Here is a 57,671-nt window from a genome sequence, read left to right as displayed (position 1 = left end):
AGCAGGAGCAGCAGCATTAACCATCCATACCAAGCCATGCTACATCTCCCCCAGCTTGTAACCAATACCCCACAACGTGCGAATATATATGGGGTTAGAAGGGTCGTCCTCGATTTTTTCACGCAGTCTGCGCATATGTACATTAATAACATTTTCATCACCATAGTACTCTTCATTCCATAATAAGCTATAAATTTGTGCCTTCGTATACACCCGAGTTGGATGCTGAACAAACAGCTTTAAAATATGGAACTCCTTAGCTGTCAGCTTCAGCAGCTCGCCGCGCTTCGTCACGGTAAAATTGCTTGGGTCTATACATAATTCACCAACGTTAAGCAACTCTGCTTGTAACTGCTCAGGAATGACCGCATATTGCGTCGCACGGCGAATCGCAGCCTGCACACGAGCTGACAGCTCCATGAGTGAAAAAGGTTTCGCTATATAATCATCTGCGCCGAATCGCAGGCCCAGCGCCTTATCTACCTCGCCGTCCTTAGCCGAAAGGATTAAGATCGGAACACGGCTCCGTTTACGGAAGTGCTGAAGCAAATCCAATCCGTTCCCCTTGGGCAGCATTAAATCAAGCAGCACGAGCTCATAGGTCATCTCATCGAACCGAATCGCTGCCTCCACCGCATCTTTCGCGGTAATGACCTTATATCCTTCATTGCTCAAATAATCCCTTACCATCTCACTAATTGAAACATCGTCCTCTATTAATAACAAGCTGCCTGACATGTAAGATCTCTCCCTTGAGTTGCCTAAGCTTTATCTTATAAATTATTCATTCAATTATAAAATTTAAGAATTCGAAATGTAAAGAAATCCCCAATTTATCACTGCTTCCTCGTATATTTATGTATTGATGTTGACGCTGTTCACGGACAGATGTAAACTGAAATATTACATTTGATATGCAAATTCTACTTTTTTTGAAATATTAGCATTCATAAATTGTTATCTTATAAGAGGCTGCTATTTCATCGACGAAGCTTCTTCAGCGTCCTGAGGACGTCGAAGCGTTTCTCTTTGCAGTACAGTTTCTTTTAAGACAGTATTTATTTTACAGAAAAATAAGTTAATATAGTAAAGTGTGTACACATCCTTTATGCGTTCAAACGTACGATCATTCCGCAATAATGGGAGTCGCTTATGTCATGACTATGAATTCCCCTATGTCACAGTACATTATTATTGTCATTATTTCAGGCGTTCTTAGCGTGCTGCTTGCCATATATGCTTATTACAACAAGAATAAATTTTCAGGCATGAGCGTGTTTATGTGGATGACCGTTCTATCAGCCGTATACACCTTTGCTTTCGCATTTGAGCTTGCCAGCGATTCGCTTCAAGAAATCCGCTTTTGGTTAAACATTGAATATATAGGCATGCCCTTTATCGCTCCTTGCAGCCTCCTGCTCATCATGCATTATGTTGGGCTAAATAAATTCAATACGTTCAAAAAATCATGGGTCTTATTCGTTATTCCTGCCATAACGCTGCTCATGGTCACTACCAACGAATATCATAATCTCTTTTATAAAAACTTATATTTGCGGCCTCATGTTGCTACAACAGTGGTGGATGTAGTGCCTGGCATCTGGTATTACGTACATGGCGGATACACTTTTGGATCTATGCTCGCCAGCTTGTTTATATTGGCGCGTCATTGGCAGAAGACAAAATCCATTTATCGCAAGCAAATGCTCACACTGGCAGTAGGCATTTCGCTCCCTATGTTAGGGGCGCTTATGTATGTCCTTGGTCAAACTCCGCTTGGGATGGACCCTGTTCCGATTCTTATGTGTGTGACATCCATATTGTATGTCACATCCATATTCTCGACTGCGCTGCTGACCGTTGCGCCTATCGCGCGGGAGCATATCTTTGAGAGTATGCGCGACGGCGTTCTCGTTCTTAATTTAGAAAATCAAATCATGGACTTTAATGGCGCAGCCACAACGATTATTCCTGCGCTTACTCCTTTAGCGATTGGCCAGAAGCTGGATCACATTTGGAAGCGCGGAGCCGAATCAGGCGCCTTTTCCTTCGGAATGGACGAAACCGGAGAGTACGAGCAGGAGTTCAAATGGATTCGAGGCGGGGAAACGTTCTACTACCGGATAAGAGCCTCCAACCTATTAAAGCCAAATGGCCAGCTTGCTGGCAGAACCATCGTGATGATCGATGTGACGGAATACACGCTGCTTCAGAATAAGCTGCGCCATCTCGCGGAAATTGATGGGCTTACTTCTATTTATAATCGAACCTTCTTTATGGAAAAAAGCAGACAGCTTCTTTCCTCTGCCCATCAAACGAAGCAGCCGCTTTCGTTTATTTTGTTTGATATCGATTATTTCAAACAAATCAACGACCGTTATGGGCATAGCTTAGGCGATTTTGCATTACAGCATGTCGTAATGATTTGCCAGCAAACGCTCCCTGCTGATGCCTTATTCGGACGTTATGGCGGAGAAGAGTTCGCTATAAGCTTGCCGAATACATCACTTATACAAGCTGGTCAAATCGCTGAGCAGCTCCGTGCAGCCATTGCCGGAAATCCGCTCTACAGCGCGGCTAGAGCGATATCCATAACCGCTAGCTTCGGGGTCGCTGAGGCAATATCCGCCGATGTTCCGCTTGAAGCGCTATTAAGTGAAGCAGACGTGGCACTCTACCAATCCAAGCATAGCGGAAGAAACGCTGTGCATTTATCCAATCAGGACCGTGTACATGCAAATCAACAAAAATAACCATACTAGCATGAAAGAGATAGGTGGGATGACTTCATGTTTAAATTTGCCGCCTTGCGCGACATATTGCGTTTTCGGCCAAGTCCTCCGCAAGTGATGACCTTCGGCTTTATATTTCTTATATTGATTGGCGCCGAGCTCTTATCGCAGCCTATATCTTATTCGAATGACGTTTCGCTTTCTTATCTGGATGCTTTGTTTATGTCCACCAGCGCAATTTGCGTAACAGGACTTACTGTATTAAATCCCGGCACTCATTTTTCCACATTCGGTCAGGTTGTCATCATCGCATTAGCCCAAATCGGCGGATTAGGTTTTATGACGATGGCAACCTTATTTGCTTTGCTGTTTCGCAAGCGCATTTCGTTTCGGGAGCGGCTCGTGCTGCAAGAATCCATGAACTATGGTTCGACAGAAGGCATCGTACGCATGATTCGTAAAGTTCTACTCTACGCTCTAGTCATCGAGTTAACCGGAGCGGTACTGCTTAGCAGCTATTTCATGCTGGAAATGCCGGTCGGGAAGTCGATTTATTTTGGCATTTTCCATAGTATTTCTTTTTTCAACAATGCTGGCTTTGATTTGTTTTCCCAATTTCCCGAACGGGCAAGCAGTCTCATCCATTACGTGGAGGACCCGTTTGTAAATATCGTATCGATGCTGCTGATCTTTTTTGGCGGAATCGGGTTTATCGTCATATCAGAGCTCGTGAACTATCCAAAAAACAGAAAGCTCAGCTTACATAGCAAGGTTGTCTTATCAGTTACCGGCCTTCTCACCGTAGTTGGCGCGATTGTTATTTTTGCCTTGGAGTTTTCCAATTCCAGTACGCTTCACCCGCTATCCGCAATTGGAAAAGTTTTTGGCGCCTTGTTCCAATCGGTTACAGCTCGTTCAGCTGGTTTAAGTACGGTTGATCCCAGCATGCTGCGAGAGGTTACACAGTTTTTCATCATCCTGCTTATGTTTATCGGCGCGGGCCCCGGCTCAACGGGCGGCGGTATTCGTGTAACGACCTTCGCTATTCTCATTGGAGCAATCGTAGCGATGATGAGGGGAAAAGAAGATGTCGTCTTGTTCCGTTATCGCATTTCCAAAACCCAAATTCATCAAGCGATTATGTTCACCATGATTGCGTTCTCGATTATTTGCGGGGCGACCATGCTCCTCTCCATCACGGAGACAGGGTCTTTTCTTGCCATATTGTTTGAAGCGACCTCAGCCTACTGTACGGTGGGCATGTCAGCAGGACTAACGAGCCACTTGAGCGAAATCGGAAAAATTATTATTATTTTGCTTATGTTTGTCGGACGGCTAGGGCCTGTCACGTTGGCCTTTGCGCTTAATACACGTACCAAAAAAGAGCTCTACCGCTACCCTGAAGGCAAGATCACGATTGGGTAAGCTCGCATTTGCATCAATAATCTAGTGAATGATACGATAGCTAAAGGCTAGTCGTTCCGGAAGGCTACTAAAGGAGTTAACGTCATCATGATTAAAAATTCACATAACGATTCGATACTGGAATCTCGTGAGAAATGGCGCCATAGCAGTAAACGAGTGCTGATCGTGACTGCGGTTGATGCCGAGCGCGATGCGGTTCTTCGTGGGCTAGATGGGTTAAACCGTGTCGACGTCATAACAGCTGGAGTAGGCGCAGCGTCGGCGGCAGCACGTACAGCGGCGTACTTAACTGCTGCAGTTGAATCCTACGATTTGGTCATAAGCGCTGGTATTGGCGGCGGTTTTGTCGGAAAAGCAGAGATCGGCTCATTAGTCGTTGCCGATCTCATTGTAGCTGCTGACCTAGGGGCCGAGACGCAGGATGGTTTCCTTAGCTTGGACGAGCTGGGGTTCGGATCAGCACGTATTGCTGTAAGCACGACTTGGAATGATCGTTTGTATGCTGCTATTCAATCAGCGGGCTTAACGGTTTGCAGCGGCGCTATTCTTACCGTTACAACAGCAACAGGTACGGCTGAGACCACTGCTGCGCTAAGCAAACGAATCAGCGGCGCGTCTGCGGAAGGAATGGAAGGCCATGGCGTTGCAGTAGCTGCGTCCGCACTTGGTATTCCAGTTACTGAAATTCGCGCGATATCCAATGCGGTTGGACCGCGGGATCGCTCCGCGTGGCGCATTGGAGAAGCATTAGCCTCATTAGAAGCAGCTAGTAAAGCCATACGGGAGGTTTTTTAAAATGAATATCGCTTATTCACCCTGTCCAAATGATACTTTCGTTTTCCATGCTTGGGCGCACGGGCTTATTCCAGGTGCACCTGAGCTGGACGTTACCTATGCCGATATCGATATTACGAACAATTGGGCTGCAAAAGGCAAAGGACCCGAAGTCATGAAAATATCTTACGCTGCACTCCCTTGGGTGTTGGAAGATTACAAGCTTCTACCTTGTGGAGGCGCACTGGGCAGAGGCTGCGGACCGCTCGTATTAACTGCCGGGGAAATAAAAAGTGCTGCTGATCTAGCAGGCAAACGAGTAGCTGTACCAAGTGAGCGCTCAACCGCTTATCTTTTATTCCGATTATGGGCGGCTCAGCATATTCCGAACGGGGATCTCGAAATTGTCGTCATGCCCTTCCACGAAATCATGCCTGCTGTTCGCGATGGCCAAATCGATGCGGGTCTCGTTATTCATGAAGCCCGCTTTACTTATCCCACATATGGACTCAGCATGCTGACTGATCTGGGCAGCTGGTGGGAATCAGACACAGGCTTGCCTATTCCGCTTGGGGCCATCATCGCTAAGCGCTCATTGGACACAGATGCGATTACCAATTGGGTTCGCGAATCCGTTGAATATGCATGGGCTAATCCCGAGGAATCTCGCCCCTATATTATGATGCATGCGCAGGAGCTCTCACCAGACGTTGCGCAGGCGCACATCGATTTATACGTCAATGAGTTTACTGGAAATCTTGGTGAAGACGGGTATGCCGCGATAACTGCACTGCTTGGCCGTGCTGCTGAAGAGGGGCTCGTCCCAAGCTTCGACTTGTCACTGCTGCGCTAGTGTAACGCTATTTAGAAACTAGCTCATATATTTTCGTAGCAGACCTGCTTTTATCTACACTGCACTTATCTGCAATGTAGTGACTTATCAGACCTCTGCTTGTGAGCTGCGCTTTTTGCGGCAAGATTAACAACAATACCCCCAATTCCGACGAATTGGGGGTTTTCTATTATAATGGCTTCAACAGAGCAAAAGCGCTGCCTTACTTTTCACTACCTTGTTTTCACACGCAAACCGATCTGTTTAGTCCACACATCAAAAAAGAGGCTGCACCTAAAGTAGAAAAATCTACGATAGGAGCATCCTCTTCTTTTACAGCCACACTCTGACCTTACTTGCTGGAATCCTTTTCTATAACCGTAAGCGGGCCAAACGGCTCCGCAGAAGAATCTTCATCTGCTTCGACAAAGCGCTTAAGCGCAAACAGTTTATTTTCCCAATAACGCTCATAATAGGCCAGCCATCGCTTCAGCTCAAGGAGAGGCTCAGGGTCAAGCCGGTAACGTGTTTCCCGTCCAACCTTCCTATCCTTCACAAGTCCAGCATCCGCCAAAACACGCAAATGCTTCGAAACCGCCGTACGGCTCATCGTGAAATGACCGCTTATAACGGTAACCGGCAGTTCCTCATCCCCAAGCAAATGCAGCAGCTTGCGACGCGTTGGGTCAGCAATAGCCTGAAACACATCATGCTTTGGTGCGGGCTCAGCCATATTAGGCCTCTACATAAGTGCTAAGTTTCTGAACAAGACCAACCCAGCCGCCTGACATGCGATCACGAACCTCTGCATGCGACTGTCCGAACTCAGTAACTTTGTTCACATCCCAGCCAGAGTGAACAAGGGTGAATTCCGTTTTACCTTGCAAATCAGACAGTTCGAAGCTGAGCGACCAATCCTTGCCCCATTCAAAGGTAAGGCGCGTCGGCGGTTCAAGCACGGTTACTTTGCAAGGGGAATTTCCGAAAGGCCCCGCTTCCAAATGAAATTCATAACCGAGCTCCGCTTGAAAATTGTTCGGCATAAACCATGCGGCAATACCTTCAGATGTCGCAACTGCATCCCATACTTTTTGAATCGGCGCATTAAGTATCAGCGTTTGTCTAATATCAGACAGCGTACTTTGTGTATTATTGTTTTCCAACTCATGACCTCCATTTAATGTATCTTGGCAGTTTATAGACAATAATATGAAACCATTTGGTTTCGTAACGAGATTATATAACACCTTTTGGTTGCACGTCAAATAGGTAAACCAAGCCAATCGCTAGTTTACCCATTTAACTCTTCCCTTATTTCATATCGTAGTATAGAACCTGACTCAATTCATGGAGCGAGCCAAACGACTGCTTACTTTAAACTAAACACGCATGTCGAACGTCCGATCCGAATTTGCTACTTGCCCTATCGAAGCTTTTGGCGCCACTGCACTGTCATACAGAAAAATAATGAACACCATTTGAACGAGCGGCAGTACTGAGTTGTTTCACTTTTTGTGCTTATGCCATCGTCATCGCTTCCGCCCATTTGCCGCCTACCAGCTTCCCGTTAGAGAAAGCCGCGGTGCGAGCCGGAGCATATGCCAGCGCATGCTTCGCATTCAGCGCAGCCACCAGCATAAAGCTGGCAGGATCGCCTGCCTTGGGCGCAAGTGTCCCCGCTGCAATAAGCGGATAGGTTTGCAGCAGCTCGTCATCAAGTATCCAGCCGAATTTTTCTGCCAGCTTCGCACCTCTTGCAAGCAAATCCCCGTTGCCGAAAGGGCTCCATGCATCGAGAATATTATCCGAGCCGACGTGTACGCGAACCCCTTCTGCTACAAGCTGATCTACGCGAGGCATTGGTCTATCGAGTGGAACGCTCGTAATGATCGCTACGTCATTTGCCTTAAGCTGCTGAGCGAGTTCTTTGGACTCTCCTTCGCTCACTTGCCCTAAACAATACGCATGGCTGACTGCTGTTCTTCCTCCTTTATCCGCTTGTGCCGTCAGTTCAGCAAAGCGGCTTATCGTATATAGGCCTAAGTGGCCGGGATCATGCAAGTGAAGGTCAACGCCAGCATTAAACTCCGCACTAAGCTCAAACATGGCTTCAAGACTACGATCGACTTTGCGATCAAGCCCCGCCGGATCAACACCGCCGACATATTCGGCTCCAGCACGCATAGCTTCCTTCATTACCTGCAAGGAATCGGATCGAAGCAGTCCCTGCTGCGGGAAAGCTACGATCTCCATTTCCATAACTCCACGGTACTCTTCCCGCACCGTTAGCACATCCTCCAAATGCGAGATGCCGAGCTCTGGATCAACATCTACATGCGTCCGAATTTTGGTGGTGCCATGGCTGAGGAGCAAATCGATAAGACGACGTGCACGCTCGGCTGCCGTAGTCGGCAGTGAAGCCAGCATGGACTTCTCAAACGCCAATTGTCCGGGCAATGTGATAAAAGGCTGCAGCGGCTTCCACGGCTCACCCAAAAAATGTTTGTCCAAATGGATATGCATATCGGTCGTCGCCGGCAAATACTGCAATCCCTCAGCATCCCTTACGCTACCCGTGTTCACGCCAGCAGAATCATTATTGCTTGGCGTTATTTTTGAAATCGTACCCTTCTGCAAGTCTAGTGTCATATCAAATAAACGATCATTAATAAGAACTCGATTTAGTTGTGTGATTTTCATCTTTTCCATCCTCTGCCATTTTATTGGATTAATATACGCCTAATTAGGCTGCTATCATACGAGCATCTTGTATTTATACGGGCATTCTATATCAACGCTTAGGCTTGTAAAAAAACTTGCAAGCTGCTCGTGACATGGGTCTCTGCCACCTTAACACCACGTTTCCATACCGTTCTGTGCTCCGGCTTACCGAGCAGAATGTCCCGTTCGGACGGTTCTGCAAATAACACCATATCAGCTTCTGAGCCCAGCTGCAGTCCATAGCTCTTGATCCCGAGCGCTCTTGCGGCTCCCTCTGTCAGCATCTTAATCAATTGGCGAGCATCGCCTTCACCGCCCATATATGCGGTTATTGCAAGCAGCCATGCGATCTCCAGCGGATCAGCTTTGCCAAACGGAGTAAACGGGTTGCGTATATTGTTAACGCCGACAACAACGTTCACCCCCTTCTCAAGCAGCATACCTACTGGTGTTAGCCCGCGTCGCTGCTTCTCCTGATCACCTCTGCCGCCAATAAACAAGTCAGTGGCCGGCAGTGTCATGATATGAAGATCGGCTTCCTTAATCAGATCAGTAACAACTTCCGCTTGCCTGCGTTCCAGCGAACCGAGCGAGGTTACATGCCCTGCGGATACAAGGCCTTGCATCCCTGCTGCAATTGTTCTGTCAGCAATTTTAACAATTGCAAGCTGTTCGGGGTTATCCGAGAAATCGGCGTGAAAATCGATCGGCTTGCCGTATTTCTCCGCAAGTTCAAATACATACTGCAGATGCGCTTCAAGGTCATCATCCTGATACGTAATGCCGCCTACCACATCGCCTCCGGAACGCATGGCCTCATCCATGAGTTCAGCCGTACCTGGACTTTTGAATATGCCCTCTTGAGGAAACACTACAATTTGTATATCAAGGGCGTGTTTCACCTTCTCCTTCAGCTCAAGCACAGCCTCAAAGGCTGTCAAACCAAGGATAGGATCAACCTCCACATGGCAGCGCATATGCGTGACTCCGCTGCGAATCGCTTCACGGATAACAGCAAGCGAACGTAACTCCATATCTGCCGGGGTGAAGTCATGCTTCATATCCGCGGTCATGCGAATCGCCTCAGATAAAGAGGCTGCTTCCTGAGCCATTCGCGAGAGCAGATAAGACTTTTCCAAATGAATATGCGGCTCTACAAAACCCGGCAGCAGCATCCCGCCAGCAGCGAGCTCTATGAGCTGTGCTTCGGGTACAAATTCGCTCCCGCTTGGCGCTAGATACTCGATCTTTCCCTGCCGCACTCCAATATCCATGAGCCTTGTTTCATTCTGTAAACGAACTTGTGTAAGGAGTAAATCCAGCAATGTCCTCACCTCCGATTATCATGTGGACGATGAGACAAGCCTTACGGAGAGGCTCACCCGTCAGTTGTTATTTGGCATGTAAACCCTTGAAAAGAGCATACCTGCTTGCCCACGAACTGTCATTGTACGTTCAATACAAATCTTATTTATATTTTTAGATGAAACGTCTAACATATTCTTTACAGCATTCTTGAATACTGCTAGCTTTTATATCAGGAACTAAACCGGAGAGGGATGAATAAGAATGCTGCTCGAACAATTGCTGTTACACCCAATATTTTCTGGATCAACGGTCATTGCAGGCCACAGCGGCTTATCCCGTGTCGTTGAAACCGTTAATATTATGGATGCCCCCGACATCATTCATTTCTTAAAGCCTGGCGAGCTGCTGCTTACAAACGGCTACTTTATGAAGGAAAATCCTGAAGCTCTACTCGATCTTATATTGAAGATGAATCAATTGAAATGCTCTGGCCTAGCGGTAAAGACGAGACGTTTTGCCCTCGACATTCCCCAAGAGATCAAGGATGCGGCCGATCGTATCCCGTTTCCGATTATCGAAGTCTCTTCGGTTGAGCATTCGCTCGGAGAAATCTTGCAGCGCTCGACCAGCGTTATTTTAGATAATAAAAATGATGAGCTGCAGCATTCGCTAACCGTCCACAAACAATTTGCTTCAATGATCATGAAAGGAAACGGTATTCCCGAAATTGTAACTGCCCTTACGCAGCTGCTTCACTCGCCTGTTGTGCTGCTTAGCAGCAAGCTGCAGGTTACGTCTCACTCGCATCACTTCAAGCTGCCTAAGTTTCTGCCTCTCGTATCAGCAGTCGAAACCGTTCTAAGCAGCCAGCCCTCTCTTCAAACTGCAGCACACCACTGCTTGCTTGATCCCGCTTTACACGAATACCGCCATGTAGCGATCTATCCGATATTCACCTATAGGCATGAGGGTTATTTGATTACCTTTCAGCCCAAACAAGCCTCATCAAACCAACATGACTTAACGCTAGAGCAGGCCTCTAACGTCATAGGCATGGAGATGTCGAAGCTGCAGGCGGTAAAGGAGCGTTCACGTCGGTACAAAAATGAATTTTTCTCCGATTTAATTGATGGTTTTATCGGTTCTGAGCAAGAAGCTTTGCATCGCGGCAAAAAATACGGTCTCAAGCAAAAAGGGAAATATCTGCTTTTAGCTGCAAAAAAAGATGAACAGACAAACCCTAGAGTGAGCCAAACAACTAATGCTGCGGCTCTGTTCGACGAGCGCCTGATCTCTGAGAGGGATGTGCAATATGAGCTGATTAAGCGCCATTTTTCCTTGCTGGGTGAAGTGTTCGTCATGTTTACCAAAAATGATTTGTTCGGGATGCTCTTGTTCATTCAAGAGTCCAAGTGGGAGGAGGGTACGTTCCTCAAGCATTTATCCGCTATGACATCTCAGCTGTTTGAGCAATCCCAGCTTAGCATCTCGCTTGGCGTCGGCAATCCGGTTACTAACGTACTTGATATCGGGCTGTCGTATAATGAGGCAGTCAAAGCGCTGCAAATCGGTTACCAGATGAAAAAAACGAGGTTTGTTCAGTCCTATCAATCCAAGGATATCAGCTATCTCTTCCGTATGATTCCCGATGATGAGCTGAAGCAGTTTTACGAGGAAACCTTTCAATGCTTCTCTACTATTGAAGAAACCGAGCAAAAGGAACTGATGCGGACGCTGAATATGTATTACGATACACAATGCCAGCTCGTCGAAACGTCTAAACGGCTTTTTGTGCACCGCAATACGGTTATTTATCGATTGGACAAATGCGAGAAGCTGATGGGCATTAAGCTCAAAGATCCCACTGAAAGCCTTCGCTTCCGTATCGCCTTCGCTATCGAGCCGCTATTACGAATAGATCCTAGTCGTTAGAAAGTTAGAAATAAAAAAAGGGACGATCCCTGGCCGCATTGCGCCCTAGAGAAAGTCCCTTCTAAACTACAGCTATTCTAAATTCGCATGATTGCCATACATCGCTTGTCCGCTTAACGCCTGCTTCTCCATCAATCGCAAAATAATAGCGTCGCATACAATCAGCAGCATTTGCTCAAATAATGAGCCCATCGGCTGAATCGTAGCCGCTTCATTCGCTGCCTGATCCTTCGGGGCTCCTGGCAGCTTGACGACGATGTCAGCCAAATTGCCGATCGTCGATGCCGGCGAGAGGGTTAACGCGCCTACCGCGGCTTCCAAGCTTCGCGCTTTCTCCGCCATCGGCACCAGCGATTTTGTCTCGCCAGAGCCGGAGCCAATTAGAAGCAAATCACCTTTACTCAAGCTGCGCGTAACCGTCTCACCAACGACATACACATCCAAGCCGAGATGCATCAGTCTCATCGCGAACGCCCGCATCATCAGTCCCGAGCGGCCAGCTCCTGCCACGAATACGCGTCTTGCCGAGCCAACAGCCTCAGAGAGCAGCCCCAATTGATCCTCTGACAGCTGACCCGAGGCTTGATTCAGCTCCTGCATGATAGCAGCTAGATTATTCTCTTTAAGCATCCTTCGAATTAACCTTGCTTAATCAATTGCTGCATTTCGGCAGCTGCTGCTTTAATATCGGCTTGTCCCGTAATGCCGCCGCCTACGATGACAAGATCAGGACCAGCAGCGATAACTTCCGGCAAGGTGTTCAGCTTAATGCCGCCTGCCACAGCTACCTTTGCATTTTTGACCACTGCTTTAATAGTGCGCAAGTCCTCGAAGGAGTTTTGACCAGCCGCTTGCAGATCGTAGCCCGTATGAACACAAATATAATCAACGCCGAGTGCATCGACTTCAGCCGCACGCTCCGCCAAGTTTTTAACGGCAATCATATCAACCAATATTTGTTTTCCTTGTTTCTTCGCTTCATCGACGGCACCCTTGATGCTCGCATCCTCTGCAACACCAAGAATCGTTACGATATCCGCACCAGCTTCAGAAGCTTTCATCACTTCGTAGCCGCCTGCGTCCATGATTTTCAAATCCGCAAGTACGGTCAGGTTAGGAAAAGCTTCCTTAAGCGCTTTGACCGCATGCAAGCCTTCATTGATTACGATCGGCGTTCCAATTTCCACGACATCAACAAAAGATTCAACCTGCTTCACAACTTCAATAGCCCCTTGAATATCAACAAGATCCAGTGCTAATTGCAATTTCATCTATATTCACTCCTCATAGGTTCTGTTTGTTTCACTCACAAGGCCTATTCTAGAGAGTTACGGATAAAAAAAAAAGTACGCACTTTTATGTAACGTAGTACCCATTTGGGAACTATGAGCAGCCATTTCTATCATTTTTCGTGCAGCTCAGCTGTTCTTTCTTGGTGCTGCTCGCCCCATTTCGACATGACGTTCAGCAGCTCCTTTACCGTTAAACCGTACTCTGTTAAAGAGTACTCTACCTTAGGCGGCACCTGCACATACACCTTGCGATCAATGATCGCATCTTCCTCTAATTCACGCAGCTGCTGCGTAAGCATTTTTTGGGTAATGGCCGGCATCTCCCGCTTCAGCTCGCCGAATCGATGCGTTCTTGAAGTCAAATGACAAAGAATAACTGGCTTCCATTTCCCGCCTATGACTTTCAAGGTCAACTCTACAGTTTCTTTAAAATGCTGATCTCCCAATGTGAGCGGCTCCTTTCGTCAAAACACTATACAAATCTACATATGCAATCACTACGCTGCCTGTCTAATTCACCAGAAAATCGCATGATAACTGGCATTATGAGAAAGCGCCATCATCATTCTGTCCTATTTTCAAATATAAAGTTGGTACTTGCAATCCTTAGAATATAGCTCAATAATAAGACACAACGTAGTAAATTCCTTGTTATGAGGATATCATATCTATGCCGCTTCATACGAATCAAGCAATCTACAATGAATAGAGGAGAGATAACCATGGAATTAAAAAATAGATCAGCTATCATTACCGGCGCAGGAAAAGGCATCGGCAAAGCGATTGCTGTTGCTTTAGCTGCAGAGGGTGTCAACCTTGGCATCATTGCTCGTACAAGCGCCGACTTGGAAGCATTGAAAGACTCCCTTTCAAGCACTTACGGGGTTAAGGTTTTCATTGCAACTGCTGATATCGCTGTTAAATCGGATGTCGATCAAGCGATTGCATCACTCAAAGAGAGCTTAGGCTCCATCGATATTCTAATTAACAATGCAGGAATCGGTACGTTCGGCACACTGCTTGAAATGGATCACGAGCAGTGGGAGCGCATCATCCAAACGAATGTGCTCGGAACCTACTATGTAACTCGCGCTGCACTTCCAACTATGCTGGAGCAAAGCGGCGGAAGCATCATCAATATCGCTTCTACGGCTGGCGAACGCGGTTTTGCAACCGGCTCCGCTTACTGTGCTTCCAAGTTTGCTGTCATGGGCATGACTGAGGCGCTTATGCAAGAGGTCCGCAAATCCAACATTCGTGTAACAGCCCTAACACCAAGTACAGTCAATACAGAGCTTGCTTCAAATGCTGGCCTGAAAATTGGTGACGAGGATCGCATGATGCAAGCTGAGGATATGGCTGCGCTGGTTCTTGCAACGTTGAAGCTGCCTGATCGCGTATTTATTAAAGCCGCAGGAATCTGGACAACAAACCCACAGTAATAGACTTAAGCATAATGCCCCACGCCCTTGCTGGCGCTGGGGTTTTAAACTATCCGTACAGCAGCATCCCGCTGTGCGCTACATGGGAGGTAAATTCAACGATGTCTATACACAATATTCCCTTTTCGATATTAGATCTTGCACCAATCGTAACCGGCAGCTCGCCCGCTCATTCATTCCGCAACACACTTGAACTAGCCCAGCACGCTGATAAATGGGGCTACAATCGGTTCTGGCTCGCCGAGCATCATAATATGCCTGGCATCGCAAGCTCTGCCACTTCAGTTGTTATCGGCTACGTAGCTGCTGGAACAGAAAAAATCCGCGTGGGCTCTGGCGGCATTATGCTTCCGAATCACGCACCGCTCGTCATTGCCGAACAGTTCGGTACGCTCGAATCCATGTATCCAGGCCGTATCGACCTTGGGCTTGGAAGAGCGCCAGGCTCTGATCAAGTGGCTGCCCGCGCGCTGCGCCGCGGACTTGGCAGCAACGGCGAGGATTTCCCAGAGCAGCTGAACGAGCTGCGCCATTACTTCCATCCGAGCGCTGAATCACGCGGCGTATTGCCAAGGGCTGTTCCCGGCGAGGGTCTAGATGTTCCGATCTGGCTGCTTGGCTCCAGCGGCTTTAGCGCACAGCTTGCTGGTCACCATGGCCTCCCGTTTGCTTTTGCTAGCCATTTTGCGCCGGATTTCCTGCTGCCCGCATTGAAGCTGTATCGCGACAACTTCCGTCCATCGGAGGTGCTGGATAAACCATATGCGATGGTTGGTTTGAACGTCATTGTCGCTGATTCCGATGAAGCCGCTAAATTCCTAGCTACCTCTCAGGAGCAAGCCTTCCTGAACCTAATAAGAGGACGCATGGGGCAGCTGAACCCGCCAGTTGACACCATGGATGGCCTATGGAACGAGCAGGAGAAAATGATCGTTCAAAAGCAGCTCAGCTTCACCATTGCCGGCACCAAAGCAACGGTTAAAGACAAGCTGAGCGCCATGATTGAACAGACTGGCGCTGATGAGTTAATTGTCGTTAGCCAAGTTTATGATCATGCAGCGCGCCTTCGCTCCTATGAGCTGCTCGCTGAAATTTTTAACGAAAGCTGAGCAATATAATAATCAAACCAAGAGCAGTATCCGAGGCGTAAAACGCTTTGGATGCTGCTTTTTCTATGCTCACCTGTACTCCCATGGATACCAGCGACAATTCTGTGGTGTAGTTTTTGGACTATTCAGCAATACTAAGTAAATCATTGTTGAAGGTGGGAGAACATGGGGCCTATATTCGCTATTTACGCCAAAGATCTTCGCAGTATTTTCCGGAACAGCGCAGCTGCCATCGTCATCGTCGGACTCGCTTTTTTGCCGTCTTTATATGCTTGGTTCAACATTGAAGCGTCTTGGGACCCATACGGCCAGACCAGTTCGCTTGCCATAGCCGTCGTGAACAACGATGAAGGCGCTGTGCTGCATGGGACGCCCATCAAAGTTGGAGACGAAATTATAGCCTCCTTGAAGGAAAATAAAAAAATTGGCTGGGTGTTCGTAGAGGGCAACAAGGCCATTGAAGGCGTTAAGCATGGCGACTATTATGCCAGCATCACCATTCCGCCCGATTTTTCTGCCAAAATGGCCACGGTGCTATCGAACAATCTTCAACAAGCAGAGCTCGATTACGCGGTAAATGAGAAGATCAATGCCGTATCGCCAAAAATCGCCCAGAAGGGTGCGAGCGGCATCATTGAGCAGGTCCGCGCAAGCTTCGTCAAAACCGCTAACGAAACGATTTTTCGTATATTCAATCAAATAGGCATTGAGCTCGAGGAGAACAAACCAGCGATTGAGCAGGTTCGCAGTACTGTATTCAAGCTGGAATCATTGTTCCCTCAGATTAATGACGCCGTCGCACTAGCGGTTACCGATATTGAAAAATCGAAAAAAATCGTTGCAACCGTTCAAACGGAGCTGCCAAAAGCTGCCCAGCTCGCCAAGGACGGCGAAGCTTTCTCCAAGCAGCTTGGTACTTTTTTTGACCAAAGCAAATCGGCACTCGATACGGCTGGCCCGCTTATTAAGCAGGATTTGCAGCTGCTGCTGGAAACGGCCAACTCAGTAGAGGAGCTTGTCGGCATATTACAGGATACGAACATAGATCCTGAAGTGGTAAAAAAGAGCTTGGAGCTGGCAGAGCAGCGCCTCACAAGCTCCATCATCGTCATTGATGGGATGCTGAATTTGCTCGATCGCTTGAATGATTTGGCACCAAGCAAAGTAATCGTGTCGACCATTGATCGACTAAAACAGGTGAACACAAGGTTTCAGCAGCAGCTTACGATTGTTAAGCAAATCCGGTCGGCAATCGAAAAGGGCGAGAAGCCAGCGCAAACGCTAATTGATCGTCTCGGCATCTTATCCAAGGAAACCTCTTCGTTCTTAACGGACGTGCTGGGCCGTTATGACAGTGAAATTTTGCCGCATATCAAACAAGCTGCGGACAAAGCGAAAAAATCTGCTGCAACCGCAGAGTCCATATTAGCGGAAGCAAACAAGGTCATTCCGAGTGCTGCATCCATCGTAAGCGACGCCGCTAAGGGACTAGAGCTTGGCGGCAAGGAAATGGCCAACATTCAAAAAAACTTACCCGCAGCAGAGCAAAAAATCAAAGGGCTCGCACAGCGGATTCGTGACTTGGAGAAGGAAGGCAATTTAAATGAGCTTGTTGATTTGCTCAAAAATGACGCTGAACGCGAGGGTGCTTTTTTCGCTGAGCCGGTTATACTGAAGGAAAATCGCCTATTTCCGATACCGAATTACGGTTCAGCCATGTCGCCATTTTTCACAACGCTATCGCTATGGGTTGGTGCGCTGCTGCTCGTTTCACTGCTTAGTGTGGACGTATATTCCACAGCAGAAACCGCATACCGCAGCTATCACGTCTATTTTGGGCGTTACCTGACCTTCCTTACGATTGCGATTGTACAGTCGCTGCTTGTTACGATCGGCGATATATGGCTGCTTAAGGCTTATGTCGCCGACAAAATATGGTTTGTGCTGTTTGGCGTTATTTTGAGCGCGGTGTTCATGTTGATTGTGTACACGCTTGTATCCGTATTTGGCAATGTCGGCAAGGCAATGGCTATTGTTTTGCTCGTGCTTCAGCTTGCTGGATCTGGAGGCACGTTCCCAATTCAAGTTACACCGCCGTTTTTTCAAGCGATTCACCCCTTCCTGCCCTTCACCTACGCGATCAGCATGATGCGCGAAGCGGTGGGCGGTATCTTATGGGATATCGTTGCCAGAGATTTAATTGCTCTTGCCCTTTTTGCTGGTGCTGCACTGCTGATTGGCCTAGCACTGAAGAAATGGATTAACCGCTATTCTACCAAAATGCTGGAAAAAGCAAAGCAGAGCGGATTAATTCATTAGCAAAACATTTGACTAGCCCCCTTTTTCTATGAATAATAAAATAAACAATAGAAAAACGATCTTGGGTTAGGAGGCAATTATATGTCCATGGTTCCACAAATATTGGAGTTTAATAAAAAATTTGTTGAGGAAAAACAATATGAAGCCTATTTGACTGACAAATTTCCCGATAAGAAGATTGCAGTTCTTACTTGTATGGACACTAGACTTGTAGAGCTTCTGCCAAAAGCATTAAATTTAAAAAATGGCGATGCCAAATTTATTAAAAATGCCGGCGCCATTCTGACTCAGCCGTTCGGAAGCGCGATGCGCAGCATCCTCATCGCCGTGTACGAGCTTGGGGCTCGCGAGGTTCTCGTCATTGGCCATCATGGCTGCGGTATGACCAACCTCAATACAGAAGGCATGGTCAGCAAATTCCAAGATCACGGCATCGATCCGCTTGCCATTGAAACGCTCGAAAATTCAGGCATACGCATGGATAAATTTTTGCGGGGCTTCGCAAGTTCCGAAGAAGGCGTCATGCACAGCGTCAAATTGATCCGTAAGCATCCTCTCTTCCCAAAAGACATTCCGGTTCACGGCTTTATACTCGACCCCGAAACGGGCGCTCTGGAGCTTCTCGTTCAGGATTATCAAGCAGAGTAATTGACCATAAGCAAAGAATAGAAAAAACGGTTGTCCTCTGAGCTGAGTCAGCCAATAGGACAACCGTTTTTTATTTTATCGCAATATAGATGTCGACTTCCGCATTCGCAGGGTCAAATGTCCGGCCGTCATACAGCTCGTAATCGCCGCCATAAGTGCGCTCAATAGACGAATGCTTGAAAAACGCCCAAATCTCGCCCCATGCTTGCGCTACAACCTCATAAACGGGACCCTTCTTCGTTTTAAAAACCATAAATTTAGCCTCTGGAACCGTCGCTTGCTCTAGTCCATCCGGCAGCTCGGCTTGTGCATCTGCCCGCTCATGGCCGATAAGCACCGTATAGGCTCCACTAGCATCACTTTCATAATCCGTATACAGCGCATAGATAAGATGGCCGTTATTCACCTGTGCTCGTTCTGAAATACCGCTGCTGAAATACGAATCCCATAGACCCGATAAAAGTCCGTTTGCTCCCGTTTCCTGAGCATTCGTCGTGCGCGCTGTTACCCCTATAAGCGTAACTGCTGGTTTTACTGCAATGGTATCATTCATCTGCTGTTTCCCCATTTCCTTGGTATGATCTTATTTTACCGTAGGAAACTGGACAGCTGTCTGTCTTAGTTCTTATAACGGTTAACAATATTTTGAGCTCGCAATATGATTTGCTCCACGAGAGCCTGAGGCTGCTCAACCTTAACCTGATCGCCGTAGCTTAGCAGCATCCCATAAAACCAGTCATCTATCGTATGCTTGCCTTCCACACGCAAGCTTCCATCCGCTAATACAGTCACTTGATCCGGATGGAAAGCATCTCCTACACGGTGGCGCACCTGCGGCTGGAAAATAAGCGTTACGATGGTATCGGCATTTTTCGACCATTCTACATCCCATGAGTAACTGTCCAGCGAAGGTGTCTCGCGGCGTTCAAATCGCTCCAGCAATAGATTCAGCTTCTGTATGCGCGATAAACGGAATACGCGGAACTGCTCACGAAGCGTGCAATAAGCCTGCAAATACCATATGTTTCCCTTCAAAATAAGCGCATACGGCTCAATCACTCGCTCCGTTTCCGTGCCATTCATGTTAATGTAGCTGAGCTCCGCCTTCCGTGTCTCTTCAATCGCCTTCTTGAACAAGTTTACCTTGTCGCGCGCTGCTGGCCCCTGCCCCCAAGGGTTCAAATCAAAAACCAAGCTATCTCCAAGGTGATCGTTCTGAAGCTTATCCGATTTGTGCAGCAATGCTCTTACCTTCTCATGCAAACCAGCATAGGTCGCATCATCCAATGCGGTGCCTATGCCTTTGACGGCTGCTATAAGCGACGAAATTTCTGCTAATGTTAAATAGTGACGAGACAGCGTATATTGCTCCATAATCTCGAACCCGCCCGTTGTCCCTTGATGAGCCAACACCGGAATGCCGGACTGGCTTAACGTATCCATGTCGCGGTAAATTGTTTTTGTTGATACTTCAAAACGATCCGCCAGCTCCTTGGCGCTTATTCGTCCCCGGTTAAGCAGCAGTACCGTCATCGCGAGTAAACGATCAATCTTCAAATCAGTTCCTACTTTCTAAGCTTTTGCATCTACATAAATCTAATTTCAGCAATCGGCCCACTCTGGACAAAACCTATATTTTGATAGACTTTGTTAGCAGCAGGGTTTTTATTATCCGCATACAGCATCGGCTCCCTGTTCTCTTCCTCCAAAATTTCGCAAATTCCCGCTACAACCGCACTGGCATAGCCGTTTCTCCGAAGGACAGACGGCGTATAAACCGCATTGATCCGTCCGTGCCGCGGAGATCGATGAGCGATGTTGGCCATAGCCACTGGAAGTTCATCAACAGACCAGAAATATAAATTGCCTCTCATGACCATTCCCTCTGCAGCTGGCATCTGACTGGCAGGTATAACCGAAGCCCCATACGCGTCCTCAGAGAAGCCAGCCAAAAACTCAGCGACAAGCTCTACATGCTGGCGTGTTGCTTGAATCATTTTCCCTTTGACCTTCATGGGCTTAATCACCTTTGGGCATGAATAAGCAGTCATCAACATATAAGCGCGATATTGCAGCTGGTTCGCCTCCGCATACATTTTCGCGAACGGTTCTGCCGTAGACGGAGCTCCGCATATACCCGGCAAATCCGTACCTTCGTAATAAGCGATAAGCTCCTGCATAAGTATGTCTCTGCGCTCTTCTGTCAAATCCTCCGATAGCCATAACCAAGCGTTATGACCAGGCGAACCTGCAAAGAGCAGCCGTCCGTCAGACGTCTTCAAGCTCGTTGCGCCTTCCAATGCCGTAATTAAATGAATCAGATTGTATTGCAGCTCTTCTCGCATAAATGGAAATTGATTTAAAACATGATCGTCCGCATGCAGTTTTTCTAACATAGGATCCCTCCTTTTCTCGCTGATAATTAACACTCTCTATACTTTTAGAGCCGTCTAATTAATTCAGTCCAACACCAATACCCATAATGAGTAGGGATGTAACAACGATGTCTATTAACTAATCCTTATTTTAGCAAAAAATCCTTAATCGGTATAACGATATTGCTGCGATTATACACGCTCGCTTCAGCTGCTAAAATCCAAAATCCTGATGCGACAAATCGGTATTGACCCCAATGGCAGCTTTGCTGCCTTCTCCGGCTGCGACAACAAGCTGTGCAGGTACAATAATAGAAGAATCGCCTGCTGCATATATGCCCCTTATGCTCGTTCTGCCGTAATCGTCCGTAACGAAGCCGCCTGCCTGTGTCATCGCACAGCCGAGCGCTTCTCCGAAGTGCGCTGCTTGACCCCATGATGGTGTAACAAAGCCGCCTGTGCGCTCAATCTCGGTGTTATTCGCAAATACGATACGATGAAGGCGGCCATTCTCGCCATGGAGAGCTTTAATTTTTTGCTGCGTCACTTGAATCCCTCTTTGCCCTAGTTGACCGATCTGCTGCGAGCTAAGGCTGTTCATTCCATTCGTACAAACGACTACATTACGACTCCAGTTAAACACCGTTTTCGCCAAATTGAAAATATTCGAGCCCTCCGAAATGACGACGAGCGGTTGATCACGCAGCTCCCAGCCATCGCAGTATGGGCAGCTGAACAAGCTTCTTCCATAAAAATCTCGTATGCCGGGGATAGCAGGCAAAGATTCCCTCAGACCTGCTGCCAAAATAAGCGTGCGAGCGTGATAAATAACGCCGTTGCTTGTCATCAGATGGAAGCCCATCTCGCTTCGCTGCACCTCCGTCACTTTGTCAGGCTTAATGGTAACCGACGGATACCTAGCAATATCTGCATGGGCTAATCGACGAAGCTCGCGCGGCTCAATGCCATCTCGCGTGATGAAGCCATGCGACTCATGGGTTACCGCGTTTCTAGGCTTATTGTGATCAAATACAATAACAACTCTTCGCGATCTGCCCAGCACGAGCGCTGCATTTAAACCAGCAGGCCCGCCGCCGATGATGGCACAATCCAGCTTCATATCTATCGCTCCCTTATCAGTCGAACTATTAACAAGCCGATACGTTTAAACAAATTATCGCTTATCTTTATTCAATCTGGGCAGGAAGGATGCATCTTGATTGTGTAATGAAGGGTGTGCTGCAGGCAGCTTCTAAAGATTAATATCTTCTCACTTATGTAATCTCCAATCGACAATTTTCTTCACGAATTGTATAATTCTGTTGTTCCTTCATTAACTAACGGTGGTGACTATTATTTTATATGCAATCTCTTTGTTAGTTTCCTTTGCTATCGTTTATTTCTTAATTCCTCCGTTTGCAAAGCTGGCTTTCCGTCTTGATTTTGTGGACAAGCCCCGCAAGGATGTTGAGCGAAAACTTCATAGGGAACCGATCCCTCTTACTGCTAGTTATGTTATTTTCATCGGATTTTTCTTTACTTATTTGCTCGTCACAAGAGATTTCTCCCTACAAACTGGCGCCATATTTTTGGGCGGCGTACTGCTTCTCTTCATCGGCACGGTTGATGATTGGTACAAGACGAAAGGCAAAGACTTTCCGTCGCTTCCTAAATTTATCGTCCAAATATCAGCAGCGGTGCTCGTTTATGCTTCAGGCATCGCATTTACCGGCTTTTACAATCCGCTGTCAGGCGAATATGTGCTACTTCCCGTTATTTTGCAGTTTACGCTTACGATTTTGTGGATCTTTGGCGTAACGACGGTCATTAACTTCTCCGATGGCATGGACGGGCTCGCTGGCGGGCTTTCGGCGATTTCTGCCGTAACGCTGTTCGTTGTAGCACTGGCCAAAGGACAATCCAATTCCGCCATCATGGCTATTATTTTAGTAGGCGTCACGATTGCGTACCTGCGATATAACAAACCTCCTGCAAAAGTCTTTATGGGCGATGCTGGAGCTACCTTCCTTGGGTTTATTTTGGCGGTCATTGCACTAGACGGCGCGTTTAAGCAAGCTACCGTGATGTCGTTGTTTATCCCAATTCTGGCGCTCGGCGTACCGATCTTCGATAATATATTCGTTGTCGTGAAGCGCATGCTGCAAGGCAAAGCGATCTATCAGGCAGATGCCAGCCAAGCGCATTATCGCTTGCTGCGGGCCGGCCTCAATCATAAGCAGGTCGTCATGTTCCTATGCTTGGTCAGCACATGCTTATGTTTATCATCTATCATTTTGCTGCTTGTTCAGATATAAGAAAAAGGGATGCTCTCAAGCGAATTTATTCGCTTAAGAGCATCCCTTTTATTTGTTTGACTATATTCAATCTTATTATTGCCGAACAAGTATGGGCATAAAGCCATTTATCTACTAGAAAGCACTCTTTTTTTGACAATGAAACATTACATTTACTCGGCCCGTTTATAGTTATATCGAGTGAACTATTGGAGGCCTTTCTATGATAAGTAGGATAAGCAAAACCACTGGAATATGCCTTTTACTATCGATGCTCCTCCTCTCTGCTTGTGCGAAAGCCGAGGAACCTGCAACACCTCAAATAGAAACGGGTAAAGGCAATGCATGTCGATTCACCCTCGACAATGAGCTTCTGGAAACAGCCGAAAAAGGGCAGCTTAAGGGCTTGAAAGTAAATTTAAATCACTCTCGGAGCGAACTAGAGCAAGCCTATGGACAGCCTGACGAGGTTGGATTTGAAAATGCTGATTATTTAAAATATGATAACTGCTACTTCTATATTTGGGACGAAAATAAGATAGGTGTAATCGATATAAAAATAAACGAATCCGTAGAACAGGTTAAAAGGGTTTTGGGAGAACCAGATTCCGAAGGCAATTCTGATGGCGGGTATGATGAATATGGCATTAGTTATACAACAGGAGATTATTCTTTATATTTTATGTACGAAGACGCGGCATCAACTGAAGGGATTGTCCGAATAAAGAGTATGAATTAACTTGTCATTGCAAAAACAGCGGCAGTCTCGAAAGACTGCCGCTGTTTTATAGAGCATTCGTTTCCAAATACAATGAAATTGGAGGAGAATATTACTTTTTCTCCATTACAGCAAAGTAGTTTGCTTCATCATCTGCAAAGTTGAATACTCTTCCAGAAGGCATCGTTACAATGTCACCGACAGTGACACTTTTATTTGACAGGTCGCCATGCAACTGTTCGAAGTTTTCCGTAAAAAACATTAAAGATGGTGTACCAAGATTTAATCCTTGTGACATTTTTGCAACGAATTCCTTATTATGTAAAATAATCGTTGTTTCTGAATCCTTTGTAGGAGCAATTTCAATATATCGAAAACCTTGGCCGTTATTTTCTTCAGAAATGACTTGAAAGCCTACTTTTTCTGTCCAAAACTCCACTGCCTTATCTTGGTTATCTACATACAGCATGATTTGACCGACTTTACTAATCATTGATTGTTCCACTCCCTTGATTAAGTAATTATCATAATTGAACTGGGCGTTCCTCAGCCAGCTTGTCTCCATTACCTCCTTATATTATAGCATGTAGAATAGGTTATCAATTGAGCATATTATGATCTTTGCGGCATACGTTATGATGCACTCAATAGAATGCAATCACCTCAGACCAGTCCCATTGTCCATAATAAGAATCTGCTTGGTCGATACCTTTTATCCATTCCACTGCATGGTGTCCATCTATGTCCGCCATGATTACATCTGCTGTAGTATGATCATCCCTCACCCAAAAGAGCTTCGAATGAAGAACTACCGGGTTATAAGCGCCATGCTTTCGGGAGGGCTTAGTCAAATGTTTTTGCACGCCATTATTCAGATCCACCCTCACTAAGTAAGGAAATGCTGCAAGGCGTTGATCGCCATCCGGCTTAGATTCCGCTGCTCTCGACACAATAATATGCTGCAAATCCTGCCAAACAAATGCTTGATCAACGAAATGCTTAGGCGTGTACGCAGCCCCCTTCTCTGAGGTTACTTCCAGCACCTTTAGCTGTTTATTGCTGGTGGCCTCGCGCCCGATCCCTGCAATGTAAGCGAGCCGGCTGCCGCTCTTTGCCCATGAGAACCACTGGGGATTATTCACCATCTCATCAAGTGTACGAAATACAACGCCGTCAGTTGAAATCACACAAAGGATGTTGCTATCGGCCGATAACGACGCGGTTGGCTTAGCAAGAAATGCGATCCATCGACCATCAGCGGACCATTTGAACTCGCTCGTGCCGACCGCAAAAAAATCGTCAGATGGTGCTGGCAGCACATGAACGGTTGTATAGGTGCGAGGATCATCCATTGTACGAAGTGGTATTTGATAAAGATGGATCGGCGTCCATCCATCCGGGAGCAGCTCTGACTGTGAAGAAGCAAAAAAACCTTTACCATACGGCAGCCATGAGAAATTATCTATGGCAGCAGCGGAACCAAGCGGTTTGTCCGGCGAGCTCGCATCAACGTATTGCAGTTGATCCTTTATCTGATATGCCAGCAGCTTATTCTTCGGTGCCCATTGAAAATTTTTGCCGACATTTGCAGCGACGAGCTTGCTCCTGCCTGTTGGCAAATGCAGCACCCATAGCTCTTGCTCTGCATCTCCCTGCGTATATGCAAGCCATTCTCCATCGAATGACCACTTGGGATTGCGCACAAGAGGTCCACTTGCAAGCTTCTTCTCCACTTGACCTGTCTTTAGCCAAAGCTCGCCATTTCGCACAAAAGCAGCCCTTAGAAGTTGTTCTTGTTCCCCATTCGGTGCCGCTGCAATATCTGCTCCACTCGTCATAAATAACAACGCAAAAAACGAAGCGATCCAAAATTTTACGATTCTCATCTAGGGAACCTCCCAAAAAAATACTTGTGGTTACGGTTCCCTTTACTGGTGGAAACATGCATTTATTCGTTATGTAACTTTTCGTTTTTTTTGTTTCCAGTTTGATACCGATTTGTAACTGTTCTGTTACGAATTATTTTAGCTGCCGCCATATAATTGATTTACAACGATTCATCATCCAGAGGGGCTGAACACCATTTTTACCATCGGTATTATTCGTAATCATCGCTTTTTCCACCGTCTTATTCTCATCGACCTTGCTGCAATTCTCCCCATTCAAATTCATGTAGGAGGATTCCGCCATGCCTAAACCAATCGGCAACAGTAGTCGCTATATGCCGGGACTGGATGGCTTGCGCGCCATTGCCGTTCTTGCCGTCATCGCTTATCACTTGAACTTGCAATGGGTACCGGGCGGACTGCTCGGGGTTACTATGTTTTTTGTCCTCTCTGGATATCTAATCACGGACATTTTGCTGAAACAGCTTCATCCTTCCAAGAAATTAGATCTCAAAACGTTTTTTATTCGCCGAGCTAGGCGATTGCTGCCTGCGATGTTTCTCATGATAGCTGTCGTTTCATTATGGCTGTTGATTAGTGATACAGGCCGGTTATTGTCTCTAAAAGGCGATATCGGGTCAGCGCTTCTTTATATAAGCAACTGGTACCTTATTTTCCATGAGGTTTCCTACTTCGAGAGCTTCGGCCCCGCTTCACCGTTCGGCCATTTATGGTCGCTTGCAGTGGAAGAACAATTTTATTTATTGTGGCCCCTCGTGCTGTTAGCCGTTATCCGCTTCTCTCCAAAACGGGGCAAACTTGCGCTGTGGACACTGGCGGCAGCTGCGGTATCAGCCGGTGCGATGATACTGCTTTACCAGCCGGGTGTTGATCCAAGCCGTGTTTACTATGGGACGGACACCAGAGCCTTTGCCCTTCTCATTGGTGCAGCGCTTGCTATCGTTTGGCCGAGTTGGAAGCTGTCATCGACCTTGTCTGCACGCAGCCGCATGTTTATGGATGCTGTAGGCACATTCGGCTTCGTCATCATTTTGGTTATGATTAATCAGACCAATGAGTATGATTCTTTTCTATATCGTGGAGGCATGGTGCTGTTCTCCCTTGCTACTGCGGTTGTCGTGGCTGCACTCGCCCATCCCGCAAGTAAATTCGCAAATGTAATCGGAAGTAAAGTGCTTGCATGGATCGGCGTCCGTTCCTACGGCATTTATTTATACCATTATCCAATTATCGTGTTAACGACTCCAACGGCCGAGAGCGGGGAGCTGCATCCTTTAAGAGCAATTATTCAAGTAATCCTAACGTTCGTACTTGCTGAGCTTTCTTGGCGGTTTATAGAGGAGCCTATAAGGCATGGTGCGCTTGGAAAAATATATTCCCTGTTTAAACAGCAAATAACGGAGCGGATTGGATTAAAAAAAGCTAGCAGTTATCTCGCCGTGCTTGTCATTGTATTCTCGAGCGTATCCTGCACAAGCAGTGTGAATTTGCAGTCAGCCAGCGGCGATAGCACGAACAATGAAAAATCTGTAGTTGCGCCCGACAAGACTGGACAACATGAGGCTGTGATCGAGCCGAAGCCAGCTGAACCAGAAAAACAAACGCCTCCGCAAGCGACGGAACAACCTGGTCAATCTAATACGGCTCCGGGTACAGGAACGGATAAAACCGAACCGTCTATCACCGATCCCGAGCAGCCGAAAGTTGATACCATTGTGAACGGTACCGATGGCAGTAAGCCAAAACCTGTACCCACTGTTAATGACAAACCAACCAGCAATCCCGCACAGGGAAACAAAGATCAGAAGCCTGTACCAGACAAACCGACTGTCACCCCTATCGATCAAAACAGCGTGACAGCAATCGGTGATTCCGTCCTATTGGATGCTGAACCATTCCTAGAGAAGCTGGTTCCGGGTATCGTGGTTGATGGAAAAATAGGAAGACAGTTTGGGCAGGCATTAGATGTGATCGAGGGCTTGAAAAAAAATGACCAGCTAGGAAATACGGTTGTCATTCAGCTCGGAACGAACGGTGCCTTTACGACAAAACAGATGAATGAGCTTCTTGACACGTTAGGCACAGAACGTCAAATCATATTCATCAATACGCGTGTCCCGCGCAAATGGCAGGATTCCGTAAATAAAATGCTCGCAGCCACAGCGAAAAAGACGGAGAACGTGACCATTGTAGACTGGTATACAGCAAGCAAAGGGAAAAAGGACTTTTTTGCCGCTGATGGCGTGCATTTGAAAAAGCATGGAGCACAGTTTTATGCAGACCTGCTCATTAAAGCATTAGACAAATAAAGAAGAGTGCTTTGAAGGTGTAATCGCCTCCGAAGCACTCTTTCTTTATGATGCTCAATTAGGCAAGCGCCATCTTTACCTGCCTAATATAGAAGAAACGAACGATGAAGAAGTAAATGACTTGAACGATAAAAAATAGGCCAAGCACGAGTATGGATTCCTTGAGCAGCGAGTATTTAAACATGTTGGATAGTGTCATGAGGGCAACAGCCCCATGTACTAATGCCACCACGATTGGTGCAAAGAATAGCAATATAATTTGTCGATTCAGTATTTTTGCAAGCTCTTTGTCGCTTAGGCCCATTTTCGAAACCGCTTTGAACTTCTGCCTATCATCATCCAAATCGCTGTACAGGCGGAAATAAAGAAAACTGCCTGCGGAGACAAAAAACACGATTCCGATAAACAAACCAATGAACAGTATCGGGCCAAAGCGCTCGCTTAACACGGAATTTTGAAATTCAAGCGCGTAAAACTCATATTTATCGCTATAGGGAATAAGATTCGTAAGCTTACCGCCTGCCTTTATGGCTTCTTTCTGCCGCAGTGGTCCATGCCATGCATAATAATGGCTCTCTTGTACTGGAGGCTGGAGTTTTGCAAATTGTTCATCCGATACAATGAAATAGCCGCTGAAACCATGTACCGCTGGCGATACAACAGCTCGATTGGCTTCAATCACAACACTAGGCTGCAGCGTAAATGGCTCGTTAAGCATTGCTTTACCCGCTCGTGACAACCCAAAGTCGACAACCGCTGCTTTGCCGCCTGAAAGCTTAATCTTATCTATTTTCATTAATTCGGCCAAATGGTTATAGTCGGATTGCTTAACCACTACAATCATTTTATCGCTATTGGAGGCCTTGTAATAACCAAGCTTAAGCATTTCTTTTTCATTTGCGATGTTCGATTCTTTCAGTGTGCGATCAATCTGCTCCATATGCTCTTGCTCGATGCTATCTCCATCCGTCGTTGTCCGGTAGGTGAATAGATAAGGATTCCCCTTAACATGATCTCCGCCTATAATGGATTGAAATCCATAAAGCGAGCCTATCGCACAAAACGAGACAGTGGAAATAATAGCGACCAGAAAGAACGAACGCGCGTTGTCCTTCAAGCGGTAGGCGAGATCGGAAAAAAGCAGCATATTCGTTTTGAGCCAAAAAATCGATTCCATACTCTTTAGCTTCCGAATGATATAAACGCTAAGCTGTGTAAACAGCAGGTAGGTGCCGATGCAAACCATGATCGTAACCGGAATGAGCAGAAAAATAGCCTCGGTCCCATCGGCTCGTAAACTAAGAAAGTAGCTTGCTCCAATCAAGATTGGTACTAGCATGGAAAGAAGGAAGGATGACTTTGGCTCACTTTTCGCTTGCTTGTTTGCCTTTAATAGCGTAACCAGCTGCCCGCTGCGCAGTACGGTAGAAATAAAAAAAGAGATGAGAATAAATAGAATCAAAAATGAAACCAGAGTGAGGGCAATAGCCTTATAAGGAATATAAAAGGATAGCTTTTCATTGATGGTAAGAACATTTTCCCCTGCAAGCAAAATCGCCTTTGCAAACACAAGTCCCAAACCAATGCCGCCGATAATGGCAAATAGGCCAATAATCATATTTTCCAAAAAAATCATCAGACGGAGCTGGACAGTGGTCATGCCCTGCATGATCATCAGCCCAAATTCTCTTTTGCGCGATTGTAGAAATGCACTCATGGAGTACAGAACAAAAAAGAAGGAAAATACATAAATAATCCACTTGGATACAGAAAGCGCAAACGTAGCGCTGGAATGAATATTTTCCCCGCTAAGGACAGGGTGATATGCAAAGATAGAAAAAGTAAAGAAAACCATCACTGTAAATAGACTGCTGAGGAAATAACCTGCATATAGCCGTTTGTTACGAGTGACGTTACGGAATGCGAACTGGCGAAACGTCATTGTGATATCCTCCTAACAGCGAAAGCGTATCGATAATTTTTTGGAAGAAGGTTTGACGATTGTCACCCCGATGGATTTCCGTATAGAACCTGCCGTCCTTAATGAAAATAACGCGATTGCAATAACTAGCAGCCACCGCATCATGCGTGACCAGCATCATTGTTGCTTTCTGCTCGCGGTTAATTTTCTCCAGCAGTTCCATAACATCCTTCGCTGCTTTGGAGTCAAGATTTCCTGTCGGCTCATCTGCCAGCAGCAGCTTGGGAGAGTGAATCATAGCCCTTGCTATCGCTGCTCGCTGTGCCTGCCCCCCAGATATTTCATACATGCGTTTATCCATAATCTCTGTAATGCCTAGCTTCTCTGCTATGGCTTTTACTTTTTTCTTCATTTCGCTAACCTTGTTGCCATCCAGAGTCAGCGGCAGTACAATATTCTCCTCAACCGTCAAGGTGTGAAGCAGATTGAAATCCTGAAAAACAAATCCAAGCTCACGGCGGCGAAATATAGCTAACTCATTTTTGTCCAGCTTGCTGGTCGTTTTGCCGTGAAATGATATGTCTCCCGTTGTCGGCTCGTCAATCGTTGCAATTAAGTTCAGCAGCGTTGTTTTCCCGCTTCCAGAGGGGCCCATAATCCCAACAAAATCACCATCATCAATCGTTAAATTAATGTCGGTCAAAGCCCGATAGGACATTTTACCTTCATATATTTTACTAACCTGTCTTACATGCAGCATACTTAGATCTCCTTTCAAGAGGAAAACAGTTAATATGTGATCAGTATACTGTAGACGGTCAGCCGCTAACTATCGATTAGACTTTCACTTTTATTACACGCTTGTAAGCTTCTGATAGGCGGCAAAAACAATACGTACCTCCGTACCCTGATCGACCACTGACGTTAGCTCCATTCTATGCCCAAGACGATCAGCAGCCTCCTTCGTCAGATAGAGCCCCATACCCGTTGATTCGCGCATGCCGCGTCCGTTTTCCCCGGTAAAAAAGGGATCAAACACCCGCTTCATATCCGCAGCAGGAATGCCTACCCCACGATCGATAACCTCAATAACAGCTTCGCTCCCGCGCATATAGCAGGAAATCACGACCTTCTTCCCTTCTGTCTCTTTGCTCGAAGAATATTTAATCGCATTGATGACGAGCTGGGAGAGCATAAAAAACAGCCATTTCTCATCCGTTTCGACCGTTAATTCAGGCGTATTGATGTGAACCTCGGGATAAATCTGATTGCGAATAAAAAGTCGTTTGTTGTCATGGACAACGGCGCTGATGATTTGTGACAGAACAACGGGCTTCACGTGGAAATCCTGTTCGAAGGCGCGGAGCCTAGCCATATAGAGGACCGTATGCAATCCCGAGCGCATTCTCTCCAGCTCCTCACGAATGCTGGCAAACTCAGGCTCATCGATATTTTGAACAGTGAGCTCAATGACCGAAAGAGGTGTTTTCATTTGGTGAACCCATTGGTCCATGAAAACGAGATGCTCCTCCTGCTGCTTCTTTACCGTGTATAATTGCTGCTGATAATGACGGTACTGGGTATGTAACAGTTTCTGGAGCGCCTCCGAGATGGGTGACTGCCCCATTTTCTGAAATGAAGCATCTAGCGATTCGAGAGGCTGACTAAGGCGGAGGTAATAATGCCGCCGACTAAGAAAGTGGTACACAAGGTATCCGCCTAGGATGAAGAAAGCAAGAAAAACAACGTAAAGTGCTGTCTCCAAATTGTGATAGCCATCGAGCCAATAAATCGAAAAAATGATACCCAATTGCAAAAGCTGAACAACAATGAGCAGAGCGTGTTCTCTTATAAACAGTTTCACTTGTCACTTTCCTTCATCCATGTGACGTTCAGCCGATAGCCTGTACCTCTCACCGTCAGCAAAGCATCTTCGATGCCAAGCTCCTGAAATTTTCTTCTAACGCGGGTAATGTTCACATTCAGCGTATTTTCATCCACGTAAGCCTGATCATCCCACAGCTTCTCAAGCAGAGCCTCGCGGCTGGCAACCCGTGGATATCGCTCAATGAGGCTTTCTACAATGTCGGATTCTTTTTTCGTGAGCGCAATGATTGCAGCTTCAAGCTTCAGCTCCAGCCTTTCGGGATAAAGCATGAGCCCTTCGATTTCGAGAACGCGTTCCTCGTATCTGGAGGCATACTCCCCATAGGCACGTCGAAGATGGCTGTGGATTTTCGCCAGCACAATTCCAGAGTGAAACGGCTTCGTGATATAATCATCGCCCCCATTTTCAAGAGCCATGATCTGATCCATTTCACCGTCGCGAGCGGATATAAACAGCACCGGGCAGATCGATGCGCTGCGGATTTGCCTGCACCAGTAATAGCCGTCATAACTAGGCAAATTCACATCAAGAAGAACCATGTCCGGCTTGGCTTGATGGAACTCATCCATTACATGCTGAAAATCGTTTACACGTATCCCTTCATAGCCATATTTCGTTATAGTAGACAGCAGAAGCTCCGCGATTTTCGGATCATCTTCTACAATCATTATTTTGTGCATCTCACTCTCTCCTTGTATGGACCATTAATGTCAAAATAAGAATATTGCAACACTATCTATTATGCTTGATCTATTGTCGATATGGAAACGGGAAGCTAGCTCTTTTTTTCTCATGTGATAGATTAATGGAATTCTATTCGTATTACCTAGTAGGCGCCAATAATTGTTGCAAGGAGGGGTGAACGGTTGAAACTGACAGAGGACAATGTTGTACAACACATAATAAATAAAAACGAGAAAGCCATTTCTTTTATTATCCATCAATATGGAGGACTGCTTGCTGCGATAATTAAACGCCATTTAAATGGCCAGCAGCAGGATTACGAGGAATGTCTGGATGATGTGCTGCTTTCGGTATGGAACCATATTTTGCACTTCGATCCAGAGAAAAATGGCTTTAAACAATGGCTTGCAGCGATTGCCAAATATAAAGCAATTGATTACCAAAGAAAACAAATCAAGCTTCACAATCACCAATTTTCGGTTTCCGAAATAGATGATCGCATGTTCAAAACAAGCGAAGCAGCAGGCACAAGCCAAGTAGATGAGCTGTTTGACCAACTATCAGCGCGTGAGCGGGATATTTTCGAAAAATATTACTTAGAGGGAACACCTTCCCATGAAATCGCGGAGCACTATAATGCCAAGGAATCTTGGGTGCACAACAAGCTTTCCAGAGGACGCAAGAAATTGAAAAGCTATCTGCTCAAAAATAATCAAGGATAAGGAGTGAGACTATGTCGATTTATAAAGAGCTAAATGATCTTAACCTGGATGTAAGCCAGTATGAAGAACAGGAGCTCACGAGCCTCCAAAAAAAGAGCTGGGACCGCCGTGTACGGAGCAAGATCAGAAAACATAAAACCAATAATAGAAAGAAATATGCAGGCGTTGCGGCGGCCATTATTTTGGCAGCAGGTATTTCAATCAGCACGGGGACTGTGACGTTTGCCAATGTTCCATTCGTCGGAGGGTTGATGGAGCGATTGATGGCAACTAATGCAGATGAGAACGCGGACTACTCTCCGTTTAAAACCGAAATTGGTGCCACTGCTGAAAATAAGTACGGGAAATGGACCTTAGATGAAGCGTTGATTGATAACGGACGTTTGCTTATTAGCTCCACTTTTGAGCCTGCTGAGGGGGTCAAATTTAATTACAAAATGCATCCGATGCCGACCGTACTCATGAATGGACAGAATCTCACTTCAGGAACCGCTGGACAATCCATTAAAGTTCACGATTCCATGTATACGGTCTATAATGAGCTGCGAATTTCGGAGCTTCCGATCGGTGAAACCATTGCTTTCCAAATTAGATACGATAATCTAGACTGGAGCATCGACTCGAAAGTGAAGCTGATTGAGAATCCGTGGTCCTTTGACATTAAGGTTCCGACGAATCAATTGGCTGCAACAAGTGAAACGATTGCATTTAATCAGGATGTATCACTTGGAAACGGACAATCCATTCATCTAAAAAACATGGTCGTATCACCTATTTCAACGATTTTATATTATGACTGGACCGAGCAGTCCAACCACATTGCATTTAAAATTGTCAGTGAATCCGGGGTGGAGCTATTGCCAAACACTGCGGAAATATCTGCAGAGGGTTCTTATAACCGCTACGTTCCGATTGATTTGAAAGCTGAGAAATACTATTTGGTTCCTTTCGAGAGTTCAGAGAACCCTCATGCTGAGAATCCAGGAGAGGTGCCCGAGCAATCGATACCGATTAATCCATAGCATAAGCAGCACCGCATACCGCCAATTCGGCTCACGAGCGTGAAATTCTCAGAAATAGGGCTAGAAACTAGCCCTATTTCTCTTTAAACAGCCAATTCAGCACAATTAGATATAGAAACTAGTCTTATACCTGCAATACACCTTGCCAATTCTCCCAAAAAAAGAGATATTCATAGAATAGCTCTTTAAGCTTAACGTTTAAAAAGCTGCCGTGGATTTGAGATGAAATTTAGGAGGCGGCACGATCATGCCCTACATTCCATTCAAGGATTTGAACGTTTTTTATGAAAAAATGGGGAACGGTGAGCCCGTTATTTTTTTGCACAGCGGCTACTCTCGGGGAATTCTAGCCTTCGCCAGCCAATTGCTTGATTTTCAGAGCAAATATACTTGTTATTATCCTGATTTCAGAGGTCATGGGCGAACAAAGTGCAGCAGTCTCGAATGGAATACGCCTCAGCTTGTAGAGGACACGATCGGTTTTATGGATGCGCTTGGCATTTCTAGAGCACATTTGATCGGGTACAGCTTGGGGGCGAATGTTGGATTGTATGGTGCTGTTCATTATCCCGAAAGAGTTTCTACTTTAACTACGATAGGAACTAGCGGTTATGCAGATCCAACGGGTGTCGAGCAATTCGAGCCAGAGTGGCTTTTGGAACAGGAGCAGCAAGCGACCATCAATCAAATGATTGAAAGGCATGCAGAAGCTCATCGAGGAAATTGGCAAGAGCATATGCGGCAGTCTGCGAACGACTGGCGTCTCTATCCTCAGCTTACGAGCGAGCAACTAAGCAGCATTCGTTGTCCATCCTTGCTTATTACTGGTGAAAATGATCCCTTTGTAGGTGAAACGAAGATAAAGCAGTTGAGTTCCCTGATTAAAGGATCTCGATATCTCGTCGTTCAGGGCGGCAGTCACAGGCCTCATATGCTTAGAGAAAACCCGGTTTTGGTTAATGACGCCATACTTGATTTTATTGGCTCATACCCGATTTTCGACCGATGAGATAATCTAAACAAAATTAAGGCTTACGATTAAGCAAAAAAAGCTGCCGATTGTTATACTCGGCAGCTTTTGCTGTGTTAGCGGGGCAATTGGTTTGCAAAGCAGTCTCGGACGTTTTTCTTGTCCGCAGCTGCAGCTGCATTTTTCTACCGCACATTAAGTTTATGTTGGCCGGACAATTGTGAATTGCTCCCCTAGCTTCGCATAATCGTTTCCAGCAAGCCGGCTCACCGGCTTCAATGCCTCGGCGTTAATACGCCCATTCTCGTACAAAGCCTCATCCACATGGAAACGTACAACTCTGCCAATTAATAAATCGCAGGATGGCGAATCCGCTGTACCGCCAAGCGATAACGATTGATCAAGTACACATTCCATACGAATTCTCGCTTCAGCTACACCTGGCACACGCACAAGGTCGCTAACGATAGCCGTTAAGCCTGCAAGCGCAACTTCACTCTCTTCCGAAGGCAAAGCTGCTGCCGTTATATTAATCGCTTCGATATAGCTCTCATCAGAAATATGTACAACAAACTCGCCTTGGGCGATGACATTTCGGGAGGTATCCTTCTGGATACCTCCCGGCTTGCGCTGTACAGATACCGCAACCATAGGCGGATTAGCGGTAACGATATTGAAGAAGCTGAACGGAGCTGCATTCAGCACGCCTTCGCTTGAGAGCGTAGTGACAAAAGCAATGGGTCTTGGCACAATGCTGCCAATCAACAGCTTATAATTGTCCTGCACACTTTGACTCGTTGGATCAATCGATAACATGATGGGCTCCCCTTTATAAACGAAATGCTTGCTTTATATTAACCTGTGAAGGTTTCGTTAAACCAAGCCGCTGCCGCAGCTACCTCTGAACTCGTTAGCTGATGCCCAAATGTCTCCCAATGTACCGTAACCGGCGCCCCAGCTGCTTGCAGCATACGATCCAGCTCCTCTGTCTCCTGCGGCGTGCAAAGCGGATCATTCGAACCCGCGCCAATGAAACAAGGTACGCCAGCTAGATCAGGCAGATTAACATCCCGAATCGGCACCATCGGGTGATGCAAGATCGCTCCGCGAAGCGTACCTTGATAGTGGAACAATAGGCTGCCTGCGATATTCGCTCCATTGGAATAACCGATTGCCACGATATTATTACGGTCGAATCCATATTCGACTGCGGCTTGATCTAGAAATTCATTAAGCTCCTGCGTGCGGAATTTAAGGTCCTCTAGATCAAATACGCCTTCAGCAAGCCGTCTGAAATAACGCGGCATACCATTCTCGAGCACATTTCCTCTGACACTCAGCACGGACGAAGCAGGCGAGACCAGCTCAGCAAGCGGAAGCAAATCCCGCTCGGTTCCACCCGTTCCATGCAAGAGCAGCAGTACTGGTGCAGTTGCATCTGTTCCTTGTTTGAATATATGTTTCATCATTTGTCCTCCTCCAATACTCTTACTTCAAATGGTGACAATAATTGCTCAATTTGCGTACGATGCTCCTCATACCATTCCGGCAGCATCAGCTTTTCACCGAGATGCTCCGGCTCTTCATCACGAGCAAAGCCCGGTGGATCTGTAGCAATCTCGAATAAAATGCCGCCGGCTTCACGGAAATAAATCGCGTTAAAATATTGGCGATCCACGATCGGAGTAGGCTGGAAGCCATGGCTCTCAACGTGGCTTCTCCATAGCGCGTGCTCCGCGTCGTCTTTTGCCCGCCAAGCGATATGATGGACGGTGCCAGCTCCTCCATGTCCGTGCTCCATATCCTCTACATTGATGTCAATTAGATTGCCCAGATCACCTGTTGCTTTAAAACGAGCATAACCTTTATCTTCCCCGACTTTCTCCAGTCCCATCACGTTAACAAGGAGCTCTGCGGTTTTAGCCGAAGCTGTCGTGTATAATACGGCACCGCCAAAACCCTTAATCGCATGCTGCGCCGGAACGCCGCCAAACGACCATTTACTGTCCGCTCCTTGCTCCCTAGCTACGATCTCAAGCTTTAAGCCATCAGGATCTTCAAATTGCAAATACTGCTCTCCAAATCTTGATGTTTGAGCAAAATCTACATTAAGCTTAGCTAGACGCTCTTTCCAAAAACCGAATGCACCTGCGGGAACTACATAAGTGGTTATACCCACCTGGCCCCCGCCTATTTTGCCTTTGCGTGAATTCTCCCAAGGAAAAAACGTAATAATAGTGCCTGGACTTCCGATCTCATTGCCAAAATATAAATGATAAACCTCTGGCGCATCAAAGTTAATCGTCTTCTTAATCAACCTTAGACCTAATACGCCTGAATAAAAATCTGCCGTCGTCTGAGCGTTTCTAACAAAAGCAGTTATATGGTGAATACCAGCTGTTTGATTTGTCATGGTAATGACACTCCTTATTTTATAGGAATATGAAAAGCAACGTAACTAACTCCACTTCTGATTAGCCAATAAGCGCATCAATGGAATATTCACCAGCACCTGTTAATGCGATGCCTATAGCAATGGCTACGAGAACAAGATTATATTCATAACCGTTTGCGGTTGCCCATATTCCGTTAGGACCATGTACTTTCACAATAGCACCAAGCATAGTAAGCACGATCAATACCGCAGCAAGAGGTGTAAGAAGACCAGCGACGAATAATAGGCCGCCGATTAGTTCCATCAATCCAGCGGCAACAGCCATAGCAACCCCTGGCTTAATGCCAATCGACTCCATCCAGCCGCCTGTTCCCTTTGGCCCATAACCGCCAAACCAGCCAAACAGCTTTTGTGCACCATGCCCCACGAACAACAGACCTACAACGACACGAACAACCAATAATCCCAAAGCAATACTCAATGTAAACTCCTCCATTTTGTTTATAATGTTTAAACTACTGCTTGCACCACAGCTCTTTTTGCCACAATTTAAAGAATCTCTAACTTAAGATATATGATGTGCATAAATGATCGCTGCTACCCTATAACAGCCATCATTGATATGCAACAAACGCTTGCGCGCGTGATTTTACCTTTACAGCTAGTTAAACCCGCTACTTGTAGTGCTCCTGAGCAAACTTTCCTAGCTTCTTGAGCAGCTTGCTTGCCAATTGCTTCTCTTCTGTTGTCAGCCCATTTACCGCTTGCTTGATCGCGTCTTCGTGAGCAGGAAATATATCCTCTACGAACTGTTTGCCATCATCGGTTAGTTCTGCATAAATGAGGCGCCTATCCGTAGTCGAAGCTCTCCGGCGTACCATTTGCTTCTTCTCCAGCTTATCCACGACATAAGTAATGTTTCCGCTGCTCATAAGCACTTTCTCACCGATTTGCTGCAATGGCTGCGGTCCGCGGTGGTAGAGCAATTCAAGCACTCCAAACTCCGTGCGGTTCAAGCCGTTTTTACGAATATCACGATCCGCATGGGCATTCACCCATTGGCTCGCTCTAGACAGCGCAATGAAGAGATCTAATGAATCATTTTGTTTTTCATTTGCCATGATGATCACTCCCCTCTGCGCCGTTTTATCTTTAATTAATTTATCTTGATTTAAAGATAATACATTTTGAAACAGTTGTCAACGCTTATGTCGAATTTTTTTGATTAGGCGATAACAGACATGCTTCTCAAAAAATAAAACGGCTTGAGATTTCACCTCAAACCGTTCCGCCATCGATGGCTTCCATTTAGCTTTCTTTGGCCGACCTGGCCGAATTCCCTTTAATAAGAGAAACATAAATCCGTTCATGCTCCACTTCGTCGCCGCTGATCAGCTTGATCAGCTGTTCGGCAGCAAGAGCCCCCCATTTGCGCTTGGAATAATCAATCGTAGACAAGCGCGGCTGAGTATAAGAAGCCAGCTCCATATTATCAAACCCAACGATATGAATATGTTCACCGATCCGAATATCAGGATGATTCTTCGCCAAATAATTAAACATACCGATAGCCATCTCATCGTTGAAGCAAAACACTGCCGCAGCCGTGCTGCTGTCCTCAGCTATAATTGTCGCTGCAGCCTGCTCCCCAGCCGATTTATTGAAATCTCCTTCAATTACAGTCAGCTTAACGCCAGCGGATCGTTCCACCGCTTGCGTAACAGCTTGCAGCCTCTGCCTTGAATCATAAGAGCCGCTAGGGCCAGTCACTACATAAAGCGTCCGATGGCCTTGCTCGATCAAATATTCGGCTGCCAGCCTCGCCCCTGCTTTGTTATCGAGCAGCACTTGATTGATGTTCGAATGCTGCAGTTCACGATCCAGCACGACAAGCTTATGTCCGCGCTCCGCGTAGCTCAGCAGCTCAGTGCTGCCAAACGTCTCGTCCAGTATAATCGCTCCATCAATCATTCGCTCGGGCAGCATCCGATGAGATTGCTTACCGCTGCACACGATCAGATCATAGCCCTTTTCCGATAAAATCTCCTTTGTTCCTTGCAAGAGATCGCCGTAGAATGCGCCGCTGAAGTCGGTAAGAAAGACACCGATAATTTTTGTTTCTCTCGTCTTGAGCGACCTTGCAGCAGCGTTCGGGATGTAGTTCAATTCCTTGGCAACAGCCAAAATTCTTGCTGTCGTCTCATCCGTCACCTTGGGGCTGCCGTTAAGCGCGTAAGATACCGTCGAGATCGAGACCCCCGCTTGTTTAGCGATATCCTTAATACTAACCACAGCATTCGCTCCTATCTTTCATTGTTCCTTCACTATATCACAAAGACTGGCGGTTCTTGGAGACCGCCAGTCTGCTTCTTACATAAATATTTCGATTCGGTTGGATTCCGATTGAAGATTAGCTTTCAATTGTTCTTCGGAAATTTGTACTCCACCTACACGATAACGGTTAGCTGAAGGCTTCCCTTCCGCTTCCTTACCGTTAATGATGACCTTCGTTACCTGTCCTGCATCGCTAAGGCGATAAACAAAAGTAATCGGCAAGCCGTTCCACATGAAATCGAATTGCATGCCATCCAGCTTAGCTGGCAGAATCGGATCGATAATCAGATTGCCTTCTGATTGTCGGATACCGAGGGCATTCGAAATCAATTGGTTCATATAGATTCCGGGACCGCTCGAATAAATTCTCCAGCCGCCCTTAACAGGTACAGTTCCTTCACGAAGCTCACCGAAACGCTCCTGCGCTTCATATCGGTTGTTGAACTTGCCGTCGGAGCTGCTGAAGTAAGAGTTGCTTTGACGCAGCTCTGCATTAGGTACAACATCACGCAATCCAACCGGATTAATCATGAGTAGACCTTGCCATACTTCATCCGTCTTGCCCAGCTTCGCCATAGCTTCTACATAACGAATATGAGCATGAACATATTGGAGGCCGACTTCCCGGCCGAAATTAGATGCCTGCTCTGCCCGCTTAAAGTTAGTGCTTACGCCGCCTGCATATTGTGCAGGACGGTTCATCAGCCGTACGCCATCTGGGCAATACAGCTGCTCTTTAATAACACGGTAATGCTCAGCTGCTTGCTCCTCTGTAAGCAATTCGCTAATCATACTGCGTGTCATTGGAAGCAAGCGGTATTGAATGCCTGTAGTTGTGTCAGTCGGGTGAAGCATCAGCTTCGCATCGCCCGGCTCCTCCATGTATACAAAGCCAGGAATGACATCCTGTTGCAGCATATACTGATTAAAGTCCGCTTGAATAGCTGATGCAAGCTCCTTAAGCTCGGCTGCCTGTATCGCATCAACTTCCTCCAGCACGCGGCCAAACTGTGCGATAACCTGATACGTAAGCGCCACTGTCCAGCTGCTGATCATATATTGCTTAAGCTGTGCATTAGCCGGCTGCAGCGTATCATCCCAATCTCCGTCGCCATAGGAAGACAAATGCGTGTCGTGCAGGAAGTGGCTCTTCATATAGGCAATTTCCTTCATCGCATGGTCAAGCAGCGTCGCAGATTCTGTCGTGAATTCGCCTTTATGACGGACCGTATAAGGAACACGCTCCTGCAAAATGCTATAATCCTTTGTTGCTGCCAAGTAGTCGCCAAGCACCTTCAGCGGCCAAACAATAATATCGCCATGGCTTTCTTCTTGCTGAATGTGGAAATACTTGTCGAACATGAACCATTGCGGCCAATTTCCGTCATCCTCGTATTGATGGGAATAAACGGTCTTCAAGATTTCAGCTACTTGCTCGTATTTGTTCATTGCCATGAAATACTCAGTCGGTCCTTGGCAAACGTCGCGCGTTCCCCATGCTGCACCGCCGTATTGCTCCAAGCCATGAGGCACAGAGTAGTGAACAAGCATATTGTGTGTGTACCACCATGCCAATGCATTCACTTTATCCAGCTCAGCTGAAGCTGCTTCAGTACCCTCAGCGGACAAGCGGAAGCCATTCATTACATGACGGAAAAACTCACGGTAGCGCTCGATTTCAAGCTCTGCCTTCCGCTCTGACTTCGGCAATGCCTCGCCACGCAAGAGACCTTGCATCGTAATTGTCCATTCCGCACTTTGGCCAAGCTGCATCACCACAAGCGATGCTGAGCCTGATGCCGTACCGCTAACAAGCAAGCTTTCATCTCCTGCAGTCATATCTGCCCCGCTTACGAACATCCGATATTGCAGATTAGGGAAGATCGGAGCGCTGATAGAAGCTTGGTCAGCCTTGAAAGTAAATACGCCGTCCTCCAGCTCCATATGGAACGGCAGCTCGTATTCATTGTTATTCATGGATACTTGATTCGTAACTAAATAGCGGTAAGCCTGTCCTTTTTCCGAACGAAGGTGAAGGCGGACCTCAGGCGAATCAACCGTTGTATAATTTGTAATGATGATTGTGTCATCTGCTGTTTTGTAGAACCAACGAGCATAGTTAAAGCCGATCTCAAACAACGAAGGCATAGTAAGAAGGCGGTATGAACCTTCCAACTCGACATAAATGCGTTGTCCAGATGTCTTTAAATTATTGAGCGCATTGCGCGCATTCGTAAACAACTTGTGGAAGCTGGTATTGCCTACTAGCAATTGTGAGTTGAAAATACCGTACATATAGGAAGTTGTCGTCATAACATCCTCTGTCATGCGGTCATTGCCGCCAGACATAAGAATATGACCGTGCGGACGCTCAACTAGCAGTTCCTTCTCCTTAAGCACAACATGCTCATGGCTCTCTGTAAAGAAAGACAGCAGCTTGCCATCTTGCCATTCCTCCTGATGACGGTTAGGGAAATAAGCGTTAACTTCCTCCATCGTCATTGATGCCGTGCGTACTGGCGTTCCAATCGCATTTGCAACCTCAGACTTAGCTACAGGTGTTGCCGCCGCAGCGAAATCGGTCTCATTCGAACGCTCAACTTCTTCCCAAGCCTTCTGAATTTCAGCGCTGAACTCTATTTCACTCACAGCTGATGGATGATCAGCCTTGAACATGCCGTAAAATACAAAGCGAGCTTTATCCTTCAACAAGACAGGCTCAGCTTGAAGCGCCGCATAAGTGAATTCATATTGATATACCTCATTCGCTAGTTCAACCTTGCCAAGTGCTTCCGGCACGTCCGTTTCTTTGTAGCTAAGACCAAAGAATTGGAATCCGTCCGTTGAGTAGCTGGCTGCTCCTGTTAGTGCACCGTGCTGCATGTAAGGAAATGATCCTTGCATCGGCTGATTCTGGCGGAAGCAAAGAACATAACCCAGCTTCTCATCTTTAAAAGCTTTATGGTCAACGTACTGCGACATGTATGCTTCGTTCGACCGCACTGCGCCAATATCCGCGAGTCCAATGTCTTGTCCATAAATGATGTCGATCTTCGCTTCTTTTCCTTGCGATTGTGCGGTTACATCCCAGAACCAGATGCCATGGTTCGTTAATGTGAAGACTACGCGATAGGCGATGCCATTAAATGCAGTCCCTTCCCATAGCAGACGACCATCCACCGCTGACATGCGGCTTGACGAATGAATCCCAAGCAAAGGCTCATAAGAAATTCCTTCTTCGGTATGCATGCGCAAGTAAAGATTGTTAAGCGAGCCATCTACATTGTTCGACACCACTTGATTCAGCATCGTTCCTTTATGGACAGCTTGCGCAAGGTCTCCGCTGCTTAAAAAATCAAACGTCAGCTCTCCTGCTTTTATTTGCAATTTATTCATCGCTTTCAACGCATTCACTATAGCTTCCATCTTCTTTTCACTGCCTTTCTATTTGCTTAGTTTGAATTTAAGCGTTTCTACATCGCGGCTGTTTGGCCCAATGTACAGTTCAAAGTCACCAGGGTCGCTTGTGAAGGTTAGATCAGCATGATAATAACGCAGCTGTTTTTCCTCCAGCGTAAACGAGACCTCTTTGCTCTCTCCTGACTGCAGCATCACCTTGCGGAATGCCTTTAGCTCTTGTAACGGACGGACAACATCCCCCGCCATGTCGCGTACATACAGCTGTACGGTTTCCTCACCAGCGCGAGCCCCAGTGTTCGTTACTGTGATGTTTACATGCAATGGCTTAGAAGCACTCATCGTATCCATCGCCATCTTCGCTCCGCTGTAGGTAAAGGTTGTATAACCAAGCCCATAACCAAACGGCAGCAGCGGCTCATTCGGAACATCCAAGTATTGAGATACGTATTTTACCTGCGCATCAGGTGCGCCCTGCGGCCTTCCCGTATTGAACCGGTTATAATAAACCGGTACTTGGCCTACGGAATGAGGGAACGACATCGACAGCCGCCCTATCGGTTCCGACTCGCCAAATAATAATTCCGCGATGGCAGCGCCGCCTTCGGTACCTGGGAACCACGCCTCTAACACGGCATCCGATTGATCAATTACACCGTGCAGATCAAGCGGTCGTCCGTTAAATAGGACAGTCACCATCGGCTTGCCTAGCTGTTTCAGCTTAGCGATTAGCTCAAGCTGTACCTGCGGCAATCTAATATTCGACCGGCTAGCCGCTTCCCCGCTCATATCCGAATGCTCACCTAAAGCAAGCACCACGATATCTGCATCTTTAGCTGCAGCATATGCCGCTTGCCACTGCGCATCCGTTGCGTCTTCAATACCGCAGCCATCTGTCACAGACAACAATGATGCATCTACTTTGCTTGCGATGCCTGTTGCCAGTTGAACCGCCTCTTCCTTGGAGCCAAGCCAAGACCAAGGTCCAAGAATATCGCCGCTAGCCGCGAAGGGACCAATCAACGCAATTTTCTGCTCGCGTCCAAGCGGAAGAACGCCATCATTTTTTACGAGGACACAGGATTTAAGAGCCAGCTCACGCGCAGCCTTGCGATGTGCTGCTGAGCCTACAATTTCCTGCTCACGCTCTTCATTCGCACCACGATATGGTTGATCGAACAAGCCCAGCTTCTGCTTCAGCTCCAGAATGCGAAGTACAGCTTCGTCGATCAAAGCAACATCGATTTCGTTCTCCTCAACAAGCCGCTGCAAATGATCCGTGTAACAGGTCGTCATCATTTCAATATCGACGCCGGCTTTGATCGCCTTCATTGCCGCTTCTGACTCATCCGCTGCAACACCGTGCGGGATCAGCTCTTTTACTGCGCCCCAATCGGAGATCAGTACACCGTCAAACGCCCATTCGCCGCGAAGAAGATCACGCATCAGCCACTTGTTTCCTGAAGCTGGAATGCCATCCACTGTATTGAATGCCGTCATGACCATTTCGCAGCCTTCATCCAGCGCCGCTTTATATGCAGGCAAATAAAACTCGCGAAGCTGACGCTCGGATAAATCAACCGTGTTATAGTCGCGTCCACCTTCTGCAGCTCCATATGCGGCAAAGTGTTTCACGCATGCTGCCACGCGGTTAATATCATTTGCAAGGTCTTTTCCTTGGAAGCCTCTTACGAAGGCTCTGGCGAATTCACTGTTCAAATATGGGTCCTCGCCAGTCGATTCCATGACTCGGCCCCATCTTGGGTCCCTTACGAGATCGACCATCGGAGCGAACGTAACGTGTACACCTGCCGCAGCAGCTTCCTTAGCAGCGATCTCGGCACTTTGTTCCGCCAGCTCCATATCCCATGAGCAGCCGATTGCCAGCGGTATAGGAAAGATCGTTTTGTAGCCATGGACGATATCCGCCATCACTAGAAGCGGAATGCCTAAGCGGTTGTTCGCCAAATGCTGCTTCTGTATGTTAATGACTTCCCTCGCTCCTGTTAAGCCAAGCACGGAGCCTGTATTGCGAACCGTTTCTTCCGTTACGCCCATTTCAGCCATCGGTCCGGTAATCTGTCCATCCGCGCCTTCAAAGAATGGCGTCGCCAGCTGCAGCAGCTGCCCGATCTTCTCCTCGAGCGTCATGAGCTTTAGAAGAGCCGCAGGTTGCTTTTCCATATCCGTGTTCCTCCTCGTAATAGCCAATCAAATTTATCGTTCTTATCGTTAATGTTTACAGGTCCTTCTGTCTTTACCACGCTTATGTCTTATGGCCAATAATTATAACAATCGAAACGTTTCTATTTACTCCTAATTTGGATTATAAACAATTCAAAAAGAGCCGTCAATTGCTGTTTCATCTTTAATAGAAACGTTTATATCACTAATATGAGACTATTTTCCTGAATTAAAAAAACGCTTGAACCCGTCAAAACTTTGATCTATAATGATGTCGAAACGTTTCGAATCAATAAGCAGGTCTGGTTCTAAAGTTGTAAACGGTAATATATTTTGTTTATAGAAACGTTTCACCACATCAATTAGTATTTCTATATACTTGTGGCGAACGTTTTTGCTGCGGCAGGGAAAGCAACATTTACCTGCTTATCAACACCCAGCTTAGGCTTATATATACGGCAAACAACAGCCGCCTGCGTGCATAACTTGCACGGATTCACAGCATAGTACTGATAACAATCATTCACACGGGAGGAATAATTAATGTTTAAGAAATCAGTGGCAACTGCACTAGCTAGCTCTATGCTGCTTATCGGCGCCCTCACTGCTTGCGGAAGCAACAACAGCAATGAAGGAGCAGCAAATGATAAAGTAACCATCAACGTATGGGGTATGGGTGAAGAAGCCAAATCCTTGCCGAAGATTGCAGAGCAATTCATGGTTGAGAACCCTAACATTAAGGTCAATGTACAAGCACTTCCTTGGGATACGGCACATGACAAGCTGTTGACGGCTGTCGCTTCCAAAAAAGGTCCAGACGTGCTTCAAATGGGAACAACTTGGATTCCTGAGTTCGCATCCGCTAAAGCGCTTATGGATATCACTCCTTACGTAACTGAATATCCAGAACTTGCTGAAGCAAACTTCTACCCAGGATCGGTATCAACGACTAAATACGAAGATGCAACTGTAGGCGTGCCTTGGTACATCGACACTCGCGTGCTTTATTACCGTACAGATCTACTGAAAGAAGTAGGCTACGATAAAGCTCCACAAACATGGGATGAGCTTAAAGATGCTGCAACAAAGCTTAAAGCTCGCGGCAAAAACAAATATGGCATCAGCCTTGATGTTAAAGAACAATCGCTACTATTCATGTTCGCTCGTCAAAACGGCTCGAAGCTTATCGAGAACAACAAACCACAATTCAACCAACCAGAATTCGTGGAAGCCGTTGAATATTTGGACAGCTTCTTCAAAGACGGCTCTGCACCGATTGATCTAGGTATGGATATTATCCCTGCATTTAAGGGTGAAGGTATCTCGCCAATGTTCATCAGCGGACCTTGGATGATTAAACTAATTAATGACCAAGCACCTGAGCTTGCAGGCAAATGGGCAACAGCTGTACTTCCTAAGAAAGAGAACAACCTTTCTTCTCTAGGCGGCTCTAACTTGTCTATTTTCCAACATACAACACACAAAGAAGAAGCCTTGAAATTCCTTGCTTACATGAGCAAGCCTGAGACACAGCTGAAATGGCTGGAGCTTACAAACTCGCTTCCTTCCACGAAAAAAGCATGGGAAAACGAAGCTTTGACGAAAGATCCTAATGTAAAAGTTATCGGTGAGCAGTTGAACAGCTCGGAGCCTATGCCGCTTATCAAGCCATGGGAAGAAATTGCTCAAAACGTGCTATCGACATTCGAGAGAATTTACCGCGGCAAGTCTGAAATTAAGAAGGAACTTGACAGCTTCAACGCCAAAGCTGAACAAATTTTGAATAAATAATGATCGCCATCGCCGGCAGCGGTTCTGGAACAGAGCCGCTGCCGGTTCCATTAGAAATGGATAAAGCCAGGCGCTCATAGCAAAGGAAGGGTCGTTTATGAAAGGCATCTCTCAGAGTAAGGCACCGTATTTCTTTATCGCTCCAACGCTTATTTTGCTTACCTTATTTTCGTTATTGCCGATCCTTGTAGCCTTAATAATAAGCTTTACGGACATGGACTTGGCAGGCCTTGCTGACTGGTCCAATATTTCATTCGTCGGATTCAAAAACTATGTAGACGTGCTGGCTGATCCTATTTTCGTAAAAGCCATACTTAATACGTTGTTCTACGTAATCATCGGTGTTCCACTTGTTATCTTATGTTCACTTGCTATTGCGATCATGATTAATTTCGGTGCAAACCGTGCATTTAAAGCTTTCCGAGTCATCTATTATATGCCATCAGTTACAAACGTTGTTGCCGTTGCTGTTGTATGGGGTTTCCTTTACAATCCGGCTTTCGGTCTGCTCAACTATATTCTTGATTCGATTAATCTGCCTACGGTTCCATGGCTTCAAGATCCAGTCATGGCTAAAATATCGCTTATTCTGATGGCGGTATGGAGAGGGATCGGCCTCAATATGATCATCTTCATCGCCGCGCTTCAAGGTATTCCGAAGTCTTATTACGAGGCGGCACAGCTCGACGGTGCCAGCACATGGAAACAACTGACTTACATCACGATTCCAATGCTGCGCTTCGCGATCTTCTTTGTATCGATCACTACCATGATCGGTTGGCTGCAATTTTTCGAAGAGCCATTCATTATGACCGACGGTGGTCCACTCGACAGCACAACATCTGTGGCCCTGTTTATTTATCGGAACGGCTTCCAGCTTAGCAACTTCGGATACGCGGCAGCAGGATCATTTGTCCTGTTCATCGCAATCATTATTATTACGCTCGTACAATTCAGATTTCAAAATAAAGAAACGGATTTATAATCCAAACGGAGGTGTAATGGATGAGTTCGCAAGCAAAAGCGTCAAGCGCCTCAAAAGGCGAAAAAGCGCTCAAGTGGATACTAGGCATATGCCTCGCGGTCGGCGGGGTATTGGTCATCCTTCCTTTCGTATGGATGATCCTTTCTTCCTTCAAACCAGAGAGCGAGATTCAGAATATCCCGCCTACCTTACTGCCTGAGCGCTTCACGACGGAAAATTTCAAGAACTTATTTGAGAATATGAACTTTGGCGTTTATTTGAAAAATACGCTCATTATCGTTTTCTTCTCCTTTATTGGCTTATTCCTGAATGCGATGGCTGGTTTCGGCTTCGCGAAGTACAAATTCAAAGGCAGTAATAACTTGTTCTATATCGTACTTGCTACGATGATGATTCCTGGTCAGGTGACGATGATTCCGGTCTATCTGATCCTTAATGAAATGCATCTGACGAATACGATGATCGGTATCGTTCTGCCCGGACTTGTCGGCGCCTTCGGTATATTCCTGTTCCGTCAGTTCATGGCTACCATTCCAGATGAGCTGCTTGAAGCAACCCGTCTTGACGGTGCAAGTGAATTCCGGACGTTCATGCAAATCGTGCTTCCTATTTCGAAGCCCATACTTGCGGTACAAGGCATATTAGCCTTTATTGGCGGATGGAACAGCTTCCTTTGGCCGCTTATTATCGCGAATGATGAGAAGCTCTACACTCTCTCCGTTGGCCTGTCATTGCTCAAAGGGCAATACGGCGGCAACTATGCGCTCCAAATGGCTGGATCAACGTTTATGGTTGTGCCTATCATCATCATCTTTATCTTCTTCCAGAAGCATATTATCGAGAACTACGCGATCTCAGGCATCAAATAATAACAGCAGGGGCTGTCTCTAAAGGTATGTTTAGACCTTTGAAGACAGCCCCTGCTATATTTTATAAGCTTTTCCGCTATAACTTATTTAGGCTACCGCCACCACGCTGAGGATGGGTATTCAGCCGCTTGAAGCAGTACAGTCTCTCCGATTTTCGGAGTCGAAATACGTGTTTTCATCTTCTGAGCTGCCTTTACCGCTCGCTCCACAGGGTCAGTCCAATCATGCATTGCAAGTGTGAATGCACCCCAGTGTATCGGAATCATAATCTTTCCGCGTACGTCCAAGTGAGCCTGTACCGTTTCTTCCGGCATCATGTGGATAGCTGCCCAGCGCTCATCATATTGTCCACATTCCATTAATGTGAGATCGAAGGGTCCATATTTGTCGCCTATTTCTTTAAAGTGAGGACCATAGCCGCTATCTCCGCTGAAGAAGATGCGTGCCTCCCGGCCATGTATTACCCAGGAGCACCAAAGCGTTGCATCGCGATCCGTCAAACTTCTACCTGAGAAATGCCTTGCAGGCGTACAAGCCAGTTGAATCCCCTCATATGAAAACTCGTCCCACCAATCATGCTCCTCTATAAGGGATGGATCTACTCCCCATCTTACCAAATGAGGCGCAACGCCAAGCGGCACAATAAAGCGTCTCACCTTATCCTTAAGCTTTACAATGGAGCCATAGTCCAAATGATCGTAATGATCATGTGAAATGAGTACCGCATCGATCATCGGAAGCTGCTCCATCTCAAATGGCAGCTTATCGCTGAATCTTTTACCGCCTATAAACGGAAACGGGGACGGCGCTTTGCCGAACATCGGATCAAGCAGCAGTGTTTTCCCGTCGATTGCAAGCAAAGCTGCAGAATGGCCAAACCAGGTCAGCTTAGGCTGATGCTGCCCGGCACCATATCCTTCACTCATCGACTCCACAACTAGCGCCTTGCTTGGCCTTGCCATCTTATTGCCTTTCATAAATTGAACGAGCAGCTTCAGCTTCTCGCTTGTTGTCGTATCCATGGCTGTAGGAATCGCATTTATAAATTTTTTACGCCCATATTGGTTCGAACGGCTTAACTGCTGCCGCCGCTCCTTTGATTGTGCTGCCCCAAAAGCAGGGTAATACTGGAGGACCAAATACACAACAACTATGACTACCGCAATGATGCTAACGATTATGAGCATGCCTTTTAACCTCTCCCCTTGCCGTATCAATATCTAGACGCAGAAAAACCGCTATTGAAGTATACGTTACTACTTCAACAACGGTTTTATCAAGTTTACGTAAAGATTAGACTACGCGCGTCGTGTTCCTCGCAAGATTGCACTTAGCAGCAGTACGACTACAACAGCTCCAATGATAGCCGGGATGAGAGCAAATCCGCCCATCGTCGGTCCCCACGAGCCAAGAATTAGCGTACCTAACCAAGCTCCGATGAAGCCAGCTACGATGTTGCCGATAATTCCTCCCGGTACGTCGCGCCCAACAAGCAAACCACCTAACCAACCAATGACTCCGCCAACGATTAATGTCCATAATAAACCCATATTGTTTTGCCCCTCTCTGTCATTCGATATAGCTATGATTAACCTCATATGGCTATTTTGAAACAAAACAGTCGAGTGTAATATATGGAAGAACAGAACTCGTTGTCATTTCAAGGCACTTTCTATGAATAGCTGGCTGCTAAGTAAGCGGCAGCGTCACCTCAAAAGAAGAACCCTCATTCAACCTGCTGTCTACACGAATATTCCCGTGGTGGAGCTCAACGATTTTATGGACGATCGACAAGCCTAATCCGCTGCCATCAGCCGTTCTCGTCCGCTGCTTGTCACCCTTATAGAAACGTTCAAAGATGCGGAGCTGATCCTCCGAAGAAATGCCAATACCCGTGTCTGTAATCTTTACTTTGACCTCATCGCCTAGGCGCTCCAGTACAATCTTAATGCTCCCTTTGGCAGGTGTAAATTTAATCGCATTATGAAAGAGATTTACCCAAACCTGACTAAGCATCTCTTCGCTGGCCGCAATTTCTACTTCCTCCAGCTCCAGTTCAAGCTCAAGTGCTTTGTCCAGCCACTGAGGCTCACTAGCGAGCACAATGTTCTCAAGCTGCGCATCAAGCCTGTATCGCTTCGTGTCCAGCTGCTGCTGCTCGGATTCGAGCGTTGTGAGCTTAAGCAGGTTGTCGCTTATTTTGGACAACCGCGTCGTTTCCTGCTCAATAATCGACAAATAATGACGCTGCTCCTCAGGGCTAAGGTCCTCGCGCTGCAGCGTGCTCGCAAATCCGCGTATCGAGGTCAAAGGTGATTGAATTTCATGCGATACGTTAGAAATAAACTCCTGACGAAGCAGCTCTACCTGCTTCAGGTCATGCGCCATATCGTTGATGGACTGAATAACGTCCCCGAATTGACCATGAAATTTCTTGTCACGATCCAAGGCCACGTTGAAATCTCCCTTTGCCATTCGTTTTAGCGCATCGATCATTTCAACCCAAACTTCCCTCTGCTTCGGTCGTATCACCAAATTAACGATAGCGAACAGCACAATAATAAATAAAATGCCCAGTCCCCAGTTCACCAGCTGCACTATATATTCAGGAAAGCGGACCTCATGTCTCGTGTAAAACCACTTCGTCAACCAATACGCCAGCGAGAAGGCACTTCCGCTCAGTAGGAATACCATCGACGTAGCTCCTACAACACGCAGTGAAACTTCCCATTTTGACATTTTACGATTCATTGGAGTACCTCCAGCCGATAACCGAGTCCACGGATCGTACTGATCTTAATCGATACCTCCCAAGCGACAAAACGCTCACGCAGCCGATTAATGTGTACATCCAGCGTTCGTTCGTTGCCGTCAAAATCATAACCCCAAATCGCTTCGATCAGTTGGTTGCGTGTCAATGTACGGCCTAGATGGCTAACGAGCTTGAACAGCAGCTCAAATTCCTTCGGAGGAAGCGTCGTATAATCCGAATGAATCTTCACTTCATAAGTCTGCCGATCGAGCATGATCTCCGCTACGGAAACCTGCTGCGACACCGCGATTCGGTAACGCTTCAATAGCGCTTTAACTCTGACAGTCAGCTCCGCGGGATCAAACGGCTTTACTAAATAATCGTCCGTTCCGAGGTGGAACCCTCGCACCTTATCGCCCATTTCTCCCTTGGCCGTCAGCATGAGCAGCGGAATATCGTACTGCTCCCGCAGCTCACGGCACAGCTCCCAGCCGTCCATATTCGGCATCATAATATCCAATATGACCATATCTGCCGGAGAGGCTTCCATTTGAGCAAGCGCCGATTGCCCATCCGGAGCCTCCTGCACGCTTAAAGCCTCTTTCTCCAAAATAACTCGAACCAGCTCACGAATATGCGGATCATCGTCTACAATCAGCACATAGCCCATTTCTCCACCCTCTTCTCTGCTTACTTAAGAAGCCGTTTTATTCACTCGAAGCTGTCCATTAGCGAATTCTCGATACATGGTATGGCTAGCATACAATTGATCATGCGTTCCTACCCCGGTAATGACGCCTTTCTCTAGGAAAACGATCGAATCCGCATCAACAACCGTCGACAAGCGATGGGCGATAACGACAGTCGTCCGTCCGATCATTAGATTTTTCAGCGCGTCCTGCACCACTTCTTCTGACTTGCTGTCGAGATTAGACGTCGCTTCGTCGAGCATAAGGATTTGCGGATCACGCAGCAGCGCCCTTGCAATGGCAATCCGCTGCCGCTGCCCACCCGATAGCTTAATGCCGCGCTCGCCAACTTCGGTTTCATAGCTCTCAGGCAATGCTTCAATAAAGCCGTCTGCATAAGCCATTCGTGCAGCCTGCTCGATTTCCTGCTGCGTCACCTCATGCGTCAGACCGTAGCATAAGTTATCTTTGATCGTGCCTGCGATAATCGGGCTCTCCTGCGAAACGTAGCCAATCTGGCTGCGCCATGAACGCAGAGACGCGTCTCGGATGTCAGTTCCGCCAAGCCTAATCGCCCCGGATGTCGGGTCGTAGAACCTCTCCAGCAGCGAGAATAGCGTCGTTTTGCCGCTGCCGCTCGGGCCGACCAAAGCCGTTACTTTGCCCGCTTCAATCGTCAGGCTCACATCCCGCAGGATTGGCTCCTCGGGCTTATAGGCAAATGATACATTTTCCACCTGCAAGGTTTGGTCCATCTGAGTTACTTCCTTGCCATTATCTTGATCTTCTTCATCGGATTCTAATATACCAATAATGCTGTCCGTCGCGCCCATTGCCTTCTGAAATTGTGTGAAAAATTGTGAGATCTGCGTAATCGGCAGCATGATTTGGAACAGGTACATAATAAAGGCGACTAACTCACCCGCAGTCATCTTACCTGATGATACTTGAACACCGCCAAAGCCGATTAAGCATACCAGCAGCAATAAGATGATAAAAGTGACGATTGGCGAAATAAGCGCCTGCATGCGTGCTTCCTTTAAACCAAAACCAAACAAATTCTGAATGCCGACGCGTCCTTTCTCATATTCAGCAGGCTCGGAACCGGATGCTTTGACCAGCCGAATCTCGGATACCACACGATTTACGACGGAAGTAAATCTTGCGTTCTCCGCCTGCGTGGATTTGGATATGCTGTACATTTTCCGTCCAATTGGCACCATAATGAGTGCGGCCAAAGGGAAGACAGTTAACATGATAAGCGTCATCTGCCAGTTCATATAGAAAAGAATCGACAATGCACCGATAATGGACAAAATGCCTGTGAAAAAACCAGTTACATGCTCCGTAATAAGACCCTTCAGCAGCGCTGTATCATTAGTCAGCCGACTAATCGTATCGCCTGAGGATTTGTTGTCATAATACGGGACTGGCAAGCGCAGCAACTTGCTCCATAACCGCTCTCGGATAGACGAGACGATCTTATTGCCGCTGTAATGCAGCAGGTAAACAGACACGCCTCCAGACACAACCTGCGCGATAAAAGCAGCAGCCATCCAGACAATCTGCCCCGTGCTCAATGACCCCAGTGAGAAGCCATTAACCATATTTTTCGTGAATATAGGTATGGTCAAGCTAACTAGCGTCGTAATGACGCTCAAAATAACCGCAATAGACAGCATCATCTTCGGGGGATTCGTCTCCATAATCAGCCCTATGAATCGCTTAACGTTGCTATTTTTATTTTTCATCAGTATCACTCCTGTATCTCTCTATTCTCTCCACTACAGTTCCTACTTTACCTTGCCTGTTTAAACGCAATATAAACAACGAGGCTGTCGCTGGTTATTTAAGCAAGCCATTCTCACTTTTTGTAATCCACCACTTCCTCTATATGGTAAATTGAGGTAAAATAATGCAATAGTTTGACCAAGCGTTCGTTCGACGCCTCACAAGCCACTACGAATAGGAGTGCTACCTATGCATTTGCAAGAAGAGCAGGTTGTAATTGGAATAGACGGCGGCGGAACTCATACCCGCGTCATGGTGTGCAGTCATAGAGGACATGTGCTTTCATATTTGGAACGAGGCTCCGCCTCTATTTACAAAGACGAGATGGCAGCTGAAAATGTGCAAGGAGCTATTACCCAAGCACTCCAGCAAGCTGGCCGCACTCCCTATCATGCGCTCGCGCTGGTTGCTGGTATTGCAGGCCTCGATTCGCCATCTGACCTCGAATGGATTAAGACATTAACAAAGCTTCCGGGACTTACCTGCCCGATGTGGCATGTGAATGATGCGGTCTCGGCTCATAGAGGCGCATTAATGGGTGAACAAGGCATCGTCGTTATCGCTGGAACAGGCTCGATTATCGTAGGCATGACGGACGATGGACAAATGATTCGCAACTATGATTTTCACCATTATGCAGCTAGCGCAGCGAGATTTGTTGCCTATGATGCTGTATATGAGATGCTGGCAGGCAATTGTGATGATACGGACCGCGAGCTTCGCGAAGCCATGCTTGTTCATTGGAATGTTTCAACGGCCCAGCAGCTTGCTGATATAGCCAAAAAAGGCTTTGCGGATGATCGCCGTACGCGAGACAAGCAGTTTGGGAAGTTCGCTCCTGCGGTTACGGAAGCCGCCGAGCGTGGAAGCTCTCTCGCTATCCGCGTGTGCAACCGTGCCATCGATCAAATCAAGGTAGGCATCGAGATGATTGCTTCCTCCTTCTATAGTGAAGAAGTCGCTGTTACTTTCACAGGCAGCGTTGCAAACAGCCCTTATTTTATTCGCGAGCTGGGCGAGAAGCTTCGGCAAGGAAACAACAAGCGCTACACCGTTGTTCAGCCTAAATTTCCGCCTGTAGTCGGCTCTGTTTTACTCGCGTTGAAACAGCTGGATATTGCCATAGATGATGACGTTATCCATAACCTAAGTGAATATACATTTGAGACTGCCGAATAAGAGTTTATTCCCAAGTCAACAGTTTAAAACATGGCTATTGACCTTTCCGTTACGTATACCTTTAAGCTAGGGATGAATCATTTTGAACCCTACTGAGGAGGAATTGCGATGCCAGACCATGATGCTATTTATAAGGAAGAAGCGGCGCGTTATCATGAATTAATCGCTAGGCAGCCGAGCGTGCAGCATTGGATCGAAGAGATAAGACCAATTAGAGGATTGGATATTGTAGATCTTGGTGCCGGCTCCGGCAGACTCACTGCCGTACTAGCCGATCAGGCCAAAACGATTGTTGCGCTTGATGCGTATGAGCCTATGCTGCATGTAGCGGCAGAACGATTACGTTCTGCTGGCTATACGAATTGGAGAACGCAGGCTGCTGATCATCGCGAGCTGCCTCTTGCGAGCCAAAGCGCGGATCTAATCGTTTCCGGCTGGAGTATTTGTTACTTAGGCAGCGATAATCTACCAAACTGGGAGCAGAACCTACGGCAGGTAATGAGCGAAATGAAACGTGTGCTCCGCGATAACGGAACCATTATTATTTTTGAGACGATGGGCACTGGCTTCGAAACACCAAACCCGCCTGACTTTTTGAAGAAATACTACGCTGCACTTGAGCAGGATTATGGATTCTCGCACAAATGGGTACGAACGGATTATGCCTTTGACAGCGTGGAACAAGCGGAGCAATTAACACGTTTCTTCTTTAGTGATGAATTAGCAGATAGGGTAGCGCGGGACAAGCTCGTCCACCTGCCAGAATGCGCTGGTATTTGGTGGCTTCATTTGTAATCATGCATATTAACCTGACTTTTCAACACACCAAGTAGTCATGCAGCGTTTGTCTGCTACGATAACGGTTTTGAGCGGCTCGAATAAATGCCCGCTCAGCTTTGCCGTCATTCCAAGCAGTTTTTCCTCCGTAACCAGAAAACGTCTGCTTCCGTCAGGAAGCAGATATTGTCCTTCACCAAGCGGCTGCATACGGGACTCCATGCCAATGGAGGAGGCCAACCTAGCGAACAGCTTCCCGCCTGGCTTAAGCACGCGCCAGAGCTCATTAACCATTTGATCAAAATGCTCCTCATTGTCGGCAAAATGCAGAACCGCGCTGCTAATAATAAAATCAAAGCTCGCATCGGCGAAGCTCATCTGCTCTACCGCCTCCACGCGTGCCTGCTCTTTCGCCCATTTAGGAGCTATCAAGTCCGCTAACCGCTGCAACTCTTGAATAGCTGTCTCTGATCGATCGATTGCAAATACATCATAGCCGCTGCGAAGCAAATACGTCAGGTTTCTCCCTGAGCCGCAGCCTGCATCAAGAATACGCATATCCTTTGTAAGTGATCCCTTCAGCAGCTGATCAAATAAATAAATATCGATGCCGCCAAATTGCTCCTTCAATTCCATCTCCATCATTTGCTCCTCCTGCTATGATGTCTTCTTTACCTTGTATACATAAACCTTGGTCCGATACATATCGCGGCAAATAAGGATACGCTCAGGCTCCCAATCCGGCAGCGCAAAACATATGCTTATGACATGTGCACCCAGCTTTAATTGCTCGTGAAAAATGGGACCTAAACGCCGCATCGCACCCGGATAGAGGTAACACACAACCATATCCACATCCCGGTACGAATATGTGTACAAGTCGCCCTTTTTGAACGATACATTCGTCCGATTTTCGAGTTTCGCAGCCATAAAAGATATCCACATGGGGATAACTGAATTTTCGATCCCAATGATCCGCAGGTTTCTGCTGGTTCTCCCCGCTTGAAGCGCGAGCGTACCCCAGCCAGAGCCCGCTTCCACCATAACGCCGCGGCTTTGCAGCCGTCTGATCTCATCAACTACAACCCGCCGCACCGGCGCTGAGGAAGGCATAGGCGATATGCCGTTCCGCCAGCTTGCATATACGATGGACAGCAAGGCAAT

The 57,671-nt window shown here is 46.8% G+C and carries 55 protein-coding genes (2 of these 55 running past the window's edge); 20 read left to right on the top strand and 35 right to left on the bottom strand.

Going from position 1 to position 57,671, the window contains the following annotated elements; all coding sequences use genetic code 11:
- Positions 1 to 38, bottom strand: the start of a protein-coding gene (locus tag ACIFSR_RS08420; RefSeq protein WP_430056631.1) for a sensor histidine kinase. The gene continues 913 nt to the left of window position 1, outside the view; the window shows 38 of its 951 coding nt (coding positions 1–38); it begins with the start codon at positions 36 to 38; its stop codon lies beyond the left edge, outside the window.
- Position 39: 1 nt separating this feature from the next.
- Positions 40 to 738 carry a response regulator transcription factor gene (locus ACIFSR_RS08415; RefSeq protein WP_430056628.1) on the bottom strand — a complete coding sequence of 233 codons (699 nt, stop codon included), beginning with the start codon at positions 736 to 738 and terminating at the stop codon, positions 40 to 42.
- Between the two features lie 419 nt (positions 739 to 1,157).
- Here ACIFSR_RS08415 and ACIFSR_RS08410 point away from each other — a divergent pair, with 419 nt between their 5' ends.
- The 4 genes from ACIFSR_RS08410 (at position 1,158) to ACIFSR_RS08395 (ending at position 5,784) form a co-directional block, all read left to right on the top strand.
- On the top strand, positions 1,158 to 2,753 hold the full coding sequence (locus ACIFSR_RS08410; protein ID WP_430056626.1) for a histidine kinase N-terminal 7TM domain-containing diguanylate cyclase: 1,596 nt from the start codon (positions 1,158 to 1,160) through the stop codon (positions 2,751 to 2,753).
- Positions 2,754 to 2,789: 36 nt separating this feature from the next.
- Positions 2,790 to 4,157: a TrkH family potassium uptake protein gene (locus ACIFSR_RS08405; RefSeq protein WP_430056623.1), complete on the top strand. Its 1,368-nt coding sequence runs from the start codon at positions 2,790 to 2,792 to the stop codon at positions 4,155 to 4,157.
- An 87-nt stretch (positions 4,158 to 4,244) separates the two neighbouring features.
- Entirely contained in the window at positions 4,245 to 4,952 is a 708-nt protein-coding gene (locus ACIFSR_RS08400; RefSeq protein WP_430056621.1) for a futalosine hydrolase, read from the top strand.
- A 1-nt stretch (position 4,953) separates the two neighbouring features.
- Entirely contained in the window at positions 4,954 to 5,784 is an 831-nt protein-coding gene (locus ACIFSR_RS08395) for a 1,4-dihydroxy-6-naphthoate synthase (protein ID WP_339205540.1), read from the top strand.
- Between the two features lie 331 nt (positions 5,785 to 6,115).
- Here ACIFSR_RS08395 and ACIFSR_RS08390 read toward each other — a convergent pair whose 3' ends face one another.
- The 4 genes from ACIFSR_RS08390 to ACIFSR_RS08375 all read right to left on the bottom strand — a co-directional run bounded on the left by ACIFSR_RS08390 (position 6,116) and on the right by ACIFSR_RS08375 (position 9,809).
- Positions 6,116 to 6,496 carry an ArsR/SmtB family transcription factor gene (locus tag ACIFSR_RS08390; RefSeq protein ID WP_430056619.1) on the bottom strand — a complete coding sequence of 127 codons (381 nt, stop codon included), beginning with the start codon at positions 6,494 to 6,496 and terminating at the stop codon, positions 6,116 to 6,118.
- Between the two features lies 1 nt (position 6,497).
- Positions 6,498 to 6,926, bottom strand: coding sequence for an SRPBCC family protein (locus tag ACIFSR_RS08385; protein ID WP_430056616.1), 429 nt, complete (start codon positions 6,924 to 6,926; stop codon positions 6,498 to 6,500).
- 355 nt (positions 6,927 to 7,281) lie between these two features.
- Positions 7,282 to 8,463, bottom strand: a complete 1,182-nt coding sequence (locus ACIFSR_RS08380; protein ID WP_430056614.1) for an amidohydrolase family protein — start codon at positions 8,461 to 8,463, stop codon at positions 7,282 to 7,284.
- Between the two features lie 98 nt (positions 8,464 to 8,561).
- The gene (locus ACIFSR_RS08375) at positions 8,562 to 9,809 is read right to left on the bottom strand and encodes an amidohydrolase family protein (RefSeq protein ID WP_430056612.1); all 1,248 of its coding nucleotides are present in this window, start codon (positions 9,807 to 9,809) and stop codon (positions 8,562 to 8,564) included.
- Positions 9,810 to 10,053: 244 nt separating this feature from the next.
- On the opposite strand from ACIFSR_RS08375, the gene ACIFSR_RS08370 reads away from it, so the two are divergent.
- Positions 10,054 to 11,724 (top strand): PucR family transcriptional regulator, encoded by a 1,671-nt coding sequence (locus ACIFSR_RS08370; RefSeq protein ID WP_430056609.1) that lies wholly within the window; start codon positions 10,054 to 10,056, stop codon positions 11,722 to 11,724.
- Positions 11,725 to 11,796: 72 nt separating this feature from the next.
- Here ACIFSR_RS08370 and hxlB read toward each other — a convergent pair whose 3' ends face one another.
- From hxlB to ACIFSR_RS08355, 3 genes are all read right to left on the bottom strand, one after another.
- Positions 11,797 to 12,354: a 6-phospho-3-hexuloisomerase gene (gene hxlB / locus ACIFSR_RS08365; protein ID WP_430056606.1), complete on the bottom strand. Its 558-nt coding sequence runs from the start codon at positions 12,352 to 12,354 to the stop codon at positions 11,797 to 11,799.
- An 8-nt stretch (positions 12,355 to 12,362) separates the two neighbouring features.
- The gene (gene hxlA / locus ACIFSR_RS08360) at positions 12,363 to 12,995 is read right to left on the bottom strand and encodes a 3-hexulose-6-phosphate synthase (protein WP_076266387.1); all 633 of its coding nucleotides are present in this window, start codon (positions 12,993 to 12,995) and stop codon (positions 12,363 to 12,365) included.
- A 131-nt stretch (positions 12,996 to 13,126) separates the two neighbouring features.
- Positions 13,127 to 13,462, bottom strand: a complete 336-nt coding sequence (locus ACIFSR_RS08355; protein ID WP_430056603.1) for a winged helix-turn-helix transcriptional regulator — start codon at positions 13,460 to 13,462, stop codon at positions 13,127 to 13,129.
- 276 nt (positions 13,463 to 13,738) lie between these two features.
- Here ACIFSR_RS08355 and ACIFSR_RS08350 point away from each other — a divergent pair, with 276 nt between their 5' ends.
- The 4 genes from ACIFSR_RS08350 (at position 13,739) to ACIFSR_RS08335 (ending at position 18,534) form a co-directional block, all read left to right on the top strand.
- Complete coding sequence (locus tag ACIFSR_RS08350) at positions 13,739 to 14,458, top strand: 3-ketoacyl-ACP reductase (RefSeq protein WP_339205548.1); 720 nt, start codon at positions 13,739 to 13,741, stop codon at positions 14,456 to 14,458.
- A 101-nt stretch (positions 14,459 to 14,559) separates the two neighbouring features.
- A complete protein-coding gene (locus tag ACIFSR_RS08345) occupies positions 14,560 to 15,567 on the top strand; it encodes an LLM class flavin-dependent oxidoreductase (RefSeq protein ID WP_430056600.1) in 1,008 nt (335 codons plus the stop codon).
- A 165-nt stretch (positions 15,568 to 15,732) separates the two neighbouring features.
- Entirely contained in the window at positions 15,733 to 17,886 is a 2,154-nt protein-coding gene (locus ACIFSR_RS08340) for a YhgE/Pip domain-containing protein (protein ID WP_430056598.1), read from the top strand.
- 81 nt (positions 17,887 to 17,967) lie between these two features.
- Complete coding sequence (locus ACIFSR_RS08335; RefSeq protein ID WP_339205551.1) at positions 17,968 to 18,534, top strand: beta-class carbonic anhydrase; 567 nt, start codon at positions 17,968 to 17,970, stop codon at positions 18,532 to 18,534.
- A gap of 70 nt (positions 18,535 to 18,604) precedes the next feature.
- On the opposite strand, the gene ACIFSR_RS08330 is transcribed toward ACIFSR_RS08335, so the two are convergent.
- The 4 genes from ACIFSR_RS08330 to ACIFSR_RS08315 form a co-directional block, all read right to left on the bottom strand.
- The gene (locus ACIFSR_RS08330) at positions 18,605 to 19,087 is read right to left on the bottom strand and encodes a GyrI-like domain-containing protein (protein ID WP_339205552.1); all 483 of its coding nucleotides are present in this window, start codon (positions 19,085 to 19,087) and stop codon (positions 18,605 to 18,607) included.
- Between the two features lie 65 nt (positions 19,088 to 19,152).
- The gene (locus tag ACIFSR_RS08325) at positions 19,153 to 20,091 is read right to left on the bottom strand and encodes a helix-turn-helix transcriptional regulator (protein ID WP_339205553.1); all 939 of its coding nucleotides are present in this window, start codon (positions 20,089 to 20,091) and stop codon (positions 19,153 to 19,155) included.
- A gap of 29 nt (positions 20,092 to 20,120) precedes the next feature.
- Entirely contained in the window at positions 20,121 to 20,930 is an 810-nt protein-coding gene (locus tag ACIFSR_RS08320) for a GNAT family N-acetyltransferase (protein ID WP_430056594.1), read from the bottom strand.
- Between the two features lie 193 nt (positions 20,931 to 21,123).
- A complete protein-coding gene (locus tag ACIFSR_RS08315) occupies positions 21,124 to 22,029 on the bottom strand; it encodes an NAD(P)/FAD-dependent oxidoreductase (RefSeq protein ID WP_430056592.1) in 906 nt (301 codons plus the stop codon).
- Positions 22,030 to 22,255: 226 nt separating this feature from the next.
- On the opposite strand from ACIFSR_RS08315, the gene ACIFSR_RS08310 reads away from it, so the two are divergent.
- Together ACIFSR_RS08310 and ACIFSR_RS08305 are read left to right on the top strand one after the other, a co-directional pair.
- Positions 22,256 to 23,224: an MraY family glycosyltransferase gene (locus ACIFSR_RS08310; protein ID WP_339209785.1), complete on the top strand. Its 969-nt coding sequence runs from the start codon at positions 22,256 to 22,258 to the stop codon at positions 23,222 to 23,224.
- 202 nt (positions 23,225 to 23,426) lie between these two features.
- On the top strand, positions 23,427 to 23,942 hold the full coding sequence (locus ACIFSR_RS08305; RefSeq protein WP_430056588.1) for a DUF4309 domain-containing protein: 516 nt from the start codon (positions 23,427 to 23,429) through the stop codon (positions 23,940 to 23,942).
- A 91-nt stretch (positions 23,943 to 24,033) separates the two neighbouring features.
- Here the strand turns inward: ACIFSR_RS08305 and ACIFSR_RS08300 are convergent, their stop codons facing one another.
- The 3 genes from ACIFSR_RS08300 to ACIFSR_RS08290 form a co-directional block, all read right to left on the bottom strand.
- Positions 24,034 to 24,414, bottom strand: a complete 381-nt coding sequence (locus ACIFSR_RS08300) for a VOC family protein (RefSeq protein WP_430057077.1) — start codon at positions 24,412 to 24,414, stop codon at positions 24,034 to 24,036.
- Between the two features lie 151 nt (positions 24,415 to 24,565).
- On the bottom strand, positions 24,566 to 25,807 hold the full coding sequence (locus ACIFSR_RS08295) for a hypothetical protein (protein WP_430056585.1): 1,242 nt from the start codon (positions 25,805 to 25,807) through the stop codon (positions 24,566 to 24,568).
- Positions 25,808 to 25,940: 133 nt separating this feature from the next.
- Positions 25,941 to 26,093 (bottom strand): hypothetical protein, encoded by a 153-nt coding sequence (locus ACIFSR_RS08290; RefSeq protein WP_339205563.1) that lies wholly within the window; start codon positions 26,091 to 26,093, stop codon positions 25,941 to 25,943.
- Positions 26,094 to 26,109: 16 nt separating this feature from the next.
- Between ACIFSR_RS08290 and ACIFSR_RS08285 the strand changes: the two genes are divergently transcribed.
- Positions 26,110 to 28,137 carry an acyltransferase family protein gene (locus tag ACIFSR_RS08285; RefSeq protein ID WP_430056582.1) on the top strand — a complete coding sequence of 676 codons (2,028 nt, stop codon included), beginning with the start codon at positions 26,110 to 26,112 and terminating at the stop codon, positions 28,135 to 28,137.
- Between the two features lie 58 nt (positions 28,138 to 28,195).
- Here the strand turns inward: ACIFSR_RS08285 and ACIFSR_RS08280 are convergent, their stop codons facing one another.
- The 4 genes from ACIFSR_RS08280 to ACIFSR_RS08265 all read right to left on the bottom strand — a co-directional run bounded on the left by ACIFSR_RS08280 (position 28,196) and on the right by ACIFSR_RS08265 (position 32,626).
- Entirely contained in the window at positions 28,196 to 30,079 is a 1,884-nt protein-coding gene (locus ACIFSR_RS08280; RefSeq protein ID WP_430056579.1) for an FtsX-like permease family protein, read from the bottom strand.
- On the bottom strand, positions 30,051 to 30,818 hold the full coding sequence (locus tag ACIFSR_RS08275) for an ABC transporter ATP-binding protein (RefSeq protein ID WP_430056577.1): 768 nt from the start codon (positions 30,816 to 30,818) through the stop codon (positions 30,051 to 30,053). Before ACIFSR_RS08275 ends, ACIFSR_RS08280 begins: the two co-directional genes overlap by 29 nt.
- A gap of 93 nt (positions 30,819 to 30,911) precedes the next feature.
- Positions 30,912 to 31,922, bottom strand: coding sequence for a sensor histidine kinase (locus tag ACIFSR_RS08270; RefSeq protein ID WP_430056574.1), 1,011 nt, complete (start codon positions 31,920 to 31,922; stop codon positions 30,912 to 30,914).
- Positions 31,919 to 32,626: a response regulator transcription factor gene (locus ACIFSR_RS08265; RefSeq protein ID WP_430056572.1), complete on the bottom strand. Its 708-nt coding sequence runs from the start codon at positions 32,624 to 32,626 to the stop codon at positions 31,919 to 31,921. Before ACIFSR_RS08265 ends, ACIFSR_RS08270 begins: the two co-directional genes overlap by 4 nt.
- Before the next feature lie 186 nt (positions 32,627 to 32,812).
- Here ACIFSR_RS08265 and ACIFSR_RS08260 point away from each other — a divergent pair, with 186 nt between their 5' ends.
- From ACIFSR_RS08260 to ACIFSR_RS08250, 3 genes are all read left to right on the top strand, one after another.
- Positions 32,813 to 33,352, top strand: a complete 540-nt coding sequence (locus ACIFSR_RS08260) for a sigma-70 family RNA polymerase sigma factor (RefSeq protein WP_339205572.1) — start codon at positions 32,813 to 32,815, stop codon at positions 33,350 to 33,352.
- An 11-nt stretch (positions 33,353 to 33,363) separates the two neighbouring features.
- Positions 33,364 to 34,374 (top strand): DUF4179 domain-containing protein, encoded by a 1,011-nt coding sequence (locus tag ACIFSR_RS08255; protein WP_430056569.1) that lies wholly within the window; start codon positions 33,364 to 33,366, stop codon positions 34,372 to 34,374.
- Positions 34,375 to 34,621: 247 nt separating this feature from the next.
- Positions 34,622 to 35,383: an alpha/beta fold hydrolase gene (locus ACIFSR_RS08250; RefSeq protein WP_430056567.1), complete on the top strand. Its 762-nt coding sequence runs from the start codon at positions 34,622 to 34,624 to the stop codon at positions 35,381 to 35,383.
- A gap of 162 nt (positions 35,384 to 35,545) precedes the next feature.
- Here ACIFSR_RS08250 and ACIFSR_RS08245 read toward each other — a convergent pair whose 3' ends face one another.
- The 8 genes from ACIFSR_RS08245 to bglX form a co-directional block, all read right to left on the bottom strand.
- Complete coding sequence (locus tag ACIFSR_RS08245) at positions 35,546 to 36,160, bottom strand: flavin reductase family protein (protein ID WP_430056564.1); 615 nt, start codon at positions 36,158 to 36,160, stop codon at positions 35,546 to 35,548.
- A gap of 38 nt (positions 36,161 to 36,198) precedes the next feature.
- Positions 36,199 to 36,810, bottom strand: coding sequence for an alpha/beta hydrolase (locus ACIFSR_RS08240; protein WP_430057075.1), 612 nt, complete (start codon positions 36,808 to 36,810; stop codon positions 36,199 to 36,201).
- A complete protein-coding gene (locus tag ACIFSR_RS08235) occupies positions 36,810 to 37,757 on the bottom strand; it encodes a ring-cleaving dioxygenase (RefSeq protein WP_430056562.1) in 948 nt (315 codons plus the stop codon). The genes ACIFSR_RS08240 and ACIFSR_RS08235 overlap by 1 nt, the downstream gene beginning before the upstream one ends.
- Positions 37,758 to 37,818: 61 nt before the next feature.
- A complete protein-coding gene (locus tag ACIFSR_RS08230; RefSeq protein WP_372238955.1) occupies positions 37,819 to 38,220 on the bottom strand; it encodes a DoxX family protein in 402 nt (133 codons plus the stop codon).
- Positions 38,221 to 38,413: 193 nt separating this feature from the next.
- Positions 38,414 to 38,860 carry a MarR family winged helix-turn-helix transcriptional regulator gene (locus ACIFSR_RS08225; RefSeq protein WP_430056560.1) on the bottom strand — a complete coding sequence of 149 codons (447 nt, stop codon included), beginning with the start codon at positions 38,858 to 38,860 and terminating at the stop codon, positions 38,414 to 38,416.
- Positions 38,861 to 39,047: 187 nt separating this feature from the next.
- Positions 39,048 to 40,031, bottom strand: coding sequence for a LacI family DNA-binding transcriptional regulator (locus ACIFSR_RS08220; RefSeq protein WP_430056557.1), 984 nt, complete (start codon positions 40,029 to 40,031; stop codon positions 39,048 to 39,050).
- Positions 40,032 to 40,109: 78 nt separating this feature from the next.
- Positions 40,110 to 43,499 carry a GH36-type glycosyl hydrolase domain-containing protein gene (locus ACIFSR_RS08215; RefSeq protein ID WP_430056555.1) on the bottom strand — a complete coding sequence of 1,130 codons (3,390 nt, stop codon included), beginning with the start codon at positions 43,497 to 43,499 and terminating at the stop codon, positions 40,110 to 40,112.
- Positions 43,500 to 43,517: 18 nt separating this feature from the next.
- Complete coding sequence (bglX, locus tag ACIFSR_RS08210; protein ID WP_430056552.1) at positions 43,518 to 45,674, bottom strand: beta-glucosidase BglX; 2,157 nt, start codon at positions 45,672 to 45,674, stop codon at positions 43,518 to 43,520.
- A 543-nt stretch (positions 45,675 to 46,217) separates the two neighbouring features.
- Between bglX and ACIFSR_RS08205 the strand changes: the two genes are divergently transcribed.
- The 3 genes from ACIFSR_RS08205 (at position 46,218) to ACIFSR_RS08195 (ending at position 49,319) form a co-directional block, all read left to right on the top strand.
- Positions 46,218 to 47,465, top strand: coding sequence for a sugar ABC transporter substrate-binding protein (locus ACIFSR_RS08205; RefSeq protein WP_076266417.1), 1,248 nt, complete (start codon positions 46,218 to 46,220; stop codon positions 47,463 to 47,465).
- A gap of 97 nt (positions 47,466 to 47,562) precedes the next feature.
- Positions 47,563 to 48,450 carry a carbohydrate ABC transporter permease gene (locus ACIFSR_RS08200; RefSeq protein ID WP_339205588.1) on the top strand — a complete coding sequence of 296 codons (888 nt, stop codon included), beginning with the start codon at positions 47,563 to 47,565 and terminating at the stop codon, positions 48,448 to 48,450.
- 20 nt (positions 48,451 to 48,470) lie between these two features.
- On the top strand, positions 48,471 to 49,319 hold the full coding sequence (locus tag ACIFSR_RS08195) for a carbohydrate ABC transporter permease (protein WP_076266419.1): 849 nt from the start codon (positions 48,471 to 48,473) through the stop codon (positions 49,317 to 49,319).
- A 92-nt stretch (positions 49,320 to 49,411) separates the two neighbouring features.
- Here the strand turns inward: ACIFSR_RS08195 and ACIFSR_RS08190 are convergent, their stop codons facing one another.
- From ACIFSR_RS08190 to ACIFSR_RS08170, 5 genes are all read right to left on the bottom strand, one after another.
- Positions 49,412 to 50,341, bottom strand: coding sequence for an MBL fold metallo-hydrolase (locus ACIFSR_RS08190; RefSeq protein WP_430057072.1), 930 nt, complete (start codon positions 50,339 to 50,341; stop codon positions 49,412 to 49,414).
- Between the two features lie 276 nt (positions 50,342 to 50,617).
- The gene (locus ACIFSR_RS08185) at positions 50,618 to 50,869 is read right to left on the bottom strand and encodes a GlsB/YeaQ/YmgE family stress response membrane protein (protein WP_076266420.1); all 252 of its coding nucleotides are present in this window, start codon (positions 50,867 to 50,869) and stop codon (positions 50,618 to 50,620) included.
- Between the two features lie 139 nt (positions 50,870 to 51,008).
- Positions 51,009 to 52,070, bottom strand: a complete 1,062-nt coding sequence (locus ACIFSR_RS08180; RefSeq protein WP_430056549.1) for a sensor histidine kinase — start codon at positions 52,068 to 52,070, stop codon at positions 51,009 to 51,011.
- Positions 52,067 to 52,741 carry a response regulator transcription factor gene (locus ACIFSR_RS08175; protein WP_339205592.1) on the bottom strand — a complete coding sequence of 225 codons (675 nt, stop codon included), beginning with the start codon at positions 52,739 to 52,741 and terminating at the stop codon, positions 52,067 to 52,069. Before ACIFSR_RS08175 ends, ACIFSR_RS08180 begins: the two co-directional genes overlap by 4 nt.
- A 24-nt stretch (positions 52,742 to 52,765) precedes the next feature.
- A complete protein-coding gene (locus ACIFSR_RS08170) occupies positions 52,766 to 54,511 on the bottom strand; it encodes an ABC transporter ATP-binding protein (protein WP_430056547.1) in 1,746 nt (581 codons plus the stop codon).
- 229 nt (positions 54,512 to 54,740) lie between these two features.
- Here ACIFSR_RS08170 and ACIFSR_RS08165 point away from each other — a divergent pair, with 229 nt between their 5' ends.
- Positions 54,741 to 55,730: an N-acetylglucosamine kinase gene (locus ACIFSR_RS08165; protein WP_339205596.1), complete on the top strand. Its 990-nt coding sequence runs from the start codon at positions 54,741 to 54,743 to the stop codon at positions 55,728 to 55,730.
- A gap of 108 nt (positions 55,731 to 55,838) precedes the next feature.
- Positions 55,839 to 56,525, top strand: coding sequence for a class I SAM-dependent methyltransferase (locus ACIFSR_RS08160; RefSeq protein ID WP_339205597.1), 687 nt, complete (start codon positions 55,839 to 55,841; stop codon positions 56,523 to 56,525).
- Positions 56,526 to 56,534: 9 nt separating this feature from the next.
- Here ACIFSR_RS08160 and ACIFSR_RS08155 read toward each other — a convergent pair whose 3' ends face one another.
- Both ACIFSR_RS08155 and ACIFSR_RS08150 read right to left on the bottom strand, forming a co-directional pair.
- Positions 56,535 to 57,152: a class I SAM-dependent methyltransferase gene (locus ACIFSR_RS08155; RefSeq protein WP_339205598.1), complete on the bottom strand. Its 618-nt coding sequence runs from the start codon at positions 57,150 to 57,152 to the stop codon at positions 56,535 to 56,537.
- 12 nt (positions 57,153 to 57,164) lie between these two features.
- Positions 57,165 to 57,671 carry the 3' portion of a class I SAM-dependent methyltransferase gene (locus ACIFSR_RS08150; protein ID WP_430056543.1) on the bottom strand. Its footprint extends 54 nt past the window's final position, so only the last 507 of its 561 coding nucleotides appear in the window; its start codon lies beyond the right edge, outside the window — the gene reads right to left on this strand; it ends in the stop codon at positions 57,165 to 57,167.

The sequence above is a fragment of the Paenibacillus sp. NRS-1760 genome, assembly GCF_050467785.1.
Taxonomy (GTDB): Bacteria; Bacillota; Bacilli; order Paenibacillales; family Paenibacillaceae; genus Pristimantibacillus.
The sequence above is the reverse complement of the archived record's forward strand: the minus strand, read 5'-3'. Positions and strand labels throughout refer to the sequence as shown.

What these genes read in the sequence shown, in the direction of transcription:
- ACIFSR_RS08415 (WP_430056628.1), bottom strand. Translation starts at nt 738, where the DNA reads ATGTCAGGCAGCTTGTTATTAATAGAGGACGATGTTTCAATTAGTGAG.
- ACIFSR_RS08410 (WP_430056626.1), top strand. Translation starts at nt 1,158, where the DNA reads ATGACTATGAATTCCCCTATGTCACAGTACATTATTATTGTCATTATT.
- ACIFSR_RS08405 (WP_430056623.1), top strand. Translation starts at nt 2,790, where the DNA reads ATGTTTAAATTTGCCGCCTTGCGCGACATATTGCGTTTTCGGCCAAGT.
- ACIFSR_RS08400 (WP_430056621.1), top strand. Translation starts at nt 4,245, where the DNA reads ATGATTAAAAATTCACATAACGATTCGATACTGGAATCTCGTGAGAAA.
- ACIFSR_RS08395 (WP_339205540.1), top strand. Translation starts at nt 4,954, where the DNA reads ATGAATATCGCTTATTCACCCTGTCCAAATGATACTTTCGTTTTCCAT.
- ACIFSR_RS08390 (WP_430056619.1), bottom strand. Translation starts at nt 6,496, where the DNA reads ATGGCTGAGCCCGCACCAAAGCATGATGTGTTTCAGGCTATTGCTGAC.
- ACIFSR_RS08380 (WP_430056614.1), bottom strand. Translation starts at nt 8,463, where the DNA reads ATGAAAATCACACAACTAAATCGAGTTCTTATTAATGATCGTTTATTT.
- ACIFSR_RS08370 (WP_430056609.1), top strand. Translation starts at nt 10,054, where the DNA reads ATGCTGCTCGAACAATTGCTGTTACACCCAATATTTTCTGGATCAACG.
- hxlB (WP_430056606.1), bottom strand. Translation starts at nt 12,354, where the DNA reads ATGCTTAAAGAGAATAATCTAGCTGCTATCATGCAGGAGCTGAATCAA.
- hxlA (WP_076266387.1), bottom strand. Translation starts at nt 12,995, where the DNA reads ATGAAATTGCAATTAGCACTGGATCTTGTTGATATTCAAGGGGCTATT.
- ACIFSR_RS08350 (WP_339205548.1), top strand. Translation starts at nt 13,739, where the DNA reads ATGGAATTAAAAAATAGATCAGCTATCATTACCGGCGCAGGAAAAGGC.
- ACIFSR_RS08345 (WP_430056600.1), top strand. Translation starts at nt 14,560, where the DNA reads ATGTCTATACACAATATTCCCTTTTCGATATTAGATCTTGCACCAATC.
- ACIFSR_RS08340 (WP_430056598.1), top strand. Translation starts at nt 15,733, where the DNA reads ATGGGGCCTATATTCGCTATTTACGCCAAAGATCTTCGCAGTATTTTC.
- ACIFSR_RS08335 (WP_339205551.1), top strand. Translation starts at nt 17,968, where the DNA reads ATGTCCATGGTTCCACAAATATTGGAGTTTAATAAAAAATTTGTTGAG.
- ACIFSR_RS08330 (WP_339205552.1), bottom strand. Translation starts at nt 19,087, where the DNA reads ATGAATGATACCATTGCAGTAAAACCAGCAGTTACGCTTATAGGGGTA.
- ACIFSR_RS08320 (WP_430056594.1), bottom strand. Translation starts at nt 20,930, where the DNA reads ATGTTAGAAAAACTGCATGCGGACGATCATGTTTTAAATCAATTTCCA.
- ACIFSR_RS08315 (WP_430056592.1), bottom strand. Translation starts at nt 22,029, where the DNA reads ATGAAGCTGGATTGTGCCATCATCGGCGGCGGGCCTGCTGGTTTAAAT.
- ACIFSR_RS08305 (WP_430056588.1), top strand. Translation starts at nt 23,427, where the DNA reads ATGATAAGTAGGATAAGCAAAACCACTGGAATATGCCTTTTACTATCG.
- ACIFSR_RS08300 (WP_430057077.1), bottom strand. Translation starts at nt 24,414, where the DNA reads ATGATTAGTAAAGTCGGTCAAATCATGCTGTATGTAGATAACCAAGAT.
- ACIFSR_RS08295 (WP_430056585.1), bottom strand. Translation starts at nt 25,807, where the DNA reads ATGAGAATCGTAAAATTTTGGATCGCTTCGTTTTTTGCGTTGTTATTT.
- ACIFSR_RS08290 (WP_339205563.1), bottom strand. Translation starts at nt 26,093, where the DNA reads ATGAATTTGAATGGGGAGAATTGCAGCAAGGTCGATGAGAATAAGACG.
- ACIFSR_RS08285 (WP_430056582.1), top strand. Translation starts at nt 26,110, where the DNA reads ATGCCTAAACCAATCGGCAACAGTAGTCGCTATATGCCGGGACTGGAT.
- ACIFSR_RS08280 (WP_430056579.1), bottom strand. Translation starts at nt 30,079, where the DNA reads ATGACGTTTCGCCAGTTCGCATTCCGTAACGTCACTCGTAACAAACGG.
- ACIFSR_RS08275 (WP_430056577.1), bottom strand. Translation starts at nt 30,818, where the DNA reads ATGCTGCATGTAAGACAGGTTAGTAAAATATATGAAGGTAAAATGTCC.
- ACIFSR_RS08265 (WP_430056572.1), bottom strand. Translation starts at nt 32,626, where the DNA reads ATGCACAAAATAATGATTGTAGAAGATGATCCGAAAATCGCGGAGCTT.
- ACIFSR_RS08255 (WP_430056569.1), top strand. Translation starts at nt 33,364, where the DNA reads ATGTCGATTTATAAAGAGCTAAATGATCTTAACCTGGATGTAAGCCAG.
- ACIFSR_RS08250 (WP_430056567.1), top strand. Translation starts at nt 34,622, where the DNA reads ATGCCCTACATTCCATTCAAGGATTTGAACGTTTTTTATGAAAAAATG.
- ACIFSR_RS08245 (WP_430056564.1), bottom strand. Translation starts at nt 36,160, where the DNA reads ATGTTATCGATTGATCCAACGAGTCAAAGTGTGCAGGACAATTATAAG.
- ACIFSR_RS08240 (WP_430057075.1), bottom strand. Translation starts at nt 36,810, where the DNA reads ATGAAACATATATTCAAACAAGGAACAGATGCAACTGCACCAGTACTG.
- ACIFSR_RS08235 (WP_430056562.1), bottom strand. Translation starts at nt 37,757, where the DNA reads ATGACAAATCAAACAGCTGGTATTCACCATATAACTGCTTTTGTTAGA.
- ACIFSR_RS08225 (WP_430056560.1), bottom strand. Translation starts at nt 38,860, where the DNA reads ATGGCAAATGAAAAACAAAATGATTCATTAGATCTCTTCATTGCGCTG.
- ACIFSR_RS08215 (WP_430056555.1), bottom strand. Translation starts at nt 43,499, where the DNA reads ATGGAAGCTATAGTGAATGCGTTGAAAGCGATGAATAAATTGCAAATA.
- bglX (WP_430056552.1), bottom strand. Translation starts at nt 45,674, where the DNA reads ATGGAAAAGCAACCTGCGGCTCTTCTAAAGCTCATGACGCTCGAGGAG.
- ACIFSR_RS08205 (WP_076266417.1), top strand. Translation starts at nt 46,218, where the DNA reads ATGTTTAAGAAATCAGTGGCAACTGCACTAGCTAGCTCTATGCTGCTT.
- ACIFSR_RS08200 (WP_339205588.1), top strand. Translation starts at nt 47,563, where the DNA reads ATGAAAGGCATCTCTCAGAGTAAGGCACCGTATTTCTTTATCGCTCCA.
- ACIFSR_RS08195 (WP_076266419.1), top strand. Translation starts at nt 48,471, where the DNA reads ATGAGTTCGCAAGCAAAAGCGTCAAGCGCCTCAAAAGGCGAAAAAGCG.
- ACIFSR_RS08190 (WP_430057072.1), bottom strand. Translation starts at nt 50,341, where the DNA reads ATGGATACGACAACAAGCGAGAAGCTGAAGCTGCTCGTTCAATTTATG.
- ACIFSR_RS08185 (WP_076266420.1), bottom strand. Translation starts at nt 50,869, where the DNA reads ATGGGTTTATTATGGACATTAATCGTTGGCGGAGTCATTGGTTGGTTA.
- ACIFSR_RS08180 (WP_430056549.1), bottom strand. Translation starts at nt 52,070, where the DNA reads ATGAATCGTAAAATGTCAAAATGGGAAGTTTCACTGCGTGTTGTAGGA.
- ACIFSR_RS08175 (WP_339205592.1), bottom strand. Translation starts at nt 52,741, where the DNA reads ATGGGCTATGTGCTGATTGTAGACGATGATCCGCATATTCGTGAGCTG.
- ACIFSR_RS08170 (WP_430056547.1), bottom strand. Translation starts at nt 54,511, where the DNA reads ATGAAAAATAAAAATAGCAACGTTAAGCGATTCATAGGGCTGATTATG.
- ACIFSR_RS08165 (WP_339205596.1), top strand. Translation starts at nt 54,741, where the DNA reads ATGCATTTGCAAGAAGAGCAGGTTGTAATTGGAATAGACGGCGGCGGA.
- ACIFSR_RS08160 (WP_339205597.1), top strand. Translation starts at nt 55,839, where the DNA reads ATGCCAGACCATGATGCTATTTATAAGGAAGAAGCGGCGCGTTATCAT.
- ACIFSR_RS08155 (WP_339205598.1), bottom strand. Translation starts at nt 57,152, where the DNA reads ATGATGGAGATGGAATTGAAGGAGCAATTTGGCGGCATCGATATTTAT.